Source organism: Amycolatopsis sp. NPDC088138 (assembly GCF_044741685.1).
GTDB lineage: Bacteria > Actinomycetota > Actinomycetes > Mycobacteriales > Pseudonocardiaceae > Amycolatopsis.
On record NZ_JBIUTB010000006.1, the window covers coordinates 850,006 to 906,371 of the forward strand.

The following is a 56,366-nucleotide window of genomic DNA, read 5'->3' on the forward strand; positions in this document are numbered from 1 at the left end:
CGGCGACCCGTTCCTCGGGACCCACTCCGGGCAGGAGCCGGGCCAGCTGGTTGGCTCGCGCGTTCAGCTCCGCGAACGTCCACCGCGTGCCCACGCCGACCAGGGCGGTGGCGTCCGGGGTGAGCCGCGCCTGCCGCTCGAACACGTCCACGACGGTCCCGGCGGGAACGTCCAGCGCCGTGTCGTTCCACTTCGTCAGGATCAGGGACCGATCCGCCGCGGACAGCAGTTCGAGCTCGCCGATCGGGGTGTCCGGCGCGGCGGCGCAGGCCGTCAGCAGTGCTTCGAGGTGCGCGAGGAAACGTCGTGCCGTCGAGGCGTCGAACAGGTCCGTGTTGTACTCCAGCCGGCACGAAAGCCCACCGGCGCGGTCGGACACGTCGAGCGCGAGGTCGACCTGGGCCATCGCCATGTCGACGTCCTGGCCCGCCACGCCCAGCCCGTCCATCGGCACGTCCGCGTCCCCGCCGAGGAGGTTGAACATCACTTGGAACAGGGGGTTGCGGCTGGGATCGCGCGGCCGCCGCAGGTCGTCGACCAGCTGGTCGAACGGGAGCTCCTGGTGCGCCAGTGCGCCCCGCGTCGACTCCCGCACCCGCTCCAGCAAGGCCGCGAAGGACAGGCCGGGGTCCAGTTCGTTGCGCAGCACCAGGGTGTTCACGAAGAACCCGACGACGTGCTCCAGCTCGACCCTGGCGCGGCCGGCCACCGGTGTGCCGACGCAGATGTCCTCCTGGCCGGTGTAGCGGTGCACCAAGGCCGTCAACGCGGCGAGCAACGTCATGTACAGCGTCGCCTGGCGGTCCAGCCCGAGCCGGCGCACCCGGTCGGACAGGTCCGGCGGGAGGTCACGGACGACAACGGCCCCGGCGTAGCTCTGCTGCGCGGGCCGAGGGCGATCGGTGGGCAGGTCGAGATCCACCGAGCCGGCCAGCCGGTGGCGCCAGTACTCGAGATCAGCCGTCGTGTCCTGCTGGTACGCGGCGAAATCGGCGTACTGGAGCGCGGGCTCGGGCAGCGGTGACGGTTCGCCCGCACGGTAGGCGTTGTAGAGCGTGGCCAGCTCGGCACAGATGATGTCCAGCGACCACCCGTCGGAAATGATGTGGTGCTGACACAGGGCCAGCACGTGCGTCGTGGCCGCCACGCGGAACAACGTGGCCCGGAACAGCGGGCCCGCCGCGAGGTCGAAGGGGCGCCGCAGATCGTCGCGCAGCATCCCCTCGAGCCCGGCCTCCGAGGTGTCCACGATGGACAGGTCGACCGGCTCGGCGGGCAGCACCACCTGCACCGGCTCACCGTCGCGGAGCGGCAGCACCGTGCGCAGAGCCTCGTGCCGGCGCACGATTTCGGTCAACGCCGTGGTGAGCGCGCGCTCGTCGAGTTCCCCGGTGAGCCTGAGGACGAGCGGAAGGGAGTACGCCGCGGCCGGGTCGAACTGGTCGAGGATCCACAACCGGCGCTGCCCGGGAACGAGCGGTACCGGATCATCCGGATGCGGCCGAGGTGCCACCGTCGCACCCCTCGGTCCGGCACCGCCGCGCACGGCGGCCGCGAGCCCGGCCACCGTCGGGTTGTCCAGGACCAGGTCGAGGGGGAGATCGGCGTCGAACAACGCGCGCAACCGGGCGGCGAGCCGCGTCGTCAGCAGCGAATGCCCGCCCAGTTCGAAGAAGTCGTCGTGCACCCCGATCCGCTCGACACCCAGCAGCTCCCGCCACACGGCGGCGATCGCCACCTCGGCCTCGTTGCGTGGAGCGGCGAAGTCCGCCGTCTCGACCGGTTCTTCCTCGACCCGTCGTTCGGCCGCGGGCCGGGGCGCCTCGTCCAGCAGCCACCACCGGTTCTCGCGCCAGGCGTACCACCCGCCCCAGGCGCCCACCGGCGCCTCGCCGGGCGGCGCTTCGCCGCCGAGATCCAGCACGGTCACGAAATCGGGCGCGGCCGCACGCGCCTCGTCCACCGTGACCGGGTCGGCCGCGCCGACGAGCACCAGCCGGATCCCGACGGAGCCGCACGCCCGCGCCAGTGCTTCCCCCACGGCGACACCGGGTCCGGCCACGACGACGGGGGAGACCGCCCCGTCCCGGGACACGGCCGTGACCGCACTGTCTACTTCGGACGGGCGAATCGCGCCGAACCACGCCGACCCCTGGCCGAGCGACCGCACCACGCCCGGGGCGGGCACGTCGCCGATGGTCAGCACCGCGTCGTGCCGCAGCCCGGACCGGCTCGCCGCCCGCGCGATCGGCCGCTCGCACCTGACCGGCTCGAACGGATGCGGCGGCAGCGCGGTACGGCGCGGCTGGCCGTCCTCGAACAACCCGTCGACACCGGCCTCGAACCCCCGCTCCCACAGGCGGGCCAGCGCGGACAGCACACCGGCCTCCTCGGGATCGCCCGAGCGCCCGGCCAGGGGCACGGCCAGCCGTTCGGGCGTCCAGGCCGGATGCGCGCGGAGCATGCGGGTCATCGTCTGGCCCGGCCCCAGCTCCAGGAACACCTGGCTCGGACCGGCCAGCAGCGCCTCGGCGCAGTCCGCGAGGCGAACCGTGCTGCTCAGCTGGTCCACCCAGTAGCCGGCGTCGGCGACCTGGGCCGGCTCGGCGAGGCCGCCGGTCAGGTTCGACAGGAACGGCACCGTGGGGACCCCGTGCGGCGTCGCGGCGACCGCACGGCCCAGCCGTCGCGCGGCGGGCTGGATCCGCGGCGAGTGGAAGGCCCGGTCCGTGTCCAGCAGTCTGCTGTCGGCCGTCCCGTAGCGCCGCAGCGCGGCCATCGCCACCTCGACGGCCGGCGGCGGCCCGGCGAGCACGGTGTGCACGGGACCCGCGACCGCGACGGACAGGCCGGGATGGGCCTCGAGCAGGTCCCGCACGTGCTCGGCGGGCGCGGCCGTGCTCAGCATCAGCCCCGGTTCGGTGTCCCGCATCGCCAGCCCGCGCTCGTGGATCAGCCCGAGCGCGTCCGAGGGCTGCCACAGCCCGGACACCGTCGCCGCCACGTACTCGCCGACGCTGTGTCCCAGCATGGCGGCGGGCTGGACGCCGAACTGGAGGAACTGCCGAGCCAAGGCGTAGCCGATCGAGAACAGCGCCAGTTGCTGGTGGGCCGTGTCGCGCAACCACGCGGTGTCACAGTCGGGTCGCAGGGCTTGGGCCAGGTCCACGGCGAACCGCTCGCGGGCCAGGTCGGCCAGCTCGTCGAAGGTCTCGCGGAACGCCGGGAGCAGCCGGTGCGCCGAGGCCCCGAACCCGGCCCGCAGCGTGCCCTGCCCGGGAAACAGGAACGCGGCCTGGGTGCCCGTACCGGCCCGGCGAGCCGGCGGACCGTCCCGCAGCGCGGCCGACACCTCCGCGCGATCGGTCGCCACCACCGCGATCCGGTGCGGGAAGCGTCGCCGTCCCTGAGCCAGGGTCCACGCCACGTCCTCGGCCGTCTGGTCGTCCTCGGCGGGCTCGGCCAGTGCCTCGGCGACGTCGGACCCCAGCCGCTCCAGCGCCTTCGGCGTGGCCGCGGACAGGCAGAACACGCGTGGCTTGCGCTGGATGCTTCGTCGGGACGCGACCGGCGCCGACTCCAGGATCGCGTGCGCGTTCGTACCGCCCATGCCGAACGAACTGACCCCGGCGAGCAACGGCCCGTCGGCCGGCAACGGCTCGACCGTGGTCGCGATCCGGAACGGGCTGGACTCGAGTTCCAGCTCGGGGTTCGGCCTGCGGTAGTGCAGGGTGGGCACCAGGTGCCGGTTCTTCAGCACCAGTGCGGCCTTGATCAGCCCGGCGACGCCGGCCGCGGCGCCGGTGTGCCCGATGTTGCCCTTCGCCGACCCCAGCCAGCAGTACCCGACACCGTCGGTGGACTCGCGGAACGCGGACGTGAGCGCCGCCAGCTCGACCGGGTCACCCACCTTCGTGCCGGTGCCGTGCGCCTCGACGTAGTGGATGTCGGCCGGGTCCACCCCGGCGACGGCCTGCGCGAAGCCGATCACCTCGCGCTGCCCGGCGATGGACGGGGCGACGTAGCCGATCTTCTGGCCGCCGTCGTTGTTCACGGCCGAGCCGCGCAGCACCGCGATGATCCGGTCACCGTCGGCGAGGGCGTCCTCCAGCCTGCGCAGCACCACCACGCCGACCCCGCTGCTGAACACGGTGCCGCTGGCATCGGCGTCGAACGGGCGGCAGTGGCCGTCCGCCGACACGACGCTGCCCTCCTGGTAGAGGTAGCCGTTGGCCTGGGGCAACCACAACGCGACGCCACCGGCGAGTGCCGCGTCGCACTCGTGGTTGGTGAGGCTCGAGGCCGCCTGGTGCACCGCGACCAGCGCCGTGGAACACGCCGTCTGCACGGTGATCGCGGGCCCGCGCAACCCGAGTTTGTAGGCGACCCGGGTGGCCAGGAAGTCCTTCTCGTAGCCGACCATCGCGGCCACCTCGTCCGCCGGGTCCACGAGGTCCTGGTTCACCCGGTCGGACCCGGCGAAGACACCCAGCCAGCCGGGGAACCGCTGCGGGTCGATGCCCGCGTCGTCCAAAGCCGCGGAGCACGCTTCCAGGAACACGCGCTGCTGGGGGTCCATCCCGGCCGCCTCGGCCGGGCTGTAGCCGAAGAACGCGTGGTCGAAGCACTCACCCTGCTCGATCAACCCGCGCACGGGCACGTAGTCGGGATGCCTGGCCACCTCGACCGGCACCCCGGCGGCGATGACGTCGTCCAGCCGGAACCGGCTGATCCCCTCGACCCCGGTACGCAGGTTGTGCCAGTACCGGCGGGCGTCCCCGGCCCCGGGCAACCGACACGAAAGCCCGACGATCGCGATGGCAGGCGCATCGGCCTCCTCGGCGTGGCCGTCAACGTCGCTCATCCACTTGCCCCTAACGCCGAACAAAATCCGCACGTCCGTCTACACGGGATACTTCGCATCGATACGTCGAGTATCCCGCGCGACCATTCACGACCGACATCTCCGAAGATGCCTTTCGGCAATACGGAGAAAGGCACGACCGGAGATGGTTCACGACGAGCAGCAGCAGGTTTGTGATCACACCCGCCGAGCCCGCTCTACCTGCGGAGTGCGAAGACCTCGTCGCTCAGGCTGAACACCGACCCTCGGACTCCAGGGAGTGCGCTCATTCGCCGATCACCTGGCGAGCCTCCGCCATGGGCACCGCGTCTTGCCATCGCTGCGCACGCGGCGGTAAAAATGTCGGTTCCGGTCGTTTTGGACCCACCTCGTGGCGTTCTTCGCTGTCATGTATTACGCGGCTCTCCGCCCGGAAGAGGCGGCCGTGCTGCGCAAGGCGAACTCACACTCCCCGGGAAAGGGTGGGGAGCGCCGAGAGCGTCGCCACCGCCATCGACGGCGATCCTGCACGCCCAACCGGCCTGGCGTCGGCAGCTCACAGCCAGATCGAGAAGGCGCTCGACTGGCGAGGGTGGAGGGCCGGGCACAGCCGGACCAGACAAGTGCGGCCCCTGGCCAGATAATGCCTGGTCATGGGCCGCTTTCTGCTGGTGCTCGCGAGTGCCCCCAGTGAGATTCGAACTCACACTGGAAGGGTTTGAACGGATCATGGAACTGATCTCTGACCTGCATAAGTCGTGCTCATTGGCCGCCAGCGGGGCGCCCAGGGGGTGACGTGCTGGTGAGGTGAGAGCTGTCGACCTTCTCGGCGTTCGTTCGTCAGTTCGAGTTGATCAACAGGTAGGGGACGTCCTGGCCTATCGACACCACATGTTGTGTCGATGCCACGACTTAACTGGCATTCGGGTTAGAATGAGGATCGCCACGTCCTGACTCGGTGCTCGTGGTCACCACGATGCGAGGTGCTGATGTCGAAGAGCAAGAAGGACAAGAAGAGCGGCAATAAGAGTCCGGTCGTCGAAAGTTCAGCTAAATCGGTTGTCGACGACGGTCGTGCTCACGACAGGGTGTCCGAGCCTTTGGTGGCCAAGCGGAAGTTTGATGAGCTAGCCGGACCGACGCTGGCCGCGATGGCTGGCTCGACGTTGTCGGAGAAGCCGGCGTGGATGGGTGCGCTTGGCTCGGTCTCCAGCCTGTTCGACGCGAAAGCTGGTGTTGGGTCGCTGCCGGGGGTTGCGACCGGCTCGGCGGGCGTGCTTGCTGCGATGGCCTCTGCAAACGGGTTCGGAGGGGTGCATCCGGCGTTGCGCGACGTCAACAAGGTGGCGGGCGCGGGATCGGTGCTTGCAATGGCGGCGTCGGCATCTTCTGGCCGGTTTCTAGCTGCGGCAAAGCCCGTAGGATCTTCGCACGTGCTCGGGGCCTTGGCGGGGCTGCGCGCGCTCAGCTCTGTGTCCAGCCTGTTCGACGTAAAGGCTGAGGCAGCCGTGTGGCCGGGGTTGGCGACGAGCTCACTGTCGGCTCTCGCTGCAACGGCGGGGCCTGCCTTGTCGGATCGGAGTTTCAGTGCCTGGACGGTGTCGCCGGAGAAGTTGTCGCCGGGTTGGGCGGGCGCTGTGAGCGCGGTGGCGGGCTTAGTTGCTGGGAAGTTCGGCGCGGGTGCGATGGGCGTTAGCGGAGCTGGCGTGGGATCGATATTGGCCGCGATGGCTGGCTCGACGTTGTCGGAGAAGCCGGCGTGGATGGGTGCGCTTGGCTCGGTCTCCAGCCTGTTCGACGCGAAAGCTGGTGTTGGGTCGCTGCCGGGGGTTGCGACCGGCTCGGCGGGCGTGCTTGCTGCGATGGCCTCTGCAAACGGGTTCGGAGGGGTGCATCCGGCGTTGCGCGACGTCAACAAGGTGGCGGGCACAGGGGCTATGTTCGCCGCGATGACGGGGTCAACGCTCTCGGAGAGGTCGGGCGCGCTCGGTTCGGTGTCCAGCTTGTTCGATGCCAAGGCTGGTGTCAGCTCGACGAGCTTCCGGGGCGTCGAGGCGATAGCAAGTGCTTTGGCGGCGCAGCAAGACTCATATCCGAGAATGGCCTCTGAGCCGTTGGACTCAACCGCCTTCAGTGATGTCCTGCTGCCGCAGGAAGGCGTTCTTGGTGAACCGCCCGAAATTATTCGGATGCGAGTTCCGGTTGGTCTCCGGAGGGCTGCGCCATCGCTGCTTTTGTTGGTCCTGCTCCAGGTTGGCGCTGTGATGCAGATTGGAGCTCCGCAGTGGCTAGACAGTCTAGGCAAGATCTTCGGGTTTGCTGTCGACGGGCTTGAACTGTACTTGGTCCTACGAGTGCTCTGGCACTTGAATCAGCGAGACTAGTTCCGTTGCTGTCCATTGCGACAACCGTCAGATTGGTGGCGTAGCGCTGCGTTCGGTGGAACCTTACCCACGAGGAATATTGTGACTTGGTCGACTGCCACTTTGTAGCAGAGCGCATTGGTGCCAGGCACGGTTCGTGCGGAATGTGGGCTTATGATGGCGCCGGGGCAATTCTTGAGTGGGTGGTCCTTGGGAAGCGGCTCTGGCCCTGTCACGTCAAGTGCGGTTCGCAGTCGCCCTGCTCGAATCTGCACAGCCACCTGAACACGCTCGGCACGGCGGCCGATGGCCGGCTGTTCCGAAACCTGACTGGGGGAGACCTCGCGGAGTCCACCATCGGCCGGGTGTGGGACAAGGCACGGAAGAGCGCGCTCTCAGAGGACGAGTACGGCTCGCCGCTGGCTAAGCGTCCGTACGACCTCCGACACGCGTGTGTGTCCACCTGGCTGGCCGCTGGCGTGCCGTCTGCCCAGTGCGCGGAGTGGGCTGGGCACTCAGTGGCTGTCCTACACCAGATCTACGCCAAGGTCATCGCCGGCGGGGGGATCGCGGGGGCGCATAGGGGGCGGAGGGCCGTAGACGGCCGGACAGCCCCGGACACAGCCGGACCGGACAAGTGCGGCCCCGGTCCAGGTACCGCCTGGTCAGGGGCCGTGTTCTGCTGTTACTCACAAGTGCCCCCGGTGAGATTCGAACTCACACTGGACGGGTTTTGAATCCGTTGCCTCTGCCAGTTGGGCTACGGGGGCTTGGCATGGTGACTCTACGGGATCACCGGACGCCGCCCGTGTTCGGGGGCTGGGGTGTCGCGCTGGCCACTACGTGGTGAACGCCATCTCTTGAACTGGATCGTTCCCGGTAGGCTTCAGGCTTCGCGGAACGCCGCGAAACGAACGTTCCGCCGAGTCTTCAGGAGGACCCCGGTGACCGATCAGGCTACCGAGGCCAACGGTGCCGCCACCGTGCCGCAGCGTCGGGTGCTCGTTGCGGAGGACGAGGCGCTCATCCGGCTGGACCTCGTCGAAATGCTGCGCGAAGAGGGCTACGAGGTGGTCGGTGAGGCAGGGGATGGCGAACAGGCCATCGCGCTGGCCACCGATCTCAAGCCCGACCTCGTGATCCTCGACGTCAAGATGCCCAAGCTGGACGGCATCGAGGCCGCGTCCAAGATCACCAGTGACCGGATCGCCCCCGTGGTGATCCTGACCGCTTTCAGCCAGCGTGACCTCGTCGAACGGGCGCGGGACGCGGGCACCATGGCCTACCTCGTCAAGCCGTTCGCGAAGCGTGACCTCGTGCCGGCGATCGAGCTGGCCGTCAGCCGGTTCTCGGAGCTGCAGGCTCTCGAGGCCGAGGTGGCCGGGCTCACCGACCGGCTCGAGACGCGGAAGGTCATCGACCGCGCCAAGGGCCTGCTGATGAGCCGGCAGGGCCTCACCGAGCCGGATGCCTTCCGGTGGATCCAGCGCACCGCGATGGACCGCCGGACCACGATGAAGGCCGTCGCCGAGGCGGTCGTCGAAAGCATCGGCACCTAGCAGGACCGGCGGCCGGCGGGGCAGAATCACCCTGGTGAGACTGCTCCTGCCGGCCGTTGCCGTCCTGATGCTCCTGAGCGGCTGCGCAAGCGCCGAGCCGAGCACACCACCCGCGCCGGCGACCTATGAACTGCCGCCACGCCCGGTGCGGCCCGACGAGACCGCCCTCAAGGTGCCGCCCGCCAAGAACGGGGACACCGAGTTCACCCTGATCGGCTTCGCCGCGGGCCTGCCGAGCATCACCGGCAGCCACACCGAGATGCTCGCCAAGGGCCAGTACGTCCGGCTGCGGCTCGTCGTGACCAACACCGGCACCTCGAGCGTCCTGTTCGACACGATGCGCCAGCTGCTGGTCGACGACAAGGGTGCCACCCACCCGCCGGACGAGCAGGCCATGCTGATCAAGCGCCAGCCCGCCCAGTTCGACCTCGGGCACAGCGTGCGCGTCGAGTTCGACCTCTACTGGGACATCCCGAAGGACCGCAAGCCGGTCAGTCTCCGGGCCTTCGGCGGCCCCACCATCACCGACATGAAGAACGTCAACGGCACCGACATCAAGATATGAGAAAGGGGCCCGGTCCGAAGACCGGGCCCCTTGAAAACAATCTCAGACGCCCAGGTCGCCACCGAGGTAGGCGGCCCGGACCTTCGGGTCGTTCAGCAGCTCGGCCCCGGGTGCGCTCTGGACCACGCGGCCCGTTTCGAGCACGTACGCGCGGTCCGAGAGCTTCAGCGCCTGCTGGGCGTTCTGCTCGACCAGCAGCACCGTGGTGCCGCGCTTGTTGATCTCGCGGATGATGTCGAAGATCTGCGCGATCAGCATCGGCGCCAGGCCCATCGACGGCTCGTCGAGCAGCAGCACCTTCGGCTTCGTCATCAGCGCGCGGCCGATGGCGATCATCTGCTGCTCGCCGCCCGACATCGTGCCGCCGAACTGCGTCTTCCGCTCGTTGAGCCGCGGGAACAGCTCGTAGACCTCGTCGAGGTCGGCCTGGAGGTCGTCCTTGCGGGTGTAGGCACCCATCAGGAGGTTCTCCTGCACCGTCATGCCGGGGAACACGCCCCGGCCTTCCGGTGACTGGCCGATCCCGAGCAGCACGCGCTTGTGCCCCGGGGTCTTCGAGATGTCCTGGCCGTTGAACAGGATCCGGCCGCTGGTGAGCGGACGCAGTCCCGAGATCGTCTTGAGCGTCGTGGTCTTGCCGGCGCCGTTGGCGCCGATGAGGGAGACGATCTCACCCTCGTCGACCTGGATGCTCATGCCCTTGAGGGCCGCGATCTTGCCGTAGTGGACGTTGATGTCCTCGACCTCAAGAAGCATCTTCGGACACCCCCAGATACGCCTCGATCACCTTCTGGTTGTTCTGCACCTCGTGCGGCAGCCCTTCTGCGATCTTCTGGCCGAAGTCGAGCACGGCCAGCCGGTCGCTGATGTGCATGACCAGGCCCATGTCGTGCTCGATCAGCAGCACGGTGCGGCCGTCGTCCCGGATCTTGCGGATCAGCGCCTGCAGGGCGTTCTTCTCCGCGGGGTTCATGCCCGCGGCGGGCTCGTCGAGCAGGAGCAGCTTCGGGTCGGTGGCGAGGGCCCGCGCGATCTCCAGGCGGCGCTGGTCGCCGTAGGAGAGGTTCTTCGCGACGTTGTGCTCGACCCCGCCGATGCCGACGAACTCGAGCAGCTCACGCGCCCGCTCCCGGCCGTGCTTCTCTTCCTTGCGGTGCCACGGCAGGCCGAGCGTCGCGCCGATCGCGCCCGTCTTGTGGTGCGCGTCGACGCCCACCATGACGTTCTCCAGCGCCGACATGTTGTGGAACAGCCGGATGTTCTGGAACGTCCGGGCGATGCCGCGCTTGGTGACCTTGAAGCGCTTCATGCCGTCGATGCGGTCGCCGTCGAAGCGGACCTGGCCCTCGGTCGGCTGGTAGACGCCGGTGACCACGTTGAACACCGTGGTCTTGCCCGCGCCGTTCGGGCCGATGAGGGCGAAGATCTCGCCTTCGTTGATGCTGAGGTTGACCTCGCGCAACGCCGTGACGCCGCCGAAGCGCATGGTCACGTTGTCGAATTCGAGCAGCCCGCTCACTTCGTCACCTCCGCCGAAGCCTCGGAGTCGGGGCCGGCCACTTCCGCGCCCATGGCGCCCATGCCGCCGGTTCCTTCCCGTAGTTCGGCCTTGCGCTGCCGCGACGGCAGCAGGCCCTCCGGCCGCAGCGCCATCATCAGCACCAGCACGGCGCCGAAGATGAGGACGCGGTAGTCGTTGAACTGCCGGAACCGCTCCGGCAGCCACGCGATCACGAACGCACCGAGGATGACGCCGGGGAGGTTGCCCGAGCCGCCCAGCACGACCGCGGCCAGGATGGTCGCGGACAGGATGAACGGGAAGTTGTTCGGCTCGATGAACACGGCCTTGCTCGCGTAGATCGTGCCGGCGAACCCGCCGATCATGGCGCCGATGGCGAAGGCGAGGAGCTTGAACTTGAACGTCGGCACGCCCATCAGCTCGGCCGCGTCCTCGTCCTCGCGGATCGCCGCCCACGCCCGCCCGACCCGGCTCTTGGTGAGCCGCACCGAGAAGACGATGACGAGCACGATCGCCACCACCATCAGGTAGTAGTACGGCGCCGGGTCGAGGAAGAACTCCATGCCGAACAGCGGCTCGGGGTGCGGGACGTTCGTGATGCCGCGCGCGCCGCCGATGCCGTCGGTGTTGTTCGCCGTGATCCGGACGATCTCACCGAAGCCGAGTGTCACGATGGCCAGGTAGTCACCGCGCAGCCGGAGCGTCGGGGCGCCGAGGATGACGCCCGACACCGAGGCCAGGAAGATGCCCAGCAGCACCGTCGGCCAGAACGACCAGCCGTAGGTCGTGCCGATCGAGGCCCACGTGTAGGCGCCGATCGCGAAGAACGCGACGTACCCGAGGTCCAGCATGCCCGCGTGGCCGACCACGATGTTCAGGCCGACGGCCAGCAGGATGTACGTGCCGACCGGGAAGATCAGCACCGTCGTCCAGTCCGAGTACGGGGACATGAACGACCCGATCCACGGTGCGGGCAGGATCAGGACCAGGACGATCAGTGCGATGTAGACGCCGTAGCGCTGCCAGTGCGGCGCGTCGGCCCACCAGTCGCGCATGCCGTCGATGGGGTGGAAACCCTTCCGGGCGCGGGTTTCGTTCTGTTCAGCCACTCCGTCGCCTTTCATGCGCGTGCCCGCTGCAGGGATTCACCGAGGATGCCGGTGGGCCGGAGCATGAGCACGAGGACGAGGACCACGAACGCGGTGACGTCCTTCCACTCGGAGCCGAGGAAGATCGAGCTCCAGTTCTCGACCAGGCCCAGCACGATGCCGCCGAGCAGGGCGCCGCGCAGGTTGCCGATGCCGCCGAGCACGGCCGCGGTGAACGCCTTGATCCCGAGCAGGAAGCCGACCCGGTAGTCGGTGTTCTCGTATTCCATGACGTAGAGCGCCGCGGCGACACCGGCCATCGCCCCGCCGAGCAGGAACGTGATCCGGACGATGCGGTCGATGCTGACGCCCATGAGGACGGCGGCTTCGGGGTCCTGGGCGGTCGCCCGGATGCCGCGGCCGATGCGGGTGCGGCTGACCAGCTGGTCGAGCACCACCATCACGACGACGGCGGCGATGACGACGAAGACGTGGTCGGTGCGCACGACGCCGTTGCCGATCCGGAACAGCTCCTCGTGCGGCACGAACCGGGGCGCGTTCTGCTGGACCTTGCCCGCCTTGTCCGACAGCGCGGGGATGATCAGGAGGCCGAACAGCTCCTGCAGGAACAGGGAGGCGCCGATCGCGGAGATCAGCGCGGCGAGGCGGGTCGCGCCCTTCTTGCGCAGCGGCCGGTAGGCCAGCTGCTCCAGCACGATGGCCGAGCCACCGGACACCGCCGCCGACGAAACCGCGATGAGCAGGAGGATGCCGATCATCCCGAGCACGCCGACGGTGATCGGGGCGGTGCCGCCCGCGACGGCGATGAGGATGAACAGGGACGTCATCGTCCCGATCATGAAGATTTCGGAGTGCGCGAAGTTGATCAGCCGCAGCACGCCGTAGACCATCGTGTAGCCGAGGGCGATGAGAGCGTAGATGGAGCCGGCTACCAGGCCGCCGATGGTGCTGCCCAGAAACTGGCTCTGCAGATCTTGGAACATGACGTAGTTGCCTTACCTGACGGGGCGAGGATGGTCGCCACATTGGCGGGGAGCGGGGGTGCTGTGCCCGTGCACAGCACCCCCGCTCCCGTTAGGTGTTTCTCTAGCTCCGTCAGCCGGTGATCTTGGCTTCGGTCGAGGCGCCGAGGTTCTTGATGACCCCGCCGACGACCTGGTAGACGTAGATCGCGTTCGTCTGCGGCTCGCCGTTGTCCTTGAACTTGATCTGCTTCGACGCGCCCTTGAAGTCCTCGGTCTTCAGGAAGTCGTTGATCTTCTCGCCGGTGGTGTTGCCCGCCTTGACCGCGTTGATGATGGCGGTCGCGGCGTCGTAGCCCTCGGTCGCGTAGATCGCCGGGTCGACGTTGAACTTCGCCTTGTACTTGGTGGCGAACTCGTTGCCCGGGGCACCCGCGTCGGGGATGTTGCACGGGCAGCCGACGACGGCGCCTTCGGCGGCCGCGGCACCCGCACCCGAGACCAGCTGCGGGTCGAGCGAACCGTCACCGGTGGCGAAGGTGGCCTTCACGCCGCCGTCGCGGAGCTGCTTGAGCAGACGGCCGGCCTGGGCGTAGTAACCGCCGTAGGTGATGACGTCCGGGTTGGCGGCCTTGACCTTCTGCACGGTCGACGAGTAGTCCGACGCGTCCTTGGCGAACTTGTCGCGCTCGGTCGTGATGCCCTTGTCCTTGAAGGTCTTCTCGAACGCGTCGGCCAGGCCGACGCTGTACTCCTGGTCGTCCGAGATGACGTAGGCGTTCTTCGGCGACTTCGCCGTGATGAGGAAGTTCGCGATGCCGGGGCCCTGGTCGTTGTCGTTCGCGACGACGCGGTGCCAGTACTTCCAGCCGTTCGCGGCCAGGCCCGGGTTGGTCGCCGACGGCGACACGCTCGGGACCTTGCCCTGCTCCAGGACACCGCCGACGGCCTTCGACTCACCCGAGAAGGCGGGGCCGATGAGCGCGGTGATCTTGTCCGTGCCGATCGCGGTCTGCACGAGCGAGGTGGCCTGCTCCGGCTTGCCCTGGCTGTCGTAGTTCTTCAGCTCGAGCTTGACCGAAGGATTCGTGGCGTTGTACTCGTCGATGGCGAGCTTGGCGCCGTTGTTGGGCGGGATCACGATCCCGGAGTTCTCACCGGTCAGGTCGCCCATGAACCCGATCTTCAGCGTGCTGCTGTCACCGCTGCCCGACGAGCTGCTGCCGCCGGCACAGCCCGCCAGCGCAAGCGACGTCGCCGCCGCGAGGGCGAGAACCCGTCCAAAACGCACTCCTGACACCGACTACCTCCCATGACCAACCACCGCCGGTAGGCGTTGCCCCCGACACAGGGGCTAGGTTAGGGCAGGAAGATATCCCTCTCGCCCGTCTTGTGCACAGGCGGCCTCACTACTCTGTGTCCACATCGTGACGATCGCAACCGACACGAATTGCACGAAAAGGCGAACGACGTTTCGTTACAGCTCGTCCCTGGTCACGCAGCGATGCTAAGCATCCGGGCGCGTTATGCGAATGGGTGACGTCCGTGTTTCCACAGTATGTCATCGCCCATTTCGACGGCCGGTGCGTGGCCGGTTTCCCCGGTGACCCGCTGTTCACCCTGGCGCGGGCCCTTCGGGCCGGGCACCGCCGTAGGGATGCACCTTACGTCCGGTTCGGGCGGCCGGGTGGAGCGACCCCGCCTCGCGGCCGGTGAGGTCTGCCCGAAAGGACGTCCGGCCGGGAACGGCTGTCACAACCATCGGTTGTCGTGGGCGCCCGAACGGCTGTTGGACCCACCCCGCCGTCCCGCGGTTCGCTGGGGGCAGACCGAGGGACAAGGGAGAACCAGATGCGTGAAGCAATAGAGGGTGTCGCCGCCGGGGTGCCGTTCGTGGCCTTGCCGCCGGCGGACGCGGACGCGCCGGCGGCTCTGCTGGCGGGCTGGCACCTGATGGAGGTGCCCGCGAGCGAGCAGGCCTTCGCCGAAGCGGTGCCGATGGCCGGGCTGAGGGCGTGGCGGGTGTACCTCGGCCTGCCGCTGACCGGGGCCCGGCTGCCGGACGGCGGTCCGGCGGAGCTGTTCCGGCTGGCGAGCGAGGACGCCGTGCTCAACGTCTTCGAACCTGTCACCGAGCAGGCCGTGGCGGAGTTCCCCGCGGCCCTGGCCGCACTGCGGGACCGGCTGCCGGGCGCGGACGGCCCGCTCGGCGTCTTCGGCGGCTCGGCGGGCTCGCTGGTGGCACTCGAGGTGCTCGCTCGCGGGGACGTCGCCGTCGAGGCCGCGGCGGTGGTCAGCCCGGTCGCCCGGCTGGCGCCGGTGATCGGCCGCAACGAGCGGCTCTTCGACGTCACCTACCCGTGGTCGCCGCGATCCCGGGCGGTCGCCGACCACTACGACTTCGTGCGCCGGGCCGGTGAGCTGACCACGCCACTGCTGATCGTGGCGGGCGAAGCGGACGACGCCGCGGTGCGGGAGCCCGCGAGGGCGTTGCGCGAGCGGCTCGGCGACCGCGCGGAACTGGTGGAGGTCGCAGCGATGGCGCACGAGTTCGCGCCGGGGTCACCGGAAGCGAAGCACGTCGACGCGGCGTTCACGGAGTGGTTCGGACGGCGGTTGCGAGGCTGAGGTCGTCCGCCGGCAGCCAGGAGCGCTCCGGGTCGTAGGCGCACCAGCCCTCTTCACGGCTGGTGCGCCCGGCCAGCGCCAGCAGCCGCCGCAGCGCCGGGTGCGCCTTCCCGCGCCGCCACACCAGCGACCACGGGAACAGCGGCGACGGCTCGAACGGCAGCACCTTCAGGTTCAGGTCGGGCGCGAGCTCCATGTCCGCGCCGGCGAGGGTGACGCGCCGCTTGCCGTACCGGGTCTGCTCCAGGGTGTGCCGCAGGTCGTAGCTGACGCCGGAGTCGTCGATCGGCACGCCGAACCGCCCGCACAGCTCCGCCACGTACGAGAGCCATTCGCCGGGCCCGCTGTGCCCCGGCAGCCAGATCCCGTCGGCGCGCAGCTCGTCGAGGCGCAGGACGTCCAGCACGGCCAGCGGGTGTTCCGGGGCGAGCAGCGCGACCAGCGGCTCCAGCCGGATCGGCCGCTGCTCCAGCTCGTCGGGCAGCGGCCGGCCGCAGCCGGTGACCCGGCCGATCGCGACGTCCAGCTCCCCGGACAGCAGCGGCTCGACGGCGTTGGCGAACCCGCGGCCGGCGGCCCGCTCGATCCGCAGCTCGGGATCCCGCTCGGCGAGCCGGCGCAGCAGGAACATCGGGGACAGCCGGAAGTCGACGACGTCCAGGCGCAGCGGCCGGTCGTCGGCGCCCATCGCGGCCACCGCCGCGTCGGCCACCCGCAGCAGGTCCCGGGCGTGCGGGAGGAACCGCTCGCCGTCGGCGGTCAGCTCCACCGTGCGGTTGGTGCGCAGGAACAGCGGGACCGCGAGCGCGCTCTCGAGCCGCCGGATCCGCTTCGACAGCGCCTGCTGGGTGAGGAACAGCGCCTGCGCGGCGCGGCCGAAGTGCCGCTGCTCCGCGGTGACGACGAAGGCCCGCACCTGGGCGATGTCGAGGTCCACCGGCTCAGGCGCCCGGCGGTGCGTCCCGGACGACGCAGGTGAGCCGCGCGGTGCAGGTGCGACGGCCCTCGTCGTCGGTCAGCACGATCTCCGCGGTGATGGTGCCGCGCCCGACGTGCAGCGGGGTCGCCACCCCGGTGACCTTGCCGGAGCGGACGGCCCGGTGGTGGGTGCACGACAGCTCGAGCCCCATCGCCGCGCGGCCGGGGCCGGCGTTCAGCGCGGCGACCGTGGAGCCCAGTGCTTCGGCGAGCACGGCGTTGGCGCCGCCGTGGAGCAGGCCGTAGGGCTGGAGGTTGCCCTCGACCGGGATCGTGCCGACCACGCGTTCGGGCGTCACTTCGACCAGCTGCATCCCGACCTTGTCGTTCAGCTGCTGGTCGGCGGCCGCCGGGTCGATACCCGCCAGCCGGTCCACGTCGATGTGGGCGGCACCATCGGTCACGCAACGCTCCTCTGCTGATGCGACACGTAAGAGTGTCGGACCCCCAGCCTAGACTCGGGCACGTGAGCCCGAGTGAGAAGACGAGCGTTGCCAACGCCACAGGAACCACCGCAGTCGCGGAGCGGCCGAAGCTGCTCCTGATCGACGGCCATTCGATGGCCTACCGCGCGTTCTTCGCGCTGCCCGCCGAGAACTTCCGGACCAAGACCGGGCAGGTCACGAACGCGGTCTTCGGGTTCACCTCGATGCTCATCAACCTCCTGCGCGACGAAGCGCCGACCCACCTCGCGGTGGCGTTCGACCTCTCGCGCAAGACGTTCCGGTCGGAGACCTTCGCCGACTACAAGGCGAACCGCAGCGCGACACCGGACGAGTTCCGCGGCCAGGTGGACCTGGTCCGCGAGGTCCTCGACGTGCTCGGCATCCCGTCGCTGACGAAGGAGAACTTCGAAGCCGACGACATCATCGCCACGCTCACGACGCAGGCCACGGCCGAGGACTTCGACGTCCTGATCTGTACCGGCGACCGTGACGCGCTGCAGCTGGTCACCGACCACGTCACCGTGCTGTACCCCAAGCGCGGTGTCTCGGAGATGACCCGGTTCACGCCCGAGGCCGTCGAGGAGAAGTACGGGCTCACCCCGCGGCAGTACCCGGACTTCGCGGCGCTGCGCGGCGACCCCTCGGACAACCTGCCGAACATCCCCGGCGTCGGCGAGAAGACCGCGGCCAAGTGGATCAAGCAGTTCGGCTCGCTCGACGACCTGATCGACCGGGTCGACGAGGTGAAGGGCAAGGCGGGGGAGGCGTTGCGCGCGAACCTCAGCTCCGTGCAGCTCAACCGCCAGCTGACCGAGCTGATCCGGGACGTCGAGCTGGAGGTCGGCCCGTCCGGGCTGGAGCTGCGCCCGTGGGACCGCGAGGCCGTGCACGCGCTGTTCGACGAGCTGGAGTTCCGCGTGCTGCGGGACAGGCTGTTCGCGACCCTGCAGAGCGCCGAGCCGGAGGCCGACGAGGGCTTCGAGGTCTCGGGTGACGCGCTCGCGCCCGGCGCGCTCGGTGCCTGGCTGACCGCGCACGCCGGCGAAGGCGAGCCGGTGGCGCTGTCCTTCCGCACCACGGGCGCGTCCGTCCGCTCCGACCTGCGCGCGGTCGCCTTCGCGACGGCCGACGGCGAAGGCGCGTACGTCGACGTCACGGCGATGGACCAGGCCGACGACGCGGCGCTGGCCGCCTGGCTCGCCGACCCGGAGATCCGCAAGACCGGCCACGAGCTCAAGGTCCCGCTGCACGCGATCCGCGCCCGCGGCTGGGTCGTGGCGGGGCTCGCCATGGACACCGCGCTGGCCGCGTACCTGGTGCGGCCCGGGCAGCGCACCTTCGACCTGGACGACCTCGCGCTGCGCTACCTGCACCGCGAGCTGCGCTCGGAGACCGACGGCGGCGACGGGCAGCTGTCGCTGCTCGACGGCGGCGCCGAAGGCCTGGAGCAGAAGGAGATCCAGGAGGAGCTCGTCAAGGCGCGGGCCGTGTTCGAGCTGGCCGGCGCGCTCGAGAAGGAGCTCGAAGAGATCGGCGGCGCCCGGCTGCTCGCCGAGCTGGAGCTGCCGCTGCTCGAGGTGATCACCGAGCTGGAGATCGCCGGGGTCGCCGTCGACCTGGAGCAGCTGACCACGCTCGAGGCGCACTACCTCTCGCGCGTCACGCAGGCCGCCGAAGCCGCGTACGAGGTCATCGGCAAGCAGATCAACCTCGGCTCGCCCAAGCAGCTGCAAGTCGTGCTGTTCGACGAGCTCGGCATGCCGAAGACCAAGCGCACCAAGACCGGCTACACGACCGACGCCGAGGCGCTGCAGGGGCTGTTCGAGAAGACCGAGCACCCGTTCCTGCAGCACATGCTGGAGCACCGGGACGCGACGAAGCTGCGCACCACCGTGGAGGGGCTGATCAAGTCCGTCGCCGACGACGGCCGGATCCACACCACGCTGCTGCAGACGATCGCGGCCACCGGCCGGCTGTCCTCGACCGAGCCGAACCTGCAGAACATCCCGGTCCGCACCGAAGAGGGCCGCCGCATCCGCGACGCGTTCATCGTGGGCACCGGGTACACCGAGCTGATGACCGCGGACTACAGCCAGATCGAGATGCGGATCATGGCGCACCTCTCCCGTGACGAGGGGCTCATCGAGGCCTTCAACAGCGGCGAGGACCTGCACACGTTCGTGGCGTCGCGGGCCTTCTCGCTGCCGCCGGAGGAGATCACGCCGGAGCTGCGCTACCGCGTCAAGGCGATGTCGTACGGCCTCGCGTACGGGCTGTCGGCTTACGGCCTTTCGCAGCAGCTGCGGATCTCGACCGACGACGCCAAGTCCCAGATGGAGGCGTACTTCGACCGCTTCGGCGGGGTGCGCGACTACCTCCACTCGGTGGTCGGCGTCGCGGCGAAGAACGGCTACACCGAGACGATCTTCGGCCGCCGCCGTTACCTGCCGGACCTCAACAGCGACAACCGCCAGCGCCGCGAGATGGCCGAGCGGATGGCGCTGAACGCCCCGATCCAGGGCAGCGCGGCCGACATCATCAAGGTCGCGATGCTCAACGTGCACCGCGCGCTGGTCGAGGCGAAGCTGCGGAGCCGGATCCTGCTGCAGGTGCACGACGAGCTCGTGCTGGAAGTCGCCGAGGGCGAGCGCGAGCAGCTGGAAACGCTGGTGCGCCAGGGCATGGGCTCGGCCTACGAACTCGCGGTACCGCTGGAGGTCTCGGTCGGCTACGGCCGGTCCTGGAACGACGCGGCCCACTGAGTCCTGCCGTTTGACGACCCCCGCGCCGCTTTCGGTGCGGGCAGCCGGCTGGACGATGACGAAATTCGCTGTCTTCCAACGCCGTCGAGCCCGAGAATCCGAGGACGCAGACAACAGCGGGAAGGACGTGCAGCGTGACCAGCGCCGGCGGCGACGAAGATCTTGAGCGTCTGGTCCGCCGCCTCGACGCGAGCAGTGCCGAGGACGCGATGGACGCGCAGGCGGAGCTGATCAACCGCGGTCATCGTGAGACCGATGTGATCGCGCCGCTGCTGCGCTGCCTGCCGACGTTGAGCCAGTACGGGCAGTTGTGCGCCATCGAGATCATCGAAGAACTCGGCGACCCCCGCGCCGCACAGCCCTTGATCGACCTGCTGACCAGTGAGCACGACACCGTGCGGGAGTGGGCCGCGCTCGCCCTCACCGATTTCCCCGTGCCTGAAGCCGTTCCTGCTCTGCGGCAGGCCTATCAAGCCTGCCGCAGCCGCGGCATCCGTCCGGATTGGAGCGAACCGACCGGCATCCGATTCGCGCTGACCGCTCTCGGCGCGCGGAAAACCCGTCGTCCCGCCCCTGACCGCGGACCTCCGGATCACCACGTCCGACGGCGCCGAGGCGTGGCCGTCGACCCGGCTGCTCGACGTGCTCGATGACCTCGCCGCCCATGACCAGGCGACGCTCTACTTCCAGCTCTGGCACGTCGCATCCGACACGAGGAGCGGCGTGTCGGTCCCGGACACGGCACCGGAGCTCGACGTCGCGCAGCCCTGGACCGCGTTGGTCGACGTTGCTCATCGCCGAGCCGTCACCATCACCGCCGGAGCGGCGCTCAAGGCCGACGTGGTCGCGACGATCGAGTGGATCGACGAGTCCGACCGCTGAACCCCCGCGCAGCGTTGTCATGGCTCGACCCAATCCGGGTTCGCCCCCGAGTCCTGCAGGCCTGCCAGGAACTCGGGGTCGGTGGCGACCAAGACGTCCTCGGCCGGTGAAGCGAGGGCCTGGAAAGCGACCCATTCGGTGCCGGAACCGAGCAGGCCCTGGCCGCGGTCGGCGGTGAGCAGGAACTGGCGCTGCCCTTCGGACAGGTTGAACGTCGCCGCGATGCCGTCGATCGCCTGCGGGGACTGGCGCAGCAGCACGGTCGTCGCGGCGTTGGCCACGATCGCGCGGCCGAGGTCGCTGCCCAGCACGTCCACGTCCGGGGGACAGTGCCTACGCTGCGTCGCCACCGGAATCACCGGGTCGTGGGGCGGGACTACTCGGGCGGACGGCGCCCCGCGCGGGGTGTCCGGACGAAGCTGAGTGGCCCGAACGGCCCACCAGGGTCCCGGCCGAAAGGACCACCGCCATGGCCACCGACTTCCAGCGGCGCAAGATCTCCGGCGTCTTCGGCGCGATGGACGCCGACGCCGACGGCTTCCTCACCGAGACCGATTTCCGGGCCCTCACCACGAGATGGCTCGACCTGCGCGGCACCGACGACAGCACCGCCGAAGGCCAGAAGCTCGCCGCCATCATGATGGGCTGGTGGGGCACCCTGCTCGCGGCGTCCGACCGGGACCGCGACAACAAGGTCACCCTCGACGAGGTCCTCGACGTCGTCGACGAGCTGCCCCAGATGGCCGGCGCGGTCACCGGCACCGCCGACGCGATGTTCGAGGCCGTCGACGAAAACGGCGACGGCGCCATTTCCGCGGCCGAGTACCACCAGCTGATCGAGGCCTGGAACGGCACCGCCACCCCGACCGACGAGGTTTTCGCCCGCCTCGACCTCGACGGTGACGGCCGGCTCTCCCGCGAGGAGTTCACCGGCCACTGGCTCGAGTTCTGGGCGGGCGACGACCCCGCCGCTCCGGGAAGCTGGGTTTTCGGTCGCGTGTGATCCGCTGAGCGGGACTCCATTGCGACGAACGGCGGACGCCGTTCGGGTGAGGTGTTACCGCTGGGTAGCGGGTCCCGCAACGGCTCACGGCGATCACGGCGTAGGGTCCGCCGAATGGGGTTCGAGCGTGAGCGACGACGCTGGCGGGTCCGGCTGCACGACGAACTCGGCCGGCTGTGCGGCGCGGGCACGGTACTCGACGAGTACCACGTCCTGACGAGCGCGCACGTCGTCGAGACCGCCGGCGGCCCGCGATCCGCGTTGAGCGTCGACTTCGTCGGCCTGGCCGAGGCGTTGCCCGGCACGGCGACCGTCGTCGAAGGGTGCTGGGTGCCCTCCGACGGCGGTGGCCGTGGCGACCTCGCCCTGCTGCGCCTCGAACGTCCCGAGTCCCGCGTCTTCCGCGCGCCGCTGCACCGGATGCCGCTCGGCGACCACCAGCTGGTGCGCGCCTTCGGGTTCCCGCCCGGGTCGGTCGGCCGCTGGACCCACGCGCGGCTCGGCGGTCCCGAGCACCCCGGCGGCCCCGGTGGCGAATGGGTGCGCCTGCTGCGCACCGCCGAAGCCGAGTCGCTCGGCCCGGGCTTCGGGGGCACGGCCGTGCTCGACGAAGCCACCGGGCACGTCGTCGGCATGGTCGTCGGCAAGGACACCGGGACCTGGATGATCCCCGTCGAAACCATGCTCGGGCACCTGCCCCAGCTGAGCATCTGGACGTCCGGCGGTCCCGCCGTCGACGCCAGTTTCTCCCGTCCCGTCGGCGAAGCCGTCGACGTCTCCTTCGTGCAGCGCGTGGTCGACTGGTTCGCCAAGGCCGAGCCCGGCACGGTCTGGGTCGTCGACACCGGCGAGGCCGGCTCGCCGGTCGCGGCGGCGCTGCGCTTCGGCATCGTCCTCGCCGACCGCGAACGTTCGCTCGGTGTCCCCGGGCTGCCGCCCGCCCTCGGGCAGATGCCCCCGGCCGGCAGCGTCGACCTCGCGGTGGACGCGACCGGCCGCACCGCCGACGCCGTCCGCCACCGCATCGCCGAACGGCTCACCACCGGCGTCGCGGGCCGCACGCTCGTCGTCGACGCGATCGACGACTCCGCCGAACCCGACCGGCTCGTCGGCGAGGTGCTCGGACCGCTGGCCGGCCGCGCGTCCGAGCTCGGCATCCGGCTGCTGCTGGGCTTCCGCGAGGAGTCGTCGCCCGGGGTGGCGGCCGTGCGGGCGAGCACGGACCGGGCCCGCCCGGCGCCGGACGACCTCGCGGGCCGGCTCGACCTGCTGACGCAGTCCGTGGAGGAGCTCGCCGAGATCGAGGCCTACCAGCTGCGGGTCGCGACGCGCTTCACCGGCGTCGCGATGCTGCCCGCGCGGGCCCACCGGCTGCGCGGCGCCCTCAAGCAGCTCCGCTCGGCCGAGGTCGACGGCGACGCGGCGTGGGTGGAGAAGCACATCGACGGCCACGAGCACGCGGTCGCCCCGGCGGTCGAGGACGGCCGCCGCCAGCGCGCGGTGCTCGACGGCCTGGTCGCCCGCCGCGAAGAGCTGCGCGCCCGCCTGGCCGGCGACAACGAGCTGGCCCGCGAACACGGCATCGCGGACGACCCGGACCTGGAGCAGGTGTACGTCCCGGCGAAGCGCCTGCTGATCGACGGCCCCTGCGAGCTGACGGCGGCGGCCACCGCGGTGGACACCTACGCGGCCGCGGTCCGCGCCCGCATCGAAGACCGCGCCTGACTTTTCCGCGCGGTGCAAGCAAAGCCGTGAAGGCCACCTTGAGGGACTCAGAGTCCCTCAAGGTGGCCTTCACGGCTTTCGGGTGCCGGAACTGTCGGTGCCCGCCGGTAAAGTGGAAGACGGGGGGCGGCGCCCCGCGGGCTGCCTGGTGAAGCGCCGGCGGCGAAGCGGCGGCACGCGGTGAAGCGGATGGAATGAAGCGGCGCCGGCGGCGAAGAGGCGGGCAGCCGGCCCCTGGCGGGTAACCAGCTTTTCCGTCGGACAGCCAGTGTCCGCAGACAACCGACGAGGCTGCGGCCTCGCCGGTTGCCTGCGAAGCCACAGCCGTCGGCGCCTCACGGCCGGCTGCGAACCGGTGCCGGCGAAACCGCCGCCGACGTAGCGCGGCTAGCGGCAGCCGGCGAACCACCACCGGCGAAAGCGGCTACCTCCGGCCGAGGCCGCGGATCAGCACCATCACCGCTTCCCGGACCTCCGCCCGGGTCCGCTCCGGGCCGAACACCTGCCAGTCGAGCGCGACCACCAGCATCGTGCCGAACAACCCGGCCGCCGCCGTCGGGATCTGGACTCCGTCCGGCAGCCGGCCGGCCTCCTCCAAGCGGGACAGCTGGCCCTTCACGATCGAGATGATCTCCTCGCGCAGCAACGAAAGCGTGCCGTGCCACTGGCCGGGGGTGCGCCACAGCTCGCTCACCAGGATCTGCGAGAACCCCGGATACTGAGCGATGAACTCCAGCGTCACGTCGATCTGCGCCTCGATCACCTCGAGGGGATCCGCGTCGGACACCGCGGAGCGCAGCCGAAGAGCGAGCATGTCGACGCCGTAGCGCAGCAGGCCGTCGACCAGACCGTCCTTCGAACCGAAGTTGTAGTAGACGGTGCCCTTCGCGACGCCGGCCTCGGCGGCGATGTCGTCGACCGTGAGGCCCACCAGGCCGCGGCTCTTCGAGAGCCGCAGCGTGGCCTCGAAGAGCTTCTGCTTGGTCCCGCCGCTCACAGGCTCAGCTCGGGCTTGAGCGCCGACACCGTCCAGACCCGGCGTTTGCGTGCGGCCAGCGTGGACACCAGGATCCCGCCGGCCAGGTAGGCCAGCAGCACGCCGATGTCGCCGAGGATCTGCACGGTGGCGCCACTGTAGAACAGGTGCCGGAAGCCGTCGATCGCGTACCCCATCGGCAGCACGACGTGCAGCGGGTACAGCGCGTCCGGGATGGTCTGCCACGGGAAGGTGCCGCCCGCGCTGACCAGCTGCAGCACCAGCAGCACCAGGCCGAGGAACTTGCCGATCGCGCCGAAGAAGGCGTTGAGCGCGTGCACCACCGACGTGAACGTCAGCGACACCAGCACCGCGAAGCCGATCGCGCCCAGCGGGTGCGCGATGTGGATGCCGACCAGCCACGTCACCGCGCCGAACAGGACGATCACCTGCGCGACGCCCAGCAGCGCCGAGGACAGCCAGCCGCCGACGGCGACCCGGAACGGCGCCGCGCCCGCGGTCAGCGCGCGCGTCGAAAGCGGGCGCAGGATCAGGAACAGCACGAACGCGCCGATCCAGGTGGCCAGCGAGATGAAGAACGGCGCCAGGCCCGCGCCGTACGTCCCGGCCGAGGACTCGCCGTTGGCGTTGACCGCCACCGGGTCCGCGATGGTGTTGGCCGTCGCCGTGCGCGTCGGGTCGTCCGGGTTCGGGATCTCCTTGAGCCCGGCCGAAAGCCCGTCACGCAGCTTCACCGCACCGTCGGCGAGCTGGTTCGTCCCGGTGACCGCGGTCTTCTCGCCGTCGTTGAGCTTGGCGGCGCCGTCCTTCAGCTGGTTCGCGCCGTCGGACGCCTGCGCGATGCCGTTCGCCAGCTGCGGGGACGCGGCGGCGAGCTTGGCCGCGCCGTCGGACACCTGCTTGGCGCCGTCGGCCAGCTTCGCGAGATCGCCGTTGGCCTGCTGGATCTTGCTGTTCGCCTGGTCGACGGGGGAGCGCAGCTGGTCGGCGCGCGCCACGATCGCCGTGATCTGGTCCTCCGGAACGCCGGCGTTGCGGAGGTCGGTCTGCAGCTGGGTCCGGTAGGTGTCGAGCTTGCCCTGGATGTCGGACGAGGCGGTCGCGGCCACCGACGCGGCGTCGGCGACCTTCTGGTCCCCGGCGGCCACCTGCGACGCGCCGTCGGCCAGTTTCTGCGTCTGGGACGGCAGATCCGCGGTGCTGCTCTTGAGCGTGCCGAGGCCGGTGGCGAGCGTCGACGAGCCGTCGGCGAGCTGCGCCGCGCCACTGGCGAGCTGCTGCTGGCCGGACTTCAGCTGCGAAGCGCCGTCCGCGAGCTGCGACGCGCCGGTCGACGCCTCCTGGATCTTCCCGTAGATGGTGGAGAACCCGACCAGGAACCGGTCCGCGGCCTCGCTGCCGACCTTCTCCGCGATCGTCTTGCGCACCTGCTCGGCGACCTGCTTCGCGATGGTCCCGGACAGGTAGTTGTTGGCGTCGTTGGTGGTCAGCGTGATCGTCGCCTGCTGCGGCTGGAAGTTGCCGACCGACAGCAGCGCGGCGGAGAAGCCACTGGGGATGCCGATCGCGAAGGAGTACTTGTCGTCGCGGACGCCGTCGCGGGCGTCCTGCTCCGACACCTCGTGCCACTGGAACGTGCCGGACTTGACCAGCTCGTCGGTCACCTCGCGGCCGACGTTGCGCTGCTGGCCGCCGGAGTCCTGCGCGCCGGCGTCGCTGGTGAAGACGGCGGCGGGCAGCTTGTCCAGGCGGCCGTACGGGTCGTAGTTCGCATACAGGTAGAAGGACGCGTAGAGCAGCGGCACCAGCACGAGCGCGACCAGCGCCAGCTTGGGCATCGTGCCGGTGGAGAGGCGCCGCAGTTCGTTGCGGGCGATCCGGAGGGCGTTCATGCGAGGTCTCCGTCAGGGCTCTCGGCGAGCTCTTCTGCAGGGGGTTCGGGAGTGAAGTTCGGCGGCGCCGGCTGCTCGGCCGCGCCGATGCGCGCGGGCGGGAACGGCAGCGCGGACGCCGGTGTCGTCGCGGTCAGCACGACCACGGCCAGGCCGCGTTCGGCTTGTTCGCGGGCCAGCCCGGCCCAGCTGTCGACGTCGCTGGTGTGCCGGTCGGGAGTGTCGAGCACGAGGACGCGCACGCCCTTGCGGACCGCGGCCAGCTCGGTGAGCAGCCGGGTGCGCAGGGCCGGGGCGAGGTTCTCGAACCGGGTGCCGGCGAACGGCGCCGCGTCGTGCTCGGTCAGCCAGCGGGTGACGTCCTCCTTGCCCGCCGGGCGGTGGGCCAGCGCCAGCTCCTCGCCGACGACCACGCGCAGGCTCACCGCCTCGTCCGGGTCGCTGACGCCGGGCGCGTCGACGACCGCGACCAGCTGCGGCAGGCCGGCGTCGGAGCCGTCCGCCGTGACCGTGCCGGTGCTCGGCTTGAGCCGCCCGGCGAGCGCCAGGCCGAACGCGGTGATGCCGACGCCGGGTTCGCCGTGCACGATCGCCAGGTCGCCCTCGCCGACGGTCAGCGAGGTGGGCGGTAACAAAGTGCCGTGGTGCCCTTCGAGGGACACCCGATCGGCTCGGACCTGCACGGGGTACTCCAGCGTCTGCGACTTTTGAACTGACCGGTCAGTTCAAAAGCTAGCCCCCGCCGGGGTGCGGAGCAAGATCACCGGACGCACGTCACACAAGTGGGTGACTCACCGCAGGGCGCCCGCCGGGCGCACCTCCCACGTCGTCCACAGTGGACGATAGCCCTGCCGGTGCCAGAACACCGAGGCCAGCGGGTTGGTCGGGTTGTAGTAGAGGTACGTGCCGGTCGCGCCGCCGGCGTGCAGCTCCCGGTGGACGCGGGCCATCAGCGCCCGGCCGACGCCGCCGCCGCGCTCGCCGGGCGCGGTCACGACGTTGTTCACGTACCCCCAGCGCCCCGGCGGGAGCAGCTCGGCCGCCTCGCTGCCCGGGGTGGCCTCGACCCACGCGCAGTGCGCGGTCGCGCGGACCACGCCGTCGTCCTCGGCCAGCCAGACCAGCGGCTCTTCGGCGTCGAGGGCCGTCCGCAGCGCGGGCGCGAGCAGGTCGGCGGTGTTCGCGCGGCGGGGCGCGGCGACGAGACCGGTGTAGTCGAACGTCGCCGCCGCCAGCTCCAGCGCGACGGCGAAGTCGCCCGGCCCGGCCCGGCGGACCGTGACCGAGGGGTCCGGCTCGGCCGGGGGAGCGGTCCGCACGCCCAGCGCGCCGAGCGGGACCAGGCCGTGGTCGAGGAAGGCGCGGATCGCCTCGGCGTCCCGGCTGGGCCAGACGACGACGCAGGCCGAGTCGTCGCCGGTGTCCTCGCCCTCGAGGTGCGCCTTCAGGGCGCGCAGGAGCAGGTCGGCGCCCTCCGTGCCGGTGTCGCCGAGGTAGGGGAACAGCTGCCAGGTGTCGGCGGCCGACCACAGCATCGGGACGTCACCGGGGCTCAGCCGGTGCCGCTGCAGCACGCCGGTGACCTGGGTGCCGTCCGCCGTCGCCGCGTCCAGCCGCCGGCCCTCGGCGGGCGGCGCGGCGGGCGGCAGCAGCGCGTCGACGGCCGCGAAGCGTGCCTTGTGGGCAGCGAGCAGCGGCTCGGCGATGTCCATGGGTCCCCTCTGGTCGTCGGTCAGGACCAGGCCGGTCGCCGGATCCACATCGTCCACAGTGGACGATAACCCTGCCGGTGCCAGAACACCGGGGAGAGCGGGTTCGCCGGGTGGTAGAAGAGAAAGGTACCCCGCACCTCGTACGAGAGCAGGCTCTGATGGGCCGCCGCCATCAGCGCCCGGCCGACGCCGCCGTCGCGCGCCGCGGGCGCCACCGACAGCGTGTCGACGTACCCCCAGAGCCCCGGGAGCAGCCGCCCGTGGATGCTGTCGCCCGGCGCCGGTGTGGTCAGGGCGCAGGCGGCCATCCCGGCCGGCACGCCGTCGTCCTCGGCCAGCCAGGCCAGGCCGCTGAACCGCAGGGCGCGGAGGACCTCCGCGCGCAGCCGCTCCCGCGCGTCCGGCCGCGGCACCGCGGTGCCGACCAGCGACGTGTAGCGCCACTCGGCCAGCCGCAGCTCGGTGAGCGCCTCGACGTCACCGGGCCCGGCCCGCCGGACGCGCACCCGCGCCGGGCCCGGGTCCGGCGGCGGCTCGACCGGCCGGACGGCCAGGCAGGTCATCGGCGCGAAGCCGTGCGCCAGCAGGACCGCGGACGCTTCCTCGTCACGGCTCGGCCAGGTCAGCGTGCAGCCCGAGTCCGGGCCGGCGCCCGACCCGCGCAGCCGCTCGCGCCACGCGCCCAGCAGGGCCGCGAGGCCCGCGGCGCCGGTCTCGCCCGGCACCGCGGTCAGGTCCCAGATCTCCGCCGGCCCCCACAGCGCGGGCCACGACGCGGGCGCGTGCGCGACGTGCGTCAGCAGGCCGCCCGCCTTCCGCCCGGCCACGGTCACCAGCAGCGGGTCGCTGGTCATGGGCGGGGCCGCGATCGGCGGGAGCTGCGGGTCGAGCGCGGCGAACCGCGCGTTCTGCTGCTCTTCGAGGGGCGTCACGAGCGGTGCGTGCGGAAGATCGCGGTGCCCGGGAACAGCCGGCCGCGCAGCGGGCTCCACTGGCCCCAGGTCCGCGTGTGCCCCGCCGGCCACTCGGGTTCGACGAGGTCGGTGAGGGTGAACCCGGCGGCGGCCAGCGCGCGGACGTAGTCACCGAGGGTGTGGTGGTACTCGACGTAGGTGGCGGTGCCGTCGTCGTCGACCTCGACGTAGGGCGTGCGGTCGAAGTACGGCTGGGTGACGGTGAGCCCCTGCGGGCCCGGGTCGTCCGGGAAGATCCACCGCATCGGGTGCGTCACCGAGAACACCCACGGCGCGCCGGGCCGCAGCACCCGGTGGACCTCGGCGAACACCGCGTCGACGGACGCCACGAACGGGATCGCGCCGAACGCCGAGCAGGCCGCGTCGAAGCTGCCCGGCGCCAGCGGCAGGTACTCGGCGTTCGCCTGGACGAGGGGTACGGCGAGGCCGGTGCGGGTGTTGCCCTCCTGCGCGTGGCGCAGCATGCCGGCGGACAGGTCGGTCGCGACGGCGTCGGCGCCCTCGGCGCGCAGCCAGCGCGCGCACGCGGCCTGCCCGCAGCCGACCTCCAGCACGCGCTTGCCGCGGACGTCGCCGAGCAGCCGCGCGTCCGCCTCGCGCACGCCCTCCGGGCACCAGACGAAGTCGGCGTCGCCGAGGAACCCGCCGTGCTCGGCCTGGTAGTCGTCGGCGTCGGCGTCCCACCAGGCGAGGTTCGCGGCCGCGGCCTCCGGCCCGCCGACCTCGCGGTAGGCGACGGCGGTGGTGCCCAGTGCGTGCTCGGCGGCGTCGTGGCGCCCCGGCTCGGCGGGGTCGTTCGGTGGCATGATGGTGTCTCCGGTCCCGGTCGCCGGTGCCCGCTCCACCCGCGTCCTCCTGCGTGCGTTTGCCTTCGCGAGGACCTTAGCGATCGCCGGGGGACCCTGATTGTGCCGCCTAGCGACTGCCGCGTAGGATAAGTGTTAGCGCAGTGGGTTCGCGCTGCCTTCCGCTCAGCTTCTGGTTGGGACTCGGGTCGCGCACCGTTTGCGGGTCATGCCGCGTCGTTCACTGGTGGACGTTTGCTCGCAGGGTCGTCGCATGCCGTAACACCCCATCGCGCCGACAACTGCCAACCCTCGATTCCCATCCACCGGAGCAACCCGCCTAATGACCATCGACACCGCCACCGCCCCGACCGCCCCGAACGCGGCCCCGCAGGTCGCCATCAACGACATCGGGTCGGAGGAAGACTTCCTCGCGGCTATCGACAAGACGATCAAGTACTTCAACGATGGCGACATCGTCGAAGGCACCATCGTCAAGGTCGACCGCGACGAGGTCCTGCTCGACATCGGCTACAAGACCGAGGGTGTCATCCCCTCGCGTGAGCTCTCCATCAAGCACGATGTCGACCCGGCTGAGGTTGTCACCGTCGGCGATGAGGTCGAAGCCCTCGTTCTCCAGAAGGAGGACAAGGAAGGCCGTCTGATCCTGTCCAAGAAGCGCGCGCAGTACGAGCGCGCCTGGGGCACGATCGAGGAGCTCAAGGAGAAGGACGAGCCCGTCAAGGGCACCGTCATCGAGGTCGTCAAGGGCGGCCTCATCCTGGACATCGGCCTGCGCGGCTTCCTGCCCGCGTCGCTGGTCGAGATGCGCCGCGTCCGCGACCTGCAGCCCTACGTGGGCCGCGAGCTCGAGGCGAAGATCATCGAGCTGGACAAGAACCGCAACAACGTGGTCCTGTCCCGCCGTGCCTACCTCGAGCAGACCCAGTCCGAGGTGCGCAGCGAGTTCCTCAACGCGCTGGCCAAGGGCCAGGTCCGCAAGGGCGTCGTGTCGTCCATCGTCAACTTCGGTGCCTTCGTGGACCTGGGTGGCGTCGACGGCCTGGTGCACGTCTCGGAGCTGTCCTGGAAGCACATCGACCACCCGTCCGAGGTCGTCGAGGTCGGCCAGGAGGTCACGGTCGAGGTCCTGGACGTCGACATGGACCGCGAGCGCGTCTCGCTGTCGCTGAAGGCGACCCAGGAAGACCCGTGGCGCCAGTTCGCCCGCACCCACGCGATCGGCCAGATCGTGCCGGGCAAGGTCACCAAGCTGGTTCCGTTCGGTGCGTTCGTGCGCGTCGAAGAGGGCATCGAGGGCCTGGTCCACATCTCCGAGCTGGCCGAGCGCCACGTGGAGATCCCGGAGCAGGTCGTCCAGGTCAACGGCGACGTCATGGTCAAGGTCATCGACATCGACCTCGAGCGCCGTCGCATCTCGCTGTCGCTGAAGCAGGCGAACGAGGGTGTCACGCCGGACACCGAGTTCGACCCGACCCAGTACGGCATGGCCGCCGAGTACGACCCCGAGGGCAACTACATCTACCCCGAGGGCTTCGACCCGGACACGCAGGAGTGGCAGGAAGGCTTCGACAAGCAGCGTGAGGAGTGGGAGCGCCAGTACGCCGAGGCGCACACTCGTTACGAAGCCCACATGAAGCAGGTCCAGAAGGCCGTCGAGGCCGACGCGGAAGCCGCGGCGGACGCGGCGACCGGCATCGAGGGTGGCGCGGAAAGCTACACCTCGGGCTCGGCCCCGGCCGACACGAAGAGCACTGGTGGCACCCTCGCCTCCGACGAGCAGCTCGCGGCGCTCCGCGAGAAGCTCTCCGGCGGTGCGTGAGCACTAGCTCTCTGAGCTGAACCACAGCGAACCCCGGTCCGGGAACGGACCGGGGTTCGCTGTTTTCCGGGGTCGTCCGCGACCTGGCGACTCGCGCGCGGGACCCCGATCCGGGGTTCGACCACGCGACTTCCGCCCCCCGATCACGCGAGTAAGCCCGGATCACGCGTGTTGCGGCCCGGGTCCTGCGAGTTCGGTCGGCGGTCACGCGGGTCGGGCTCCGGGGCTCGCCGGTCCCGTCCCCGGTCACGCGAGTTGCGCTCCGAGCCATGCGAGTTCGGCTGGTGATCACGTGCAGGTGACCTGGAGGGTCGGCTCGCGTACCCGGACAGTCGGCTCACGTACCTGGAGGGTCGGCTCACGTGGGGAGACCCACCCGTGTGGTTCGAGCGCCGGCGCACGTGACCAATTTCCCGCCGATCGCACCGGCTGCGGCGGGCGTGTGTTGCCGGGCGCAGTGTGCGAAAGGCCAGTTCCGCATGGTGCGCCGGTCAGCCGCGGCGACTGCCCGGCCAGGCGCGTCAGCGCTCGTGCAGGCCCAGGCCGGTCATCATCGCCGTGACGCCGCGGCGGTACATCTGCGCGTTCGCCTCGTCGGTCGGCGGGATGAACCACTCCGGCAGCGCGGTGCGGGAGGCGAGCATCAGCTCGGCCCCGACCAGGCCGTGCATGGCCGTCCACAGCTGGTAGGCCGCGGTCTGCGCGTCCGTGCCCGGCGGGCTGACCCGCTGGACCCGGTCGATGAACAGGCCGAACGTCGTCCGCACCACGGCCGAGCGCAGCGCCGGGTCGGGGTCGAAGCCGGGCACCGGCCGCTCGAACATCAGCGCGTACCGGGCCGGGCTTTCGCGGGCGAAGAGCCGGTACGCCATCGCCAGGTCGAGCAGGTCCGCGACGCCGTCCGGGCTCTCGGGCGGCAGCGTCTCCAGCATCCCGCGCAGCGAGTCGAAAGTGCGCTCGTACAGGGCGTCGAGCAGGCCCGAGCGGCCGCCGAAGCGGGTGTAGACCGAGATCGTCGACGCGCCTGCGGCCTCGGCCACCCCGCGGACGGTGAGGGCGGTGACGCCCCGGTCGAACAGCACCGACAGCGCCGCGTCGAGGTAACGCTCGCGGTGACCGTGCTCGGCGGGGCGCATCGACACGTGCCTGGTGGCCACGACGCACCCCCTTCGCAGCAGCCGCGCACAACGGCGTCCGGGTTACCCACCCGCAGCAGAAGATACGATATCCGCGGCGTCTTGGGAATGAGCCCGATGTCCGGATGTGCGGCATTCCCGTCCGGCGGGCACCGGTCCGGCCCCCGCGAACCCTGGCAACGTCGGCAGCACCGACGAAAGGGTTCACCGATGACCGCCACCATCTCCGTCCCGGACACCGCGCTGGCCCGCGAGGCCGCCGACCTGGTCCGCGACACCGCCGGCCCGCTCCTCTACGACCACTCCTCGCGGGTCTACCTGTTCGGCGCCCTGCAGGGCGCGCGCCGCGGACTCGACTTCGACGCCGAGCTGCTCTACGTCGCCGCCCTGTTCCACGACCTCGGGCTGGTCGAAGGCCACCGCACCGGCCGCCGCTTCGAGCTCGACGGCGCCGACGAGGCCCGGCGCTTCCTGCTCGGCCACGGCGTCGACGCGGAACGCGCCCGGATCGCCTGGACGGCCATCGCGCTGCACACCACCCCGGGCATCCCCGAGCACATGGAACCGGAGGTCGCGCTGGTCACCGCCGGTGTCGAGTACGACGTCCTCGGCATCGGCTACCACGACCTGCCCGCGGACAGCCGCGCCGCGATCGTCGCCGCGCACCCGCGGCCGGACTTCAAGCGCCGCATCCTCGCCGCGTTCACCGACGGCATCCGTGACCGGCCCGACACGGCGTTCGGGAACGTCAAGGCCGATGTTCTGGCCCGGTTCGTGCCAGGCTTCGAGCGGCAGGACTTCGTCACCACGATCTTGGACTCACCCTGGGAGGACTGACCCGGATGGCACACCCCGAGCCCGGCACGGTCGTCGTCACCGCGAGCGGCGACGGCACGTACACGCAGCAGGTCAGCACGGCGGGACACACGCTGCTGGTCGACGAGCCGGTGTCCGTCGGCGGGGCCGACGCCGGCCCGAACCCGTACGAGCTGCTGCTCGCGTCGCTGGGTTCGTGCACCGCGATCACGCTGCGGATGTACGCCGACCGCAAGGGCATCCCGCTGGCCGGCGCGACGATCCGGCTGCGGCACGAGCGCATCCACGCCGAGGACTGCGAGAAGTGCGAGACCGAGCACGGGATGCTCAGCCGGATCACCCGGGAGATCGAGCTGGACGGCGACCTCGACGACGACCAGCGCGCCAAGCTCATGCTGATCGCCGACAAGTGCCCGGTGCACCGCACGCTGTCGTCGGAGATCGTGATCGAGACGCGCGAAACCGGCCGCTGAGCGGGGTGGGTCAGGCGGCCTGCGCCGTCGCGGGCCGCGCGGTGGCGACGCCGACGGCCGGGACCCAGATGCGCTCGATGGCGGCCAGCCGGGCCTTGCGGCGGAGGCCCGCGAAGCTGTGCTTCGCCGGGACGAGCAGGGTGCTCAGCCAGGTCCGCCGGTAGTCCTCGAGGGCCATGGCCACGGAGTGGTGAACCAGGCAGTGCACCAGCCCCGGCGTGCCGAGCCGGTGCTTCCCGGCGTGCTTGCTGTCCGCCATCGGTTCCTCCGTGTGGGCGACCTGACGCGGCGCACGGTACGCATCTGCACCGATGAAGGTGGGTAAGCAACGCGGCGTGTCCGGATTTCGGTTGAGTCACGCGTCACGTTCGGCTTGCGCATCACCCGTCCGTGTGCGGCCCGCTGTGATCGACGTCCCCCGGCAGCCGCCGGGGCCCCTGACTAGGGTGATCGGCATGTTGCGTGTGGGGCTGACGGGTGGCATCGGGGCCGGCAAGTCGACCGTGGCGAACCGGCTCGCCGAGCACGGCGCCGTGCTGGTGGACTCCGACAAGATCGCCCGTGAGGTGGTCGAACCCGGTTCCGAGGGGCTCGCCCGGCTGGTGGAGGAGTTCGGCACGGAGATCCTGGCCGCCGACGGCTCGCTCGACCGCCCGGTGCTCGCCGCGAAGGCGTTCGCCGACGACGAGTCGCGCCGCCGGCTCAACGCGATCGTGCACCCGCTGGTCGGCGCCCGCACCGGGGAGCTGATGGCTGCCGCGGCGCCGGACGCGATCGTCGTCCACGACATCCCGCTGCTGGTCGAGGGCGGGCTCGCGACGGCGTACCACCTGGTCGTCGTGGTCGACGCGCCGGTCGAGGTGCGGGTCCGGCGGCTGGTGTCGGCCCGCGGCATGGCCGAGCCCGACGCCCGGGCGCGCATCCGGGCGCAGGCCAGTGACGAGCAGCGTCGCGCCGTCGCCGACGTCTGGCTCGACAACGGCGGTCCCGAGGACGCGGTCCTCGCCGACGTCGACGCGCTGTGGGCGGACAGGCTGGTGCCGTTCGAGGCGAACGTCCGGCTGCGCCGCCCGCGGCCCTCGATGTCGCCGAAGATCGCCGAGTACGACCTCACCTGGCCGCAGCAGGCCGAGCGGGTGCTCGCCCGGGTCCGCGCCGCGACGGGGGAGCTGGGGCTGCGGGCCGACCACATCGGGTCGACGTCCGTGCCGGACCTGCCGGCCAAGGACGTCCTCGACCTCCAGCTGACGGTGGCCACCTTGGACGACGCCGACACGCTGTCCGAGCTGCTGTCCGACGCCGGTTTCCCGCGCCTGGCCGGCGACTGGGCCGACGACGCCCAGGACGGCGACGGCACCTGGCCGAAGCGGCTGCACGTCGGCGCCGACCCGAAGCGGCCGGTGAACCTGCACGTCCGGTCGAAGGAGACGCCGGCGTGGCGGCTCGCGCTGCTGTTCCGGGACTACGTGCGCGCGCACCCCGGCGAGCGGGACGACTACCGCGACGTGAAGCTGCGGCTGGCCGAGGCCCACGCCGACGACGGCACGGTCGAGGCCTACGCCGACGAGAAGCAGGACTGGGTCAACGCCGCGTTCGTCCGTGCGGAGAAGTGGGCCGAGACGACCGGCTGGACGCCCTAGGACCCGAGCAGCTCCGGTGCCGGAACGGGGATCGTGCTACCGGCGATCTGCGCGCTTGGTGACGACGGTGGTCGCCGAGGGCCGGCGGCGGGAGAAGACCGGAGGTCTCGGCCAATCCCGCCGCCCGGGTCAACGGCATCAGCGCGGCGTGGCCGTTCACCAGGCCCTGGTCGGCCGGACCCGGATCGAGCTGCGTGCCCAGTCCTCGAGCCGATCCTGATCGCCCGCGCCGAGGTGACGGCGTGCGCCGGGTGCCCTCGCCTGGACGCCCTAGGACCCGAGCAGCCCGCGTTCGAACGCGACGGCGACGGCGGCCGCGCGGTCCTTCACACCGAGCTTCGCGTAGACGTGGATCAGGTGCGTCTTGACCGTCGCCTCGCTGATGAACAGCTTCTTCGCGGTTTCCTTGTTCGACGAGCCGCGCGCGACCAGCGCCAGCACTTCCAGCTCACGCTGGGACAGCGGCTCCCGCGCGGGCTCGCGCATCCGGCCCATCAGGCGCCCGGCCACCGCGGGGGAGAGCACGGCCTGCCCGCGGGCGGCCGCCCGGACCGCGCGGAACAGCTCCTCGCGGGGCGCGTCCTTGAGCAGGTAACCGGTCGCGCCCGCCTCGATCGCCGGCAGCACGTCGGAGTCGGTGTCGTAGGTCGTCAGCACCAGGATCCGCGCCGGGTTGCCCAGCCGCGCGAGCTCGCTGATCGCCGTGACGCCGTTGGTGCCCGGCATCCGCAGGTCCATCAGCACGACGGCAGGCCGCAGCCGCTCGGCCAGCGTGACCGCCTCGGCGCCGTCGGCCGCCTCGCCGAGCACCTCGAAGCCCTCTTCGCCACCGGCGGGTTCCGCGGACAGGATGCCGCGCAGGCCGTCCCGGACGATCGGGTGGTCGTCGGCGATCAGCACGGTGATCGTCATGGGAGGACCTCCGGGGGCAGCGGCACGGCGGGCAGGGCGACGGAGATCGCGGTCCCGGCGCCGGGCTCGGACTCGACGTGGAGCGTACCGGCGAGGCGGCGCACCCGGCGGCGCATGCCCGGCAGCCCGAACCCGCCGTCCGCCGCGGCGGGCTCGAAGCCGGTGCCGTCGTCGCGGACGTCGAGGGTCACCTCGTCGGTCATGTAGGACAGCGTGACGCCGACCCGGCTGGCCGCGGCGTGCTTGTCCACATTGGACAGCGACTCCTGGGTGATCCGCAGGATCGTCGCCTCGATCTCGGGGTGCAGCCGCGCGGGGTCGCCGGTGGTGGTGACCGTCGCGGGCACGCCGGTCCGCTCGCCCCACCGCTGCGCGACGTCGGTCAGCGCGTCGAGAAGTGTTGCGGTGTCGAGGGGTTCGGGGTGCAGCGCGTGCACCGAGCGCCGCGCGGCGGTGAGGTTCTCGCGGGCGAGCGCGGACGCGGAGTCGAGGTGCCGCTGCCACTCCGCCGGGTTCTCCTTGGCCAGCGCGGCCGCCTCGAGCTGGGTGATGATGCCGGTGAAACCCTGCGCCAGGGTGTCGTGGATCTCCTGGGCCAGCCGCTGCCGCTCGTCGAGCATCCCGGCTTCCCTGGCCTGGCTGAGCAGCTGCTGCTGCAGGCCCTCGTTCTCCGCGTACGCGGCGGCCAGCTCGTCCAGCGTGCGGCGGCGTTCCTCGTTCTGCCGGGCGACGGCCGTCGACAGCAGCCCGCCGCCCCCGATCGCCGCGGTCTGCACGATCATGATCGTGATCCAGATGCCCGGCTTGTCGGCCAGGGCCCGGATCGGGCCGCCGTTGCCGAGGGTGTTGATCAGCAGGGACGTCGCCGCCAGCGCGACGAAGGCGAGCCAGGTGGGCCGCACCTGCATGGCGATCAGGAACGCGTAGATCACGAAGATGAGGAACGTGACGTCCCGGACCTCGAGGACACTGCCCAGCCCGATCACCCCGAGGAAGGTGAGCAGGGCGAACGCCGGGCGCTCGCGCAGCCGCACCGGCGCGAGCACGACCGTGCCGAGCACCCAGAGCGCGGCCGCGGCGACCAGGATCCCGGTGGTCACCCACCAGCGGCCGTCGTGGCCGCCGACGCCGAGGCAGATCGTGGTCGAGATCGCGAGCAGGACACCGGGAACGTGCCGCTCGACCCGGCTCAGCCACGGCTGCCAGCCGGTCGGTTCCTGCGCCGTGAGCGGCGGCCACAGCGGCCGGTTCCAGTCGAACCCGGCGGTCACGCTCGCATGTCCTTGAGCTCCGGCCAGATCCCGGCCCAGCCCGCCGTGCGGCCGCTGAGCTGCCAGACCGGCATGTGCGCGCTCGCGTTGCGGACGCCGAGCCGGTTGCCGACCTGGCCGACGATCCGCGCGTCCCGGAAGTACTTCGCCGCCTTCGACGGGTCGTAGCCGACGAACAGGACGTTGTCCGCGGTTTCGTCCGGTCGGCCGAAGTACCAGAAGCCCCGGCTGGGGCTGTACGCCTCGGGCAGGCCGTACTCGGGTCCGTACCGGCCGAGCGCGCCCGCCTGCCAGTACCCGCCGGTGACGATCGCGGTGCCCGGCGGCGCGGTCCGGTACAGCGCGGCGACGTCGGAGGCGAGGTCGGGCCAGCCGATCTCCTCGGCCGCGTAGGCGGGCCGCGGTGCTTCCGGGTGGTCGACCAGGACGTGCGCCGGCCACACCGGCAACGTGAACGGCAGGCTGAACACCGCGGACAGGACGAACACCGGCCAGGTCGGCACCCAGCGCCACCACGACGCCGGTTCCCGCACTTCCAGATGCACGGCGGCCGCCGCCCACAGCACGCCGAACATCCCGGCCGCGTAGTAGAAGCGGCCGTTCGCGACGAGGAACACCGCGACCACGCCCAGCGCCGTCCAGCCGAGGAACCGGTACGGCCGCAGCTGCTTGCTCCCGATCAGCACGACGACGCCGTAGAGCACACCCAGCGCCCCGATCACCCAGCCCGCCCCGGCCAGCAGGTCGGGGACGAAGCTCTCCCGCCCGCCCGCCGCGTCCACCTCGGCGCCGACCGCGTCGCCCATGCCCAGCTGCGGCCAGCCGTTCGCGCGCTGCCACAGCAACGTCGGCACCAGCGAGAGCAGAGCGATCAACGCGCCCAGCCAGAGTTTCGGACGGCGCAACACCTCCCGCGGGCCGACCGCGAGGAGCGCGAGCCCGGCCACGGCCCAGAAGGCGGCGATGAGCAGTTTGTCGTTGAGCGCCACCGCCGTCACGACACCGAGCCAGCCGAGCAGGGGGTCGTGGCGGGTGCGGACCCAGCGGACCAGCAACCACAGCACGAGCGTCCACAGCAGCGGGTCGATCGTCGACGTCGCCAGGTAGTGGCCGCTGCCGACGAACTGACCGCAGATCGCGTACGCCGCCGCGGCCCGGGTCTGCGCCTTGCGCCGCCCGCCCAGCTCGCGGGCGATCAGGGCGGTGACGACGACCCCGCCGGCCGTCGCCGCGATCGCCGGCAGCCGGAAGACCACCAGCGACCCCGGCGCGAGCCGGTCCATCGCCCAGGCGAGGAACGGCACCAGCGGCGGCTGGTCGGCGTACCCCCAGGCCAGGTGCCGTCCCGCGGCGAGGAAGTAGAGCTCGTCGCCGAAGTAGCCGTAGCGGCCGGCGGTGAGCAGGAGCGCGACCGCGACCCCGGCGGCGAGCAGGGCCACCGGCAGCCGGGCGAACCGCGCGAGGTCGGCTTTCGCCTGGTCGGGGGCCGTGGCTACGGCGTCCATCACGCTCCTGTCGGTTGGCGGCGCCGGTCCCTTCCGCACACTACGTCGCCTGCCTTCGCAGCAACGCGCGGAGGGTGACGCCGGTTACGTGTGCGTGTTCGTCAGCTTCGGCCACAGCGTCGACCACGGCTCGGTGCGACCGGTCGCCAGCCACATCGGCCGGCCGTCGAAGTAGCTCGGCTTCGCGGTTCCCGTGTCGACCTCGCCCACCGGCTCGATGTCGGCGAAGTGCCCGAGCAACGGCCGTGGATCGGCGCCGACGAACAGGACGTCGGTCGCGTCCTCCGGCGGCACGACCAAGGTCGCGTAGCCGCGGTTTCCGCTGGCGGGTTCCGGCAGGCCGAGGTCACGCCCGTAGCGGTAGAGCGCGCTCGCTTCCCAGTACGACTCGGTCACCACGGCCGTGTGCGCCTTGCCCGGGAGCTCGGCGAACGTCGCCGCCACCGACCGGGCGCCTTCGGGCCAGCCGATCTCGGCGAACGCGAACACCGGCGTCGGCAGCGAAGGGTGCTCGGTCAGCCAGGCCTGCGGCCAGATCGGCAGCGTGCCGGGCACGGCCAGGAGCGCGGCCACGACGTACCACGGCCAGGTCGCGAGCCACCGCCACCAGCGTGCCGGCTCCCGGCGTTCGAGCGCGACCGCGGCCATCGCCCAGCACACCGGGAACATCCCGGCGACGTAGTAGTCCCGGCCGTTCACGGCCAGGAACACCGCCGTCAGGACCACCGCCGTCACGCCGAGGAAGCGGAGTTCACGGCTGCGCAGGAGCCGCCACAAGCCGTAGCAGAGCAGGACCGCGCCGACCGGGAGACCGGCCACGACCAGCAGCGTCGGCAGGAACAGCAGCCGCCCGCCCCAGGTGTCCGCGACCTCCTGCGAGATCGCGGCGCCCATGCCGAGCTGCGGCCAGCCGTGCGCGGCCTGCCAGAGCAGCGTCGGCACCAGCGCGACCACGGCGATCCCGGCGCCCGCCCACAACGCGGGCCGCCGCAGCAGCTCTCGCGGGCCGCAGAGCAGGAGCGCGACGCCCGCCGCGAGCCAGAACCCGCCGATGAGGAACTTCGTGTACAGCGCGAGGGCCGTCACCACGCCCGCCCAGACGAGCAGGCCGTCGGCGCGGGTGCGCAGCCAGCGGACCAGCAGCCACAGCAGCAGCGTCCAGAGCAACGGGTCCACTGTGGACGTCGCGAGGTAGTGGCCGCCCGCCAGGAACTCGGTCGACACGGCGAAAGTCGCAGCGGCAAGCGTTTGCGCCTTCGCCCCGCCGCCGAGTTCGCGGGCGATCAGCGCGGTGAACACGACCCCCGCGAGCACCGCCAGCATCGCCGGGATCCGCAGCACGAACGGCGAGTGGCCGAGCGCGTCCATCGTCCGGGCCAGCAGCGGCAGCAGCGGCGGCTGGTCGACGTACCCCCAGGCGAGGTGCCGTCCCGCGGACAGGAAGTAGAGCTCGTCGCCGAAGTAGCCGTAGCGGTTCGCGGTCAGCACCAGCGGGACGGCCAGCAGCGCCGTCACGACGGCCACCGGGACGCGGGCGATCGGGGCCAGCGGCCGGATCCGGGCCGGGGCGGGTGCGGTCGTCACATCCACCGGAACACCCGCGTCGCGATCGTGGTGCAGACGAGGGCGAAGGCCGCCATCGCCCCGAGCTGCAGCACTTCCGGCGCGTCCCCGGCCCAGGTGGCGCGCAGCGCGTTGAGCGTCGCGCCGAGCGGCAGGACGTCGGCGACGTGCTGCAGGAACGGCGGCAGCTGCTCCTTCGGCACCCACACCCCGCCCAGCGCCAGCATCGGGAAGAACAGCGCCGACCCGATGCCGCTCGCCGCGCGGCCGGTCGGCGCGAGCGCCGCCACGAGCAGCCCGACCGAGAACAGGGCCAGCGCGCCGAGCACCAGCGAGAGCAGGAACCCGGCCGGGTTCGCCGGCAGCTCGACGCCGAGCGCGAGCGCGCCCACCCCCACGATGAGCGCGACCACGACGACGACCGCGGCCAGGTTGACCAGCAGCTGGGCGGTGAGCAGCCGGCTCGGCGGCACCGGGCTCGCGGAAAGCCGTTTCAGCAGGCCCTTTTCCCGGTAGGTGCCCAGCGCGTTCGGGAACTGCGTCAGCGCCAGCATGGCGATCAGGATCGTCACGGCCATCGGCGCGATCACCGTGGCCAGCGCGCTGTGCCCGCCGTACTTCGGGTCCGGGTCGTTCGCGCCGGGCATCAGCCCGAACACCAGCAGCAGCGCGAGCGGGATGCCGACGACGACGGCCGGGGCGCCCGGGTCGCGCAGGAACACCTTCGCCTCGGTGGTGGTCAGCTTGGTCAGGACACTCATGGTTTCCCCCTCATTCCGGCTTGTGGCCGGTCAGCGCGACGAAGGCGTCGTCGAGCCCGGCCTGCTCGACCCGCAGGTCCCCGGCGAGCACGCCGAGCCGGGCGAGCGACGACGTCACGGCGTGCAGCACGTTGCCGCCGCCGGTGACCACCAGGCGGTCGCCGTGGCGCTCGACCCGGCGGACCTCCGGCAGGGCTTCGAGCTCGGCGGGGTCGATCGGTGCCGACGGCCGGAACCGGACGACCTGCTCGTCGTCCACCCCGGCGACCAGCCCGGCGGGGCTGTCGAGCGCCACGACCCGGCCGGCGTCGATCACCGCGATCCGGTCGCAGAGCCGCTCGGCCTCGGCCATGAAGTGCGTGACCAGCAGGATCGTCACGCCCTGCTCGCGCACGGCCTCGATCAGGTCCCACGTGTCGCGGCGGGCCTGCGGGTCGAGGCCGGTGGTCAGCTCGTCGAGCACCGCGACCTCCGGGCTGCCGATCAGCGCGAGCGCGATCGAAAGCCGCTGCTGCTGGCCGCCGGAGAGCTTCTTGTACGCGGTGTTCCGCTGCTCGGTCAGGCCGAGCGTGGCGAGCAGCCGTCCCTGGTCGGCGGGCTCGCGGTAGAAGGACGCGTAGAGGTCGAGCAGCTCGCCGACCCGCAGCTTGTCCTGCAGCCGGCTCTCCTGCAGCTGCACGCCGACGCGCTGGCGCAGCTCGGCGCGGTCGCGCCGCGGGTCGAGCCCGAGCACCGACAGCGTGCCGCCGTCGGGCACCCGCAGCCCTTCCACGCACTCGACGGTCGTCGTCTTGCCCGCGCCGTTCGGGCCCAGGATGCCGAAGATCTCCCCGCGCTCGACGTCGAACGAGACGTCCTCGACCGCGACCTTCTCCCCGTACCGCTTGTGGAGGTGCTCGACCTCGATGACCGGCATGCCGCCGTCCCCTCTCGCTCCGTTTTCACAACGGACCGAGCGTCCCGCGGCGGCGGGGTCCGGCGAATCGCCGAGACGGTCAGGAGGGCATCCACCGATCGGTGGACCGGGTTTCGGAAGACGGCTAGTGGCGCGCGTCGCACGTTGTTCGACGCGGGAACGGGCCCGCCTGCCGCTGCTCCGGCGACGGTTCGGCCTTCAGTGCGTCGCGGCAGGGGCCATAAGTGCTCGTCGATGGAGGATCCTGGCCGCTCAGCGGCCCAAATCCTCCATCGACACCCCGCGGCCACGTCTCCGGCCGGAGATTCGCGCGGGGATCGGCTTAGTGGCGGCGCCAGCTCAGGGTGATGTCCTTCGTGGCCAGCCAGGCGGCCAGGTCGTAACCGTGCGAGGCCAGCCCTTCGACGGCCGCGTAGGTCGTCTCCAGCGCGGTCTCCGCCTCGTCCGCGGTGACCAGGTCCGCCTTGCGGGCGTCGAGGAGCTCGTCGGTGTCGATCACCCGCAGCGAGAGCTTGTCCTTCAGCACGATGTCGACGTAGAGGTCGGTGGCGACCCAGTGCGTGCCGTCGCGGCGGACGCGCACGACGTCGAGGTAGAAGTCCTGGTCGCGCTCGTGGCCGGGGGAGAACCAGAAGTCGGTGACGCGCAGGCCGAGGTCCGGCAGCAGCCACGACTCGAGGTAGTGGAACTGGGCGCGGCCCGGTGCCGGACGGGCCAGGTACAGGCCGAACGGCTCCTCGCGGAACTCCTCGACCTCCCTGCTGATGCCCTTCGGGTCGATGTTCGTGCGCGCGGCCGGGTCGAAGATCTCGACCTTGGGCGGGTGCAGTCCCGTCATGGGCCCATCCTGCCTGGTGGGTGCCCGATCCCGGTCACGAATCGCGAACGGCGGCCGCGTGAGCCACACGTTCGGGCTAAGGTCTGCCGACGACCGGGGGAACCGAGGGGACTGGGGATGTTCGGGATCATCAGGCCGTGCCGGCACCGGCTGTCCGACCGCTTGCACGCCGACTGGGTCGCGCACCTGTGCGGGCTCTGCCTCACACTGCGCGACGAGCACGGCCAGCTCGCCCGCGTCGTCACCAACTACGACGGGCTGATCATCTCGGCCCTGGTCGAAGCCCAGACGCCGCGCGCGGACCGGCGCCGCGACGCGGGACCGTGCCCGCTGCGCGGCATGCGGTCGACGTCGGTGGCCCGCGGCGAAGGCGCCCAGCTGGCCGCGGCGGTGTCGCTGGTGCTGGCCGCGGCGAAGGTCGGCGACCACGTCGAGGACCGCGACGGCGCGTTCGGCAGGCGCCCGGTGGCCGCGGCCGCCCGCCGCGTCGCGTCCCGCTGGGCGGCGCAGGGCGGCCGCACCGGTGGCCGCGTCGGGTTCGACACGACGGTGCTCACCGAGGCCGTCGACCGGCAGGGCGAGCTGGAACGGGCGATGCGCCTGGGCGACTCCGCGTTGCTGGCGACCGAGCCCGCGGAGCTGGCGGCGGCCGCGGCGTTCGCGCGCACGGCGGAGCTGGCCGGACGGCCGGGGAACGCGGCACCACTGGCCGAGGCGGGCCGCCTGTTCGGCCGGGCCGCCCACCTGCTGGACGCGGTCGAGGACCACGCGGCGGACGCGGCGGCCGGAGCGTGGAACCCGCTGCACGCCACCGGCACGGACCTGATCGAGGCCCGCAGGCTGTGCGACGACGCCGTGCTGGGGGTCGAGCTGGCGTTGCGGGAGGCGGAGTTCGCGGAACCGGCGCTGGTGCACGCGCTGCTGGTGCACGAGCTGCGCCAGGCGGTGCGACGCGCCTTCGGCCACGGTCAGCAGCCACCGCCGGGGTGGATCGGGCCGGGACCGACCCCGCAGCAGCACCCGCACCAGGGCTGGGGTGGCCAGGTTCCGCAGCAGCCCCACGGCTTCGCGCCGCCCGGGCAGACCCCGCCGCCGGGTGCGCCCGGACCGGGAGGTCCCGGTGGTCCTGGAGGTCCCGGCGGCCCGGGTGGTCCTGGAGGTCCCGATGGCCCGGACGGCCCCGACGGCCCGCCGCCGGAGTCCCTGCACGGCAAGGGCGGCGGCTGCTGGGTCCCGAAGTTCGCCGTGCCGCCGAAGAAGCGGAACTTCTTCTTCGGCTGCGCCGTCGCCTCCTACATGTGCTGCAGCTGCCAGTTCTGCTGCCGCGATCCCTATCCTGGGCCGTGGAGCGGAAAACCGGCCGCGACCGGTGGCTGCGACGGCGGCTGCGACTGCGATTGTGACTGCTGCGACTGCTGTTCCTGTTGTGACTGCAACTGCTGAAGGGAACACGATGACCGAGCCGATGGGGCAGCTGAACGACCGCGGCCGGGCCACTTTCGCCGAGCTGGTCGAAGGCGGCGAAGCCCGGCTCGACGCGCTGTTCGCCACCGTCCCGGCGCTCGGCGAGCTGGCCGTCGGCACGGTCTACGGTCACCTCCACGAGCGCCCGGCCCTCGACGCCCGCACGCGGGAGGCCGCCACCCTCGCCGCGATCGTCGCGGCGGGCATGGTGGGGCCGCCGCTGAGCGTCCACCTCCGCACCGGCCTCGCCGCCGGGCTCTCCCCGGCCGAGGTGGGCGAGATCGTCGTCCAGACGGCGGCGTTCGCCGGCTTCCCCCGCGCGGTTTCCGCGGCCGACCAGCTGAACCGGCTGTTCGAAGGGCACGGCCTGCCGAGCCCGCCGCCGGCGTCGGCCCGGGAGGTCGTCCTGGGGTACCTCGAGGCACCGGGCGCCGAGGTCGCCGAGGTGCTCGCGGAGTTCCCGCGCACCGAGGTCCAGGCGACCGGACCCGACCGGGTGCTGGTCGCGTGCTCCGGCGCCGGGCCCGCGCCGGGCGCCGTCGTGCACTGCGTGGTGGCCGGCGGCGAAGTGGCCTTCGCGACGGTGTACCGACCCCGCTGACCAGGGCCGACGGAAATTGTCGGTGCCGAGGCCTACTCTGGTCGACGTGGCTTTCGCAACCGAACACCCCGTGCTGGCGCAGTCCGACTTCCGGCCCGTCTCGGAGATCCCCCGGGAGGGCGGCCGGTTCGAGGTCGTCAGCGACTACCAGCCCGCCGGTGACCAGCCGGCGGCCATCGACGAGCTCGAACGCCGCGTCAACGCGGGCGAGAAGGACGTCGTGCTCCTGGGCGCCACCGGTACCGGCAAGTCGGCGACCACGGCGTGGCTGATCGAGCGCGTCCAGCGGCCGACACTGGTGATGGCGCCGAACAAGACCCTCGCCGCGCAGCTGGCGAACGAGCTGCGCGAGCTGTTCCCGCACAACGCGGTCGAGTACTTCGTCAGCTACTACGACTACTACCAGCCCGAGGCGTACATCGCGCAGACGGACACCTACATCGAGAAGGACTCGTCGATCAACGACGACGTCGAGCGGCTGCGGCACTCGGCGACGATGAACCTGCTGTCCCGGCGTGACGTCATCGTGGTCGCGAGTGTGTCCTGCATCTACGGCCTGGGCACCCCGCAGTCCTACCTCGACCGGTCCTCGATGCTGAAGGTCGGCGAGCAGCTCGATCGGGACGTTTTCCTGCGCGCCCTGGTCGACGTGCAGTACACGCGCAACGACATCGCCTTCGCGCGCGGCACGTTCCGGGCGCGCGGCGACACGGTGGAGATCATCCCGGCGTACGAGGAGCTGGCGATCCGCGTCGAGTTCTTCGGTGACGAGATCGAGAAGCTGTACTACCTGCACCCGCTGACCGGGGACATCGTCAAGGAGGTCGACGAGGTCCGGATCTTCCCGGCGACGCACTACGTCGCCGGCCCGGAGCGCATGGAGAAAGCGATCAAGGGCATCGAGCAGGAGCTCGAAGATCGCCTGGCGGAGCTGGAGAAGCAGGGCAAGCTTCTGGAGGCGCAGCGGCTGCGGATGCGCACGGCCTACGACATCGAGATGATGCGGCAGGTCGGGTTCTGCTCCGGCATCGAGAACTACTCGCGGCACATCGACGGCCGCGGCGCGGGCACGGCGCCGGCGACGCTGATCGACTACTTCCCGGACGACTTCCTGCTGGTCATCGACGAGTCGCACCAGACGGTCCCGCAGATCGGCGGGATGTACGAGGGCGACATGTCCCGCAAGCGCAACCTGGTCGAGTACGGCTTCCGGCTGCCGAGCGCCGTCGACAACCGGCCCCTGACCTTCGAGGAGTTCTCCGACCGGATCGGGCAGACGGTGTACCTGTCGGCGACGCCGGGGCCGTTCGAGATGGGCCTGGCGGGCGGCGAGTTCGTCGAGCAGGTGATCCGGCCGACCGGCCTGGTCGACCCGAAGGTGGTCGTGAAGCCCACCGAGGGCCAGATCGACGACCTGGTGCACGAGATCCGGGAGCGCGCGGAGAAGGACGAGCGCGTCCTGGTCACCACGCTGACGAAGAAGATGTCCGAGGACCTCACGGACTACCTGCTGGAGCTGGGCATCCGGGTGCGGTACCTGCACTCCGAGGTGGACACGCTGCGCCGGGTGGAGCTGCTGCGGCAGCTGCGGTCGGGCGACTTCGACGTGCTGGTCGGCATCAACCTGCTGCGGGAGGGGCTCGACCTGCCGGAGGTGTCGCTGGTGGCGATCCTCGACGCGGACAAGGAAGGCTTCCTGCGCAGCGGCACGTCGCTGATCCAGACGATCGGCCGCGCGGCGCGAAACGTGTCCGGCGAAGTGCACATGTACGCCGACAAGATCACCGACTCCATGCGGCACGCGATCGACGAGACCGACCGCCGCCGCGAGAAGCAGGTCGCCTACAACGTGGAGCGCGGGGTCGACCCGCAGCCGCTGCGGAAGAAGATCGCCGACATCCTCGACCGGGTCTACAGCGAGGCGGAGGACACCGAGCAGGTCTCGGTGGGTGGCTCGGGCCGCAACTCCTCGCGCGGCAAGAAGCCGGAACAGGGCGACCGGGTCCGCAGCTCCGGGATGCTGGTGGACAAGGACGTCTCGGCCATGCCGCGCGCCCAGCTCGCGGACCTGATCCAGCAGATGACCGACCAGATGATGCAGGCGGCCCGCGACCTGCAGTTCGAGCTGGCGGCCCGCCTGCGCGACGAGGTCCAGGACCTGAAGAAGGAGCTGCGCGGCATGGACGCGGCCGGCATCAAGTAGCCGGACACCACCGGGTGGCGATCGTCGCCGGGGCTGAACACCGATCGCCCGATCGAGCAATACACCGCGATGGGTATGATTACACCATGGCGATGAACATCAAGGACCCGGAGGCCGAGCGCTTGGCCGCCGAGGTCGCCGCACTGACGGGCGACACCAAGACCGGTGCCGTCCGCGAAGCCCTGCGCCTGCGCCGCGACCAGCTCGTGGCGCGGGACAACGCGGAACTGCGGCTGAAGCGGATGCGGCGAGTACTGGAAGAGGAGATCTGGCCGTTGATCCCCCCTGAGGAACTCGGGAAGCCGATCCCGAAGGACGAGTGGGAAGAGATTCTCGGGTTCGGGCCGGGTGGCGTGTGATCATCGACAGCTCCGCCATTGTGGCGATCCTGCGCCAGGAGCCGGATCACGAACGGCTCGAGGAGCGCCTCGCGGAGGCGGACTCGCCCAAGATCGGCGCGCCGACCCTCGTCGAGGTCGGCATCGTGCTCACCGCGAGGCTCGGCGCGCGGGGCCGGCTGGTGCTCGCCAGGTTCCTCCAGGACAACCACATCGTGACCGCCCCCTTCGGCGAAGAACACGCGGAAGTGGCGATCGAAGCGTTCAAGCAGTACGGGAAGGGACATCACCCGGCCAAACTGAACATGGGCGACTGCTACAGCTATGCCACCGCCAAGATCGCCCGGGAACCGTTGCTGTGCATCGGGGACGACTTCCCGCAGACCGACCTCGAGCTGGTGAAGCTCGGGTCGTGAACATCGAAGCCGTGGTCGCGTACTGCCTGGGGTTGCCGGGTGCGCAGGAGACCTACCCGTTCGGCGACCACGTGCTCGTCGCGAAGGTCGGCGGCAAGGGGTTCGCCTTCATCGGCCAGGAGGAACCCGGCAGTGTCGCCGTGAAATGCGGGGCCACGAAAGAAGAAGCGGCCGAACTGCGTGAGCGTTACCCCGATGCCGTGTCCGTGATGGACTACCTCGGGCGCTACGGCTGGAACCGCGTCGAACTCGGCGCCGGGGTGCCCGACGCCGAGCTGGAAGAACTCCTCGACGCGTCCTACGAGGCCATCGTGAAGAAGCTGCCCAAAGCCAAGCGGCCCTGAGCTCAGCCGGGCACCGGCGCGTTTTCGTCCGCCTGCAGCATTCCGAAGACGGTGTCCTTGCGGTACGCCGGCCACCTGGCGAGACCGCGCCCCGCCGGCCTGGTTTGCGGAGGTCAGAGCGGCGGGCGCTCCGACCGGGTGAGATCCGCGCCAGTAGCCTGAGCGGGCCCCGCCGCGGTTGATCATCGACAGGAGCTCCCATGGAACGGCAGAGGTCGCCCGAGCGGCTGGTCTTCTTCAGCGATGCCGTCGTCGCCATCGCCCTGACGCTGCTGGTGCTGCCGCTCACCGAACTCGTGCCGGAACTGATCGCGGCCGGCGCGCCCGCGTCGGAGGCCGTCACCGAGAACTGGTCGAAGATCTTCAGCTTCCTGCTCAGCTTCGCCGTGATCGGCCGGTTCTGGCTCACCCACCACCGCATCTTCGAGCACGTGCGCGCGTTCAACACCCCGCTCGTGGTCGTCAACTTCTGCTGGCTGCTCACCATCGCGGTCCTGCCGTTCCCGACCCAGCTCATCGGTGCCTACCGGACTCAGCCCTTCACGGTGCTGTTCTACCTCGGCACCCTGCTCGCCGGCAGCGTGTGCCACACCGCGCTGCTGTTCATCGTCCGCCGTGATCCCGCGGTCCACGGCGACGCCGAACCCGTGTCCGACGCCTGGGCCCGCAGCTTCGTCGTGAGCACGGGCATCTTCGCCCTCGCGGTGGTCGTCGCCTGCTTCCGGCCGGGTTTCGGGTATTACGTCCTGCTGCTGCTCGCCCTGCAGCCGCTGGTCACCCGCCGTCGGGTGACCACGTAGGTCACAGCCGCGGGTGCCCCGCAAGCGTGAGGTCCGCGTCGAAGTCCGGGAAACCCGCCGGAGCACGACGCGCGCTCAGCGCCGACGCGGACGGAGGCAGCCCGGCCCAGCGCCGGACCGTCGCGGTCGCCGCCGCGGCGTCGGCCGCGGGCAGCAGGGCGATCCTCGAGCCGTGGTTGCCACCCGGCACGTAGTACCGGTACGAGTCCCGGCTGCCGAAGCCGAGTTCGAACGGCTCCGCGCCCCACGGGTCGTTCGAGCCGTAGACGAACAGCAGCCGCGTGCCGCGGGACTTCACCCAGAAGTCGACGTCCGGCATGGCCAGGTAGTCGAAGCGCGGCAGGCGGATCGAGCTCGGCACGAACGTCTTCGGCTGGTCGGCGCCGGGGTAGCGCAGCAGGTCGCGCAGGTAGCCGTCGTACGCCTCGGGCGCGCCCAGCTGGACCGCGGCCTGGTAGTAGTACGGGATGTAGGGCGAGAGGTCCTGGTCGGAGTAGGTGTTGAGGCTCTCCACCCGCTCGTACCAGGCGTAGACCTCGGCCGCGGGCGCGCCGGGCTTCGGCACCGTCGCGCAGTCCGCCTGCGTCTGGTACTGCCAGAACGCGAAGTACGAGTCGATCACCGAGATCTCGAGCGACTTGTCGGCCGAGCCGACGATCGAGAACGTCAGCCCCCGCTGCGCCGCGTCCACCGCGGCGATCGCGCCGAGCTCGTCACGCCGTTTCAGCGCGTCGCGCTGGATCGCCTTCAACGCGTCGCGGCAGCCGGGATCGTTGCCGACGCGCGAGAGGAACTTGTTGTAGACGTCGATCGGATCGATGACGTCGTTGGGCGCGACGTAGGGGACCGTCCCGTCGACGTCGTCGGGGAAGAAGCGCCGGAAGTACGTCGCGGTCATACCGCCCTTGCTGCCGCCGGTGGCCAGCCACTTGCCCGGGTAGATCGCCTTGAACGCCTGCACGGCGCGGTGCTCGTCGGCGGCGGCCTGCCAGATCGTCAGCTGCTGCGCCCAGTTCTCCGGCTCCGGCCGTGACGGCGTGAAGTAGCGGTACTCCATCGAAAGCTGGTTGCCGTTCACGATCTGCGTCGGCTCCGACCGGTTCGGCGCGGTGCTGACGTTGTAGCCGCTGGTGAAGGCGACCGTCGGCGCGGCGAAGTCGCGGTGCAGCAGGGTGAACCGCTGCTGGAACGTGCCGGCGCCGGGGTGGCGGTGGTCGGCGGGCTGGGTGAAGGTCAGCTCGAAGAACCGGAAGCCCGCCGGTGCCGGGTCCTCCTTGACGATCGTCAGGCCGGGGATCCCCTGCAGGGCCGCCTTGATGTCGGTCGCCGCGCCCGCCGACGGAGCCAGGCCCACCAGCCCGGCCAGCGCGAGCAGGACCGCCGTGCACGCGGTGGACAGTCTGCGCATGAAACGCCCTCCCGGATCCGGAGCCTTCGGTGGGACCCTCACAGAACCGGCCGGTGTCGGCAATCGGCTGTCCGGGCGCAGAACCGGTGGGAACCCGACTTTCGGCGGGTGGCGCGGCCACCGGGTGGCGTCCTCAACCGTGCGCCGCCACCGGCATCGTGCGAGTTGTCCGGGTGATCGGCGCCACGTTACCGTCCGGAACCAGTAGGTACCGACATCGAGCGAGGGGTCCGCCATGAAGGTTTCCGACTGCCCGACGACCCAGGTCGAGGTCCGCGTCGACGCGCCTCCGGAAGAGGTCTGGCGCTGGCTGCTGGACATCGACCTGCCGTCCCGGTTCTCCACCGAGTTCCAGGGCGGCGGCTGGGTCGAGGGTTACGAGCCCGGTTTGGGCGCACGGTTCCGCGGCCGCAACTCCCACCCCGTCGCGGGGGAGTGGGAGACGGTGTCGACGGTGACCGGGTACGAGCCGGCGCGGCTGTTCGCGTGGGCCGTGATGGACGTGGCGAACCCGGCCGCGTCGTGGAAGTTCGAGCTGGTCCCGGACGGCGAGGGCACGGTGCTGCGGCAGTGGGCCCAGATCGGCCCCGGCCCGTCCAACCTGACGAAGATCATCGCGTCGATGCCCGAGCACGAGGAAGCGATCGTCGCGATGCGCCTGGGCGAGCTGCAGGACAACATGCGCAAGACGGTCCACGGGATCAAGTCGCTCGCCGAGAGCGACGTCCGGGCGGTCTAACCGCGGCGGCCCAGCACCTCGTCCACGTAGGACTTGACGGCGCCGAGCGCCTCGGGCGCCCGCCACATCCGCTCGACCCGGGGGTCGTCGGCGTGGCGGTACTCCGCGATCCGCTCGTGGTAGGGCTGGCGGATCTGGGCCTTCGTGTGCGCGAACGGCTCGGCGGGCAGGCCGCCGAGCCGGGTCGCGATGGCGACGGCCCGGTCGAGGACCTCCTCCGGCGGCGCGAGCTCGTCGGCCAGGCCGCGGGCGAGGGCGTCCTCACCGCCGACGGTCGCGCCCGAGTAGGTCAGCGACGGCAGCGGTGTCGTCCCGTACGCGCACCGCAGGATCTCCAGCGCGGCGAGCGGGAACGGCAGCCCGACGAGCAGCTCGGTCACGCCGATCCGGCCGGGCCCGGTGGTGAGCACGCGGTGGTCGCACGCGGCGGCGAGGACCGCGCCGCCGGCGATCGCGTGGCCGTTCAGCGCCGCGACCACCGGCCGCGGGAAGCCGAACACCGTCAGCAGCGCGTCCGACAGCAGCGGCAGGAACTCGGAGACGTACGCGGCACCGCCCTCGTGGATCCGCTTGAGGTCGACCCCGGCCGAGAAGATGCCGCCGGTGCCGGTGAGCACGACGGCGCGGGCTGTCTCGGTTTCTTCCAGCCGCAGCACCAGCTCCCGGCACGAATCGGTGTCCAGGGTGTTGCCCCCGCCGTGGTCGATCCGGACCACGGCGACGTCGGACTGGCTCTCCACGGTGATCGGCACGGCCCGACCGTACCGCGCCGGGCCCGCCCGCTCAGCCCGCGACGCCCAGCCGGATGACGCCGAAGTGCTCCCGCCGCACCAGCTCGGCGACCTCGTCCGCGGTCGGCAACCGGCCCGCCGGGAACCGGAGGCCGATCTGGCGGGCCGCGCCGCGCAGGCCGAGCTCGGTGATCCGGTCGAAGTACGTCGCCACGACGACGTCCTCGTCGTCGACGAGGACACCGCGCATCGATGTCGTCCGGCCGGCGAACGTCACCGCGACGTCCGCGCCACCGCCGAAGTTCCACCGCCAGGCGGCCGGCGTGAGGGCGTACCGGCCGTCGGCGTCGTGGTGGGCGGTCACCGGGACGCGGTAGCTCCGCCCGGACCGGCGGCCGGTGAAGCCGAGCAGCATGAACTCGCGGACGCCGCGGCCGAGCGGGCTCGGCAGCAGCGCGCGCAGCACCACGTTGACCGTCTTCACCAGCGGCGCGGGCGGCTGGTGCCCCAGCACGACGTCCATCTCAGCTCGTGATGTCCTTCGTCGCGAACCGGCGGCCGGCGTACAGGAAGAACACCGTGCCGTAGATCGTCGCCGACAGCAGGCCGCTGGCCAGGTTCGTCCAGTCGACGTCGGTGGAGATCAGGTCCATCCACGAGAACCCGTAGTGCGTCGGCAGGTAGTTGCGCAGGCCCTCCAGCGCCGTGATCTGGTCCAGGATCTGCGACAGGATCGCCACCAGCACCGCGCCGCCGACCGCGCCGAGCGGGGCGTCGGTCGTCACGCTCAGTGCGAGCGCGAGCCCGGCCACCCAGGCCAGCTGCAGGATGATGTACACAGTGGACAGTGCGATGGCCAGCAGGCTGTCGCCGAAGGACACCGCGTCGCCGGTCGGGCTGATCGCGTCGCCCGCGCCGTACCAGATCACCCCGACCCCGAGCGAGACCAGCGGCAGCAGGATCAGCGCCGCCGCCGAGAGGATCCCCGACACGATCGCCTTCTGCCGCAGCACCCGGTGCCGCGGCACCGGGATCGCCAGCAGGTACTTCAGGCTCGACCACGACGCCTCGCTCGCGATCGTGTCGCCGAAGAACAGCGCGACGATCATCGGCAGCAGGAACGTGCCCGACACGAACAGCGCCAGCACCACGAAGTTCGGCGCGCTGGCCGTGGCCAGGTCGACGAACCCGCCGCTACGCCGGTTCGGGTTCGACTGCCCGGCCTCGAACGCGATCACCAGGATGAACGGCAGGATCGCGACGAACCCGAGCAGCAGCTGGGTGCGCCGCCGCTTGAGCTGACGCCGCAGCTCGACGCCGAGCCCGAGCGTCCGCCGCGCGGAGTAGCCCGCGACGGCGCCGTCCGGCCCGACCCCGGCGTGCTCGCTCGAGGCGAGGTCGCTCAGCTCGTCGAGCGCGTGCGGGTCCGTGTGGACCCCTGAATCACTCACGACTGGTCTCCCACCAGTTGCAGGAACGCGTCTTCCAGCCGGCGCCGCGGCCCGGCCTGCTCCACGGCGACCCCCGCGCGGACCAAAGCCGCGACGGCTTCGGCGCGCGGCAGCCCGTCGAGGTCGGCGTGCACCAGGTCGCCTTCGACGTCGACCGTGCCGACCCCGGGGATCGCCTTCAGCGCCGCGGCGGCCGCGGCCGGGTCGCCGACCCGGAACGTCGCCTCGCCGCCGGCCGCGGCCAGCTCGCCGACCTCGCCCGAAGCGACCAGCGCGCCGCGGTGCATGACCACGACGTGCGTGCAGGTCTGCTCGACCTCGGCCAGCAGGTGGCTCGACACGACCACGGTGCGCCCGGTCGCGGCGTAGCGCTGCAGCACCTCGCGCATCTGGTGGATCTGGGGCGGGTCGAGCCCGTTGGTCGGCTCGTCGAGCACCATGAGCTCCGGCAGGCCGAGCATCGCCTGGGCGATCGCCAGCCGCTGCCGCATGCCCTGGCTGTAGGTCCGCACCCGGCGGTCGACCGCGCTGCCGAGCCCGGCGATCTCCAGCGCTTCGCCGAAGTGCGCCTTCTCCGCGGGACGTCCGGTGCTCGCCCAGTACAGCTGCAGGTTCTCCCGGCCGGACAGGTGCGGCAGGAAGCCGGACCCCTCGACGAACGAGCCGATGCGCGAGAGCACCGGCGCGCCCGCCGCGATCTTGTGCCCGAACACGCGGATGCTGCCCGCGGTCGGCGTGATCAGGCCCATCAGCATCCGCAGCGTGGTGGTCTTGCCCGCGCCGTTCGGCCCGAGCAGGCCCAGTACCTGACCCGGCTCGACGCGGAACGACAGGTCGTTCACGGCCACGAACCCGCCCGGGTACTTCTTGCGCAGCCCTTCGATGACCAGCGGGGTGCCGGCCAGCTCCGGGTCGATGTCGGCGGCCCGGCGGCGGCGCAGCGCCGCGAAGAGCACGGCGGCGAGGGCGATCGCGAGGGTGACGGCGATGCCGACGATCTGCCCGACCGGCGCGGGTGTGCCGACCGACGTCCCGGGCACGACCGGCAACGCCAGCGCGGCACCGCCGCCGGCGAGCGCGATCCGGAACACCGCGGGCGCGGCGGGCGAGGCGAACGCCTGGTCGGTGGTGCCGACGACCAGCCGCAGCGAGTGCCCGCCCTCGATCGGCCGGACGATGCCCGGCAGCGTCACGGTGACCTCGACCGGGTTGCCGTTGGCGGGCAGCCCGCTCACCCGGAACGGGGCGATGGCGTTGGCCGGCAGCACCCGCGAGCCGTCCTGGCCGACGTCGTAGAGCTTCGCGAACAGCACCGCTTCCGGCTGCGGGTGGGCCGGGTCGGCAGCGACCTGCAGCCGCACGGTCGAGGAGCCGCTGACGACGACCTGCCCGTCCACCGGCGCGGTGGTGAACTGCGCGGCCTGGCCGGGCGGGTCGTTGCTGAACAGCGCGCCGAGCCGCGACGTGCTGCTCGCGACGCCGTTGAGCCCGGGGATCCCGCTCACCGCCGAGGGGTTCGCCCCGGCCGGGCGCACCACCGGCTGGACCGGGCCGGTCATCGGCAGCAGCCGCCGCTCGGCCGCCGGGCCGGTGAGGCCGGGGTAGGTGGTGGCGTTGACCGTGCGCACCGACGGCGTTCCGTTGGCGCGCAACGTACCCTGGACGTCGTAGCTGAAGCCGGTGCCGGGGTCGCCCCCGTTGACCGCGTCCCAGAGGAAGTCGCCGATCTTCCCGCGCAGCTGCGGCCCGGGCTTCCCGCCGTCGTGGCCGCCGGTGTACCAGATCGTCTTGACCTTGCCGCCCGCCGCGGTGATCTGCCGGGCGGTCGCGTCGGACTGGTCGAGGCCGAACAGGGTGTCGCTCTCGCCCTGCACCAGCAGCGTCGGCACGGTGATCTTGCTCGTCACGGACACCGGCGACACGCGGCGCAGCAGGTCGAGGCTCGCCTGGCTCGACGCCCCGGTGGTGCCGAGCTCGGTGTAGGCCTGGCAGACGGCGGCGGTGAACCGGCCGCACGGGTCGGCCGAGCCGGCGCGCGGCCCGCCTCCGCCCGAGGGCACGGACGGGACGGCGGCCGCGGCGGCGGTCCCGGCGGCGCCGGTGGATCCGGTGTCGGTCTCCTGCCCGGCTTCCGGGGCCTCGGCCGAGGGCGATCCGCTCGCCGCGGGCCCGGAGCCGGCCGAGAAGAAGATGCCGGCCCAGCTCTTCTTGAAGACGCCGTCGGTCGCGAACGCCCCGGCGGCCGGGGTGCCGGCTGCCGGCGCCTTGGGCGCGGCCGCGTTCGGGACCAGGGCCTGCGCGAGGTCGTTGTAGGTGATCACCGGGGCGACGGCGTCGACCCGCTTGTCGGTACCGGCCAGCAGCAGCGACAGCGCGCCGCCGTAGGACGCGCCGGTGACGGCGACCTTCGGGTCACCGCCGGCGTCGGTGCTCACCTGGTGCTGCGCGACCAGCCGGTCGATCAGCCGGCTCGCGTCGGCGACTTCACCGTCC

Annotated in this window: 51 protein-coding genes, 1 tRNA gene and 1 pseudogene (2 of these 53 only partly in view); 22 read left to right on the forward strand and 31 right to left on the reverse strand. The window is 71.3% G+C overall.

The window, feature by feature from the left end; genetic code table 11:
• A protein-coding gene (locus ACIOD2_RS35875; protein WP_400548489.1) for an amino acid adenylation domain-containing protein crosses the window boundary here: on the reverse strand, positions 1–4,864 show its 5' portion. The gene continues 2,291 nt to the left of window position 1, outside the view; 4,864 of the gene's 7,155 nt are visible here — the first part of the coding sequence; it begins with the start codon at positions 4,862–4,864; its stop codon lies off the left edge, out of view.
• Between the two features lie 968 nt (positions 4,865–5,832).
• Between ACIOD2_RS35875 and ACIOD2_RS35880 the strand changes: the two genes are divergently transcribed.
• The gene (locus ACIOD2_RS35880) at positions 5,833–7,227 is read left to right on the forward strand and encodes a hypothetical protein (RefSeq protein WP_400548492.1); all 1,395 of its coding nucleotides are present in this window, start codon (positions 5,833–5,835) and stop codon (positions 7,225–7,227) included.
• Here the strand turns inward: ACIOD2_RS35880 and ACIOD2_RS35885 are convergent.
• Positions 7,224–7,487: an NAD(P)-dependent oxidoreductase gene (locus tag ACIOD2_RS35885; protein WP_400548495.1), complete on the reverse strand. Its 264-nt coding sequence runs from the start codon at positions 7,485–7,487 to the stop codon at positions 7,224–7,226. The genes ACIOD2_RS35880 and ACIOD2_RS35885 overlap by 4 nt on opposite strands.
• On the opposite strand from ACIOD2_RS35885, the pseudogene ACIOD2_RS35890 reads away from it, so the two are divergent.
• A pseudogene (locus tag ACIOD2_RS35890) lies at positions 7,476–7,826 on the forward strand (integrase); the annotation flags it as partial. The gene ACIOD2_RS35885 and the pseudogene ACIOD2_RS35890 overlap by 12 nt on opposite strands.
• Before the next feature lie 76 nt (positions 7,827–7,902).
• On the opposite strand, the gene ACIOD2_RS35895 reads toward ACIOD2_RS35890, so the two are convergent.
• Positions 7,903–7,976, reverse strand: a tRNA-Leu gene (locus ACIOD2_RS35895).
• Between the two features lie 174 nt (positions 7,977–8,150).
• On the opposite strand from ACIOD2_RS35895, the gene ACIOD2_RS35900 reads away from it, so the two are divergent.
• Together ACIOD2_RS35900 and ACIOD2_RS35905 are read left to right on the forward strand one after the other, a co-directional pair.
• Positions 8,151–8,765, forward strand: a complete 615-nt coding sequence (locus ACIOD2_RS35900; RefSeq protein ID WP_400548498.1) for an ANTAR domain-containing response regulator — start codon at positions 8,151–8,153, stop codon at positions 8,763–8,765.
• A 34-nt stretch (positions 8,766–8,799) separates the two neighbouring features.
• Positions 8,800–9,330 carry a DUF4352 domain-containing protein gene (locus ACIOD2_RS35905; protein ID WP_400548501.1) on the forward strand — a complete coding sequence of 177 codons (531 nt, stop codon included), beginning with the start codon at positions 8,800–8,802 and terminating at the stop codon, positions 9,328–9,330.
• Between the two features lie 42 nt (positions 9,331–9,372).
• Here the strand turns inward: ACIOD2_RS35905 and ACIOD2_RS35910 are convergent, their stop codons facing one another.
• The 5 genes from ACIOD2_RS35910 to ACIOD2_RS35930 form a co-directional block, all read right to left on the reverse strand.
• Entirely contained in the window at positions 9,373–10,086 is a 714-nt protein-coding gene (locus tag ACIOD2_RS35910; protein ID WP_323331221.1) for an ABC transporter ATP-binding protein, read from the reverse strand.
• On the reverse strand, positions 10,076–10,849 hold the full coding sequence (locus ACIOD2_RS35915) for an ABC transporter ATP-binding protein (protein WP_400548504.1): 774 nt from the start codon (positions 10,847–10,849) through the stop codon (positions 10,076–10,078). Before ACIOD2_RS35915 ends, ACIOD2_RS35910 begins: the two co-directional genes overlap by 11 nt.
• Positions 10,846–11,973, reverse strand: coding sequence for a branched-chain amino acid ABC transporter permease (locus ACIOD2_RS35920; protein WP_400548507.1), 1,128 nt, complete (start codon positions 11,971–11,973; stop codon positions 10,846–10,848). Before ACIOD2_RS35920 ends, ACIOD2_RS35915 begins: the two co-directional genes overlap by 4 nt.
• Entirely contained in the window at positions 11,970–12,941 is a 972-nt protein-coding gene (locus ACIOD2_RS35925; RefSeq protein WP_400548510.1) for a branched-chain amino acid ABC transporter permease, read from the reverse strand. The genes ACIOD2_RS35920 and ACIOD2_RS35925 overlap by 4 nt, the downstream gene beginning before the upstream one ends.
• A gap of 112 nt (positions 12,942–13,053) precedes the next feature.
• The gene (locus ACIOD2_RS35930; RefSeq protein WP_400548513.1) at positions 13,054–14,211 is read right to left on the reverse strand and encodes a branched-chain amino acid ABC transporter substrate-binding protein; all 1,158 of its coding nucleotides are present in this window, start codon (positions 14,209–14,211) and stop codon (positions 13,054–13,056) included.
• A gap of 560 nt (positions 14,212–14,771) precedes the next feature.
• Here ACIOD2_RS35930 and ACIOD2_RS35935 point away from each other — a divergent pair.
• Positions 14,772–15,548 (forward strand): alpha/beta hydrolase family protein, encoded by a 777-nt coding sequence (locus ACIOD2_RS35935; RefSeq protein WP_400548516.1) that lies wholly within the window; start codon positions 14,772–14,774, stop codon positions 15,546–15,548.
• Here the strand turns inward: ACIOD2_RS35935 and ACIOD2_RS35940 are convergent.
• Together ACIOD2_RS35940 and ACIOD2_RS35945 are read right to left on the reverse strand one after the other, a co-directional pair.
• The gene (locus ACIOD2_RS35940; RefSeq protein ID WP_400548519.1) at positions 15,514–16,485 is read right to left on the reverse strand and encodes a LysR family transcriptional regulator; all 972 of its coding nucleotides are present in this window, start codon (positions 16,483–16,485) and stop codon (positions 15,514–15,516) included. The genes ACIOD2_RS35935 and ACIOD2_RS35940 overlap by 35 nt on opposite strands.
• A gap of 4 nt (positions 16,486–16,489) precedes the next feature.
• Positions 16,490–16,930, reverse strand: a complete 441-nt coding sequence (locus ACIOD2_RS35945; RefSeq protein ID WP_400548522.1) for a PaaI family thioesterase — start codon at positions 16,928–16,930, stop codon at positions 16,490–16,492.
• A 62-nt stretch (positions 16,931–16,992) separates the two neighbouring features.
• Here ACIOD2_RS35945 and polA point away from each other — a divergent pair, with 62 nt between their 5' ends.
• The 3 genes from polA (at position 16,993) to ACIOD2_RS35960 (ending at position 20,616) form a co-directional block, all read left to right on the forward strand.
• Positions 16,993–19,734 (forward strand): DNA polymerase I, encoded by a 2,742-nt coding sequence (polA, locus tag ACIOD2_RS35950; protein WP_400548525.1) that lies wholly within the window; start codon positions 16,993–16,995, stop codon positions 19,732–19,734.
• Between the two features lie 134 nt (positions 19,735–19,868).
• Positions 19,869–20,387: a HEAT repeat domain-containing protein gene (locus ACIOD2_RS35955; protein WP_400548528.1), complete on the forward strand. Its 519-nt coding sequence runs from the start codon at positions 19,869–19,871 to the stop codon at positions 20,385–20,387.
• Positions 20,377–20,616 (forward strand): hypothetical protein, encoded by a 240-nt coding sequence (locus ACIOD2_RS35960; RefSeq protein ID WP_400548531.1) that lies wholly within the window; start codon positions 20,377–20,379, stop codon positions 20,614–20,616. The genes ACIOD2_RS35955 and ACIOD2_RS35960 overlap by 11 nt, the downstream gene beginning before the upstream one ends.
• A gap of 17 nt (positions 20,617–20,633) precedes the next feature.
• Here ACIOD2_RS35960 and ACIOD2_RS35965 read toward each other — a convergent pair whose 3' ends face one another.
• Positions 20,634–20,966 (reverse strand): hypothetical protein, encoded by a 333-nt coding sequence (locus ACIOD2_RS35965; protein ID WP_400548534.1) that lies wholly within the window; start codon positions 20,964–20,966, stop codon positions 20,634–20,636.
• 119 nt (positions 20,967–21,085) lie between these two features.
• On the opposite strand from ACIOD2_RS35965, the gene ACIOD2_RS35970 reads away from it, so the two are divergent.
• A complete protein-coding gene (locus ACIOD2_RS35970; protein ID WP_400548537.1) occupies positions 21,086–21,619 on the forward strand; it encodes an EF-hand domain-containing protein in 534 nt (177 codons plus the stop codon).
• Between the two features lie 114 nt (positions 21,620–21,733).
• On the forward strand, positions 21,734–23,344 hold the full coding sequence (locus ACIOD2_RS35975) for a serine protease (RefSeq protein WP_400548540.1): 1,611 nt from the start codon (positions 21,734–21,736) through the stop codon (positions 23,342–23,344).
• A 424-nt stretch (positions 23,345–23,768) separates the two neighbouring features.
• Here ACIOD2_RS35975 and ACIOD2_RS35980 read toward each other — a convergent pair whose 3' ends face one another.
• From ACIOD2_RS35980 to ACIOD2_RS36005, 6 genes are all read right to left on the reverse strand, one after another.
• Complete coding sequence (locus ACIOD2_RS35980; RefSeq protein ID WP_392771108.1) at positions 23,769–24,341, reverse strand: TetR/AcrR family transcriptional regulator; 573 nt, start codon at positions 24,339–24,341, stop codon at positions 23,769–23,771.
• Entirely contained in the window at positions 24,338–26,233 is a 1,896-nt protein-coding gene (locus ACIOD2_RS35985; RefSeq protein ID WP_400548544.1) for a YhgE/Pip family protein, read from the reverse strand. Before ACIOD2_RS35985 ends, ACIOD2_RS35980 begins: the two co-directional genes overlap by 4 nt.
• Positions 26,230–26,916, reverse strand: coding sequence for an ABC transporter ATP-binding protein (locus ACIOD2_RS35990; protein WP_400548547.1), 687 nt, complete (start codon positions 26,914–26,916; stop codon positions 26,230–26,232). Before ACIOD2_RS35990 ends, ACIOD2_RS35985 begins: the two co-directional genes overlap by 4 nt.
• A 108-nt stretch (positions 26,917–27,024) precedes the next feature.
• The gene (locus ACIOD2_RS35995) at positions 27,025–27,945 is read right to left on the reverse strand and encodes a GNAT family N-acetyltransferase (protein ID WP_400548932.1); all 921 of its coding nucleotides are present in this window, start codon (positions 27,943–27,945) and stop codon (positions 27,025–27,027) included.
• A gap of 20 nt (positions 27,946–27,965) precedes the next feature.
• On the reverse strand, positions 27,966–28,877 hold the full coding sequence (locus tag ACIOD2_RS36000; RefSeq protein ID WP_400548550.1) for a GNAT family N-acetyltransferase: 912 nt from the start codon (positions 28,875–28,877) through the stop codon (positions 27,966–27,968).
• Positions 28,874–29,725: a class I SAM-dependent methyltransferase gene (locus tag ACIOD2_RS36005; protein ID WP_400548553.1), complete on the reverse strand. Its 852-nt coding sequence runs from the start codon at positions 29,723–29,725 to the stop codon at positions 28,874–28,876. The genes ACIOD2_RS36000 and ACIOD2_RS36005 overlap by 4 nt, the downstream gene beginning before the upstream one ends.
• 322 nt (positions 29,726–30,047) lie before the next feature.
• Between ACIOD2_RS36005 and rpsA the strand changes: the two genes are divergently transcribed.
• Positions 30,048–31,547 carry a 30S ribosomal protein S1 gene (rpsA, locus tag ACIOD2_RS36010; protein WP_392771121.1) on the forward strand — a complete coding sequence of 500 codons (1,500 nt, stop codon included), beginning with the start codon at positions 30,048–30,050 and terminating at the stop codon, positions 31,545–31,547.
• 521 nt (positions 31,548–32,068) lie between these two features.
• Here rpsA and ACIOD2_RS36015 read toward each other — a convergent pair.
• A complete protein-coding gene (locus ACIOD2_RS36015; protein ID WP_400548935.1) occupies positions 32,069–32,683 on the reverse strand; it encodes a TetR/AcrR family transcriptional regulator in 615 nt (204 codons plus the stop codon).
• Between the two features lie 210 nt (positions 32,684–32,893).
• On the opposite strand from ACIOD2_RS36015, the gene ACIOD2_RS36020 reads away from it, so the two are divergent.
• Positions 32,894–33,520, forward strand: coding sequence for an HD domain-containing protein (locus tag ACIOD2_RS36020; protein ID WP_400548556.1), 627 nt, complete (start codon positions 32,894–32,896; stop codon positions 33,518–33,520).
• Positions 33,521–33,525: 5 nt separating this feature from the next.
• Entirely contained in the window at positions 33,526–33,972 is a 447-nt protein-coding gene (locus ACIOD2_RS36025) for an OsmC family protein (RefSeq protein WP_400548559.1), read from the forward strand.
• 10 nt (positions 33,973–33,982) lie between these two features.
• Here ACIOD2_RS36025 and ACIOD2_RS36030 read toward each other — a convergent pair whose 3' ends face one another.
• Positions 33,983–34,231, reverse strand: coding sequence for a hypothetical protein (locus ACIOD2_RS36030; RefSeq protein ID WP_400548562.1), 249 nt, complete (start codon positions 34,229–34,231; stop codon positions 33,983–33,985).
• Between the two features lie 196 nt (positions 34,232–34,427).
• Here ACIOD2_RS36030 and coaE point away from each other — a divergent pair, with 196 nt between their 5' ends.
• A complete protein-coding gene (gene coaE / locus ACIOD2_RS36035; RefSeq protein ID WP_400548565.1) occupies positions 34,428–35,612 on the forward strand; it encodes a dephospho-CoA kinase in 1,185 nt (394 codons plus the stop codon).
• Between the two features lie 270 nt (positions 35,613–35,882).
• On the opposite strand, the gene ACIOD2_RS36040 is transcribed toward coaE, so the two are convergent.
• The 7 genes from ACIOD2_RS36040 to ACIOD2_RS36070 form a co-directional block, all read right to left on the reverse strand.
• A complete protein-coding gene (locus ACIOD2_RS36040; RefSeq protein ID WP_400548568.1) occupies positions 35,883–36,524 on the reverse strand; it encodes a response regulator in 642 nt (213 codons plus the stop codon).
• Positions 36,521–37,795, reverse strand: a complete 1,275-nt coding sequence (locus tag ACIOD2_RS36045) for a sensor histidine kinase (RefSeq protein WP_400548571.1) — start codon at positions 37,793–37,795, stop codon at positions 36,521–36,523. Before ACIOD2_RS36045 ends, ACIOD2_RS36040 begins: the two co-directional genes overlap by 4 nt.
• Positions 37,792–39,300, reverse strand: a complete 1,509-nt coding sequence (locus ACIOD2_RS36050; RefSeq protein ID WP_400548574.1) for a glycosyltransferase family 39 protein — start codon at positions 39,298–39,300, stop codon at positions 37,792–37,794. The genes ACIOD2_RS36045 and ACIOD2_RS36050 overlap by 4 nt, the downstream gene beginning before the upstream one ends.
• A gap of 84 nt (positions 39,301–39,384) precedes the next feature.
• Positions 39,385–40,890, reverse strand: a complete 1,506-nt coding sequence (locus ACIOD2_RS36055) for an ArnT family glycosyltransferase (protein ID WP_400548577.1) — start codon at positions 40,888–40,890, stop codon at positions 39,385–39,387.
• Positions 40,881–41,624, reverse strand: coding sequence for an ABC transporter permease (locus ACIOD2_RS36060; protein WP_400548580.1), 744 nt, complete (start codon positions 41,622–41,624; stop codon positions 40,881–40,883). The genes ACIOD2_RS36055 and ACIOD2_RS36060 overlap by 10 nt, the downstream gene beginning before the upstream one ends.
• A gap of 10 nt (positions 41,625–41,634) precedes the next feature.
• Positions 41,635–42,540 (reverse strand): ABC transporter ATP-binding protein, encoded by a 906-nt coding sequence (locus ACIOD2_RS36065; protein ID WP_400548583.1) that lies wholly within the window; start codon positions 42,538–42,540, stop codon positions 41,635–41,637.
• 322 nt (positions 42,541–42,862) lie between these two features.
• Positions 42,863–43,378: a DUF402 domain-containing protein gene (locus ACIOD2_RS36070; RefSeq protein ID WP_400548586.1), complete on the reverse strand. Its 516-nt coding sequence runs from the start codon at positions 43,376–43,378 to the stop codon at positions 42,863–42,865.
• 117 nt (positions 43,379–43,495) lie between these two features.
• Between ACIOD2_RS36070 and ACIOD2_RS36075 the strand changes: the two genes are divergently transcribed.
• From ACIOD2_RS36075 to ACIOD2_RS36105, 7 genes are all read left to right on the forward strand, one after another.
• Positions 43,496–44,821, forward strand: a complete 1,326-nt coding sequence (locus tag ACIOD2_RS36075; protein ID WP_400548589.1) for a DUF5685 family protein — start codon at positions 43,496–43,498, stop codon at positions 44,819–44,821.
• A gap of 10 nt (positions 44,822–44,831) precedes the next feature.
• Complete coding sequence (locus tag ACIOD2_RS36080) at positions 44,832–45,443, forward strand: carboxymuconolactone decarboxylase family protein (protein ID WP_400548592.1); 612 nt, start codon at positions 44,832–44,834, stop codon at positions 45,441–45,443.
• 46 nt (positions 45,444–45,489) lie between these two features.
• Positions 45,490–47,646 (forward strand): excinuclease ABC subunit UvrB, encoded by a 2,157-nt coding sequence (uvrB, locus tag ACIOD2_RS36085; RefSeq protein ID WP_400548594.1) that lies wholly within the window; start codon positions 45,490–45,492, stop codon positions 47,644–47,646.
• A gap of 86 nt (positions 47,647–47,732) precedes the next feature.
• Positions 47,733–48,005: a type II toxin-antitoxin system VapB family antitoxin gene (locus ACIOD2_RS36090; RefSeq protein ID WP_400548596.1), complete on the forward strand. Its 273-nt coding sequence runs from the start codon at positions 47,733–47,735 to the stop codon at positions 48,003–48,005.
• A complete protein-coding gene (locus ACIOD2_RS36095) occupies positions 48,002–48,400 on the forward strand; it encodes a type II toxin-antitoxin system VapC family toxin (RefSeq protein WP_400548599.1) in 399 nt (132 codons plus the stop codon). The genes ACIOD2_RS36090 and ACIOD2_RS36095 overlap by 4 nt, the downstream gene beginning before the upstream one ends.
• Positions 48,397–48,744: an MmcQ/YjbR family DNA-binding protein gene (locus ACIOD2_RS36100; protein ID WP_400548602.1), complete on the forward strand. Its 348-nt coding sequence runs from the start codon at positions 48,397–48,399 to the stop codon at positions 48,742–48,744. Before ACIOD2_RS36095 ends, ACIOD2_RS36100 begins: the two co-directional genes overlap by 4 nt.
• Before the next feature lie 200 nt (positions 48,745–48,944).
• Complete coding sequence (locus tag ACIOD2_RS36105) at positions 48,945–49,544, forward strand: TMEM175 family protein (protein ID WP_400548605.1); 600 nt, start codon at positions 48,945–48,947, stop codon at positions 49,542–49,544.
• A gap of 1 nt (position 49,545) precedes the next feature.
• Here ACIOD2_RS36105 and ACIOD2_RS36110 read toward each other — a convergent pair whose 3' ends face one another.
• Positions 49,546–50,952, reverse strand: coding sequence for a S28 family serine protease (locus tag ACIOD2_RS36110; protein WP_400548608.1), 1,407 nt, complete (start codon positions 50,950–50,952; stop codon positions 49,546–49,548).
• A 235-nt stretch (positions 50,953–51,187) separates the two neighbouring features.
• Between ACIOD2_RS36110 and ACIOD2_RS36115 the strand changes: the two genes are divergently transcribed.
• Positions 51,188–51,691 (forward strand): SRPBCC family protein, encoded by a 504-nt coding sequence (locus ACIOD2_RS36115; RefSeq protein ID WP_400548611.1) that lies wholly within the window; start codon positions 51,188–51,190, stop codon positions 51,689–51,691.
• On the opposite strand, the gene ACIOD2_RS36120 is transcribed toward ACIOD2_RS36115, so the two are convergent.
• The 4 genes in view from ACIOD2_RS36120 to ACIOD2_RS36135 are tightly spaced (at most 31 nt apart) and all read right to left on the reverse strand, a layout consistent with a single transcriptional unit that may run on beyond the window.
• Complete coding sequence (locus ACIOD2_RS36120; protein ID WP_400548614.1) at positions 51,688–52,443, reverse strand: enoyl-CoA hydratase/isomerase family protein; 756 nt, start codon at positions 52,441–52,443, stop codon at positions 51,688–51,690. The two genes, ACIOD2_RS36115 and ACIOD2_RS36120, sit on opposite strands and share 4 nt — an antisense overlap.
• 31 nt (positions 52,444–52,474) lie before the next feature.
• Positions 52,475–52,945 (reverse strand): hypothetical protein, encoded by a 471-nt coding sequence (locus ACIOD2_RS36125; protein ID WP_400548617.1) that lies wholly within the window; start codon positions 52,943–52,945, stop codon positions 52,475–52,477.
• Position 52,946: 1 nt separating this feature from the next.
• Positions 52,947–53,873 (reverse strand): ABC transporter permease, encoded by a 927-nt coding sequence (locus ACIOD2_RS36130; protein ID WP_400548620.1) that lies wholly within the window; start codon positions 53,871–53,873, stop codon positions 52,947–52,949.
• On the reverse strand, positions 53,870–56,366 hold the 3' portion of the coding sequence (locus tag ACIOD2_RS36135) for an alpha/beta fold hydrolase (protein WP_400548623.1). The gene runs 371 nt beyond the window's last position; only the last 2,497 of its 2,868 coding nucleotides appear in the window; its start codon lies beyond the right edge, outside the window — the gene reads right to left on this strand; the stop codon is at positions 53,870–53,872. Before ACIOD2_RS36135 ends, ACIOD2_RS36130 begins: the two co-directional genes overlap by 4 nt.

Excerpts from the sequence above, each read along its gene's own strand:
- ACIOD2_RS35910 (WP_323331221.1), bottom strand. The coding sequence starts at position 10,086 with ATGCTTCTTGAGGTCGAGGACATCAACGTCCACTACGGCAAGATCGCG.
- ACIOD2_RS35935 (WP_400548516.1), top strand. The coding sequence starts at position 14,772 with ATGCGTGAAGCAATAGAGGGTGTCGCCGCCGGGGTGCCGTTCGTGGCC.
- ACIOD2_RS36030 (WP_400548562.1), bottom strand. The coding sequence starts at position 34,231 with ATGGCGGACAGCAAGCACGCCGGGAAGCACCGGCTCGGCACGCCGGGG.
- ACIOD2_RS35975 (WP_400548540.1), top strand. The coding sequence starts at position 21,734 with ATGGGGTTCGAGCGTGAGCGACGACGCTGGCGGGTCCGGCTGCACGAC.
- ACIOD2_RS36020 (WP_400548556.1), top strand. The coding sequence starts at position 32,894 with ATGACCGCCACCATCTCCGTCCCGGACACCGCGCTGGCCCGCGAGGCC.
- ACIOD2_RS36105 (WP_400548605.1), top strand. The coding sequence starts at position 48,945 with ATGGAACGGCAGAGGTCGCCCGAGCGGCTGGTCTTCTTCAGCGATGCC.
- coaE (WP_400548565.1), top strand. The coding sequence starts at position 34,428 with ATGTTGCGTGTGGGGCTGACGGGTGGCATCGGGGCCGGCAAGTCGACC.
- ACIOD2_RS36070 (WP_400548586.1), bottom strand. The coding sequence starts at position 43,378 with ATGACGGGACTGCACCCGCCCAAGGTCGAGATCTTCGACCCGGCCGCG.
- ACIOD2_RS36125 (WP_400548617.1), bottom strand. The coding sequence starts at position 52,945 with ATGGACGTCGTGCTGGGGCACCAGCCGCCCGCGCCGCTGGTGAAGACG.
- ACIOD2_RS36040 (WP_400548568.1), bottom strand. The coding sequence starts at position 36,524 with ATGACGATCACCGTGCTGATCGCCGACGACCACCCGATCGTCCGGGAC.
- rpsA (WP_392771121.1), top strand. The coding sequence starts at position 30,048 with ATGACCATCGACACCGCCACCGCCCCGACCGCCCCGAACGCGGCCCCG.
- ACIOD2_RS35970 (WP_400548537.1), top strand. The coding sequence starts at position 21,086 with ATGGCCACCGACTTCCAGCGGCGCAAGATCTCCGGCGTCTTCGGCGCG.
- ACIOD2_RS36060 (WP_400548580.1), bottom strand. The coding sequence starts at position 41,624 with ATGAGTGTCCTGACCAAGCTGACCACCACCGAGGCGAAGGTGTTCCTG.
- ACIOD2_RS35925 (WP_400548510.1), bottom strand. The coding sequence starts at position 12,941 with ATGTTCCAAGATCTGCAGAGCCAGTTTCTGGGCAGCACCATCGGCGGC.
- ACIOD2_RS35880 (WP_400548492.1), top strand. The coding sequence starts at position 5,833 with ATGTCGAAGAGCAAGAAGGACAAGAAGAGCGGCAATAAGAGTCCGGTC.
- ACIOD2_RS36080 (WP_400548592.1), top strand. The coding sequence starts at position 44,832 with ATGACCGAGCCGATGGGGCAGCTGAACGACCGCGGCCGGGCCACTTTC.
- ACIOD2_RS36090 (WP_400548596.1), top strand. The coding sequence starts at position 47,733 with ATGGCGATGAACATCAAGGACCCGGAGGCCGAGCGCTTGGCCGCCGAG.
- ACIOD2_RS35985 (WP_400548544.1), bottom strand. The coding sequence starts at position 26,233 with ATGAACGCCCTCCGGATCGCCCGCAACGAACTGCGGCGCCTCTCCACC.
- ACIOD2_RS35995 (WP_400548932.1), bottom strand. The coding sequence starts at position 27,945 with ATGGACATCGCCGAGCCGCTGCTCGCTGCCCACAAGGCACGCTTCGCG.
- ACIOD2_RS36015 (WP_400548935.1), bottom strand. The coding sequence starts at position 32,683 with ATGCGCCCCGCCGAGCACGGTCACCGCGAGCGTTACCTCGACGCGGCG.
- ACIOD2_RS36050 (WP_400548574.1), bottom strand. The coding sequence starts at position 39,300 with ATGGACGCCGTAGCCACGGCCCCCGACCAGGCGAAAGCCGACCTCGCG.
- ACIOD2_RS35920 (WP_400548507.1), bottom strand. The coding sequence starts at position 11,973 with ATGAAAGGCGACGGAGTGGCTGAACAGAACGAAACCCGCGCCCGGAAG.
- ACIOD2_RS36005 (WP_400548553.1), bottom strand. The coding sequence starts at position 29,725 with ATGCCACCGAACGACCCCGCCGAGCCGGGGCGCCACGACGCCGCCGAG.
- ACIOD2_RS36110 (WP_400548608.1), bottom strand. The coding sequence starts at position 50,952 with ATGCGCAGACTGTCCACCGCGTGCACGGCGGTCCTGCTCGCGCTGGCC.
- ACIOD2_RS36025 (WP_400548559.1), top strand. The coding sequence starts at position 33,526 with ATGGCACACCCCGAGCCCGGCACGGTCGTCGTCACCGCGAGCGGCGAC.
- ACIOD2_RS36075 (WP_400548589.1), top strand. The coding sequence starts at position 43,496 with ATGTTCGGGATCATCAGGCCGTGCCGGCACCGGCTGTCCGACCGCTTG.
- ACIOD2_RS36115 (WP_400548611.1), top strand. The coding sequence starts at position 51,188 with ATGAAGGTTTCCGACTGCCCGACGACCCAGGTCGAGGTCCGCGTCGAC.
- ACIOD2_RS36065 (WP_400548583.1), bottom strand. The coding sequence starts at position 42,540 with ATGCCGGTCATCGAGGTCGAGCACCTCCACAAGCGGTACGGGGAGAAG.